This is a genomic window from Dryocola baronae (genome assembly GCF_051297175.1).
GTDB lineage: Bacteria > Pseudomonadota > Gammaproteobacteria > Enterobacterales > Enterobacteriaceae > Dryocola.
In genome coordinates, this window is sequence record NZ_JBINNY010000001.1 from 4,624,208 (window position 1) to 4,681,017 (window position 56,810).

56 protein-coding genes (2 of these 56 running past the window's edge) are annotated in these 56,810 nt (G+C 57.0%); 21 read left to right on the forward strand and 35 right to left on the reverse strand.

The window, feature by feature from the left end; all coding sequences use genetic code 11:
* On the reverse strand, nt 1-494 hold the 5' portion of the coding sequence (gene fkpA, locus ACSPHG_RS21940; RefSeq protein ID WP_435955587.1) for an FKBP-type peptidyl-prolyl cis-trans isomerase. The gene continues 352 nt to the left of window position 1, outside the view; only the first 494 of its 846 coding nucleotides appear in the window; its start codon is at nt 492-494; its stop codon lies beyond the left edge, outside the window.
* 227 nt (nt 495-721) lie between these two features.
* On the opposite strand from fkpA, the gene ACSPHG_RS21945 reads away from it, so the two are divergent.
* On the forward strand, nt 722-940 hold the full coding sequence (locus tag ACSPHG_RS21945; protein WP_435928775.1) for a protein SlyX: 219 nt from the start codon (nt 722-724) through the stop codon (nt 938-940).
* Between the two features lie 55 nt (nt 941-995).
* On the opposite strand, the gene slyD is transcribed toward ACSPHG_RS21945, so the two are convergent.
* The 4 genes from slyD to kefG all read right to left on the reverse strand — a co-directional run bounded on the left by slyD (nt 996) and on the right by kefG (nt 4,249).
* Complete coding sequence (slyD, locus tag ACSPHG_RS21950) at nt 996-1,580, reverse strand: peptidylprolyl isomerase (RefSeq protein WP_435955588.1); 585 nt, start codon at nt 1,578-1,580, stop codon at nt 996-998.
* A 99-nt stretch (nt 1,581-1,679) separates the two neighbouring features.
* Nucleotides 1,680-1,880 carry a YheV family putative zinc ribbon protein gene (locus tag ACSPHG_RS21955; protein WP_121267443.1) on the reverse strand — a complete coding sequence of 67 codons (201 nt, stop codon included), beginning with the start codon at nt 1,878-1,880 and terminating at the stop codon, nt 1,680-1,682.
* Between the two features lie 12 nt (nt 1,881-1,892).
* Complete coding sequence (gene kefB / locus ACSPHG_RS21960; RefSeq protein WP_435955589.1) at nt 1,893-3,698, reverse strand: glutathione-regulated potassium-efflux system protein KefB; 1,806 nt, start codon at nt 3,696-3,698, stop codon at nt 1,893-1,895.
* Entirely contained in the window at nt 3,698-4,249 is a 552-nt protein-coding gene (gene kefG / locus ACSPHG_RS21965; protein ID WP_435955590.1) for a glutathione-regulated potassium-efflux system ancillary protein KefG, read from the reverse strand. The genes kefB and kefG overlap by 1 nt, the downstream gene beginning before the upstream one ends.
* A 125-nt stretch (nt 4,250-4,374) precedes the next feature.
* Here kefG and ACSPHG_RS21970 point away from each other — a divergent pair, with 125 nt between their 5' ends.
* On the forward strand, nt 4,375-6,279 hold the full coding sequence (locus tag ACSPHG_RS21970; protein WP_435955591.1) for an ABC transporter ATP-binding protein: 1,905 nt from the start codon (nt 4,375-4,377) through the stop codon (nt 6,277-6,279).
* A 150-nt stretch (nt 6,280-6,429) separates the two neighbouring features.
* Here the strand turns inward: ACSPHG_RS21970 and ACSPHG_RS21975 are convergent, their stop codons facing one another.
* The gene (locus ACSPHG_RS21975) at nt 6,430-7,029 is read right to left on the reverse strand and encodes a LysE family translocator (RefSeq protein ID WP_435955592.1); all 600 of its coding nucleotides are present in this window, start codon (nt 7,027-7,029) and stop codon (nt 6,430-6,432) included.
* 61 nt (nt 7,030-7,090) lie between these two features.
* Between ACSPHG_RS21975 and ACSPHG_RS21980 the strand changes: the two genes are divergently transcribed.
* The 3 genes from ACSPHG_RS21980 to ACSPHG_RS21990 all read left to right on the forward strand — a co-directional run bounded on the left by ACSPHG_RS21980 (nt 7,091) and on the right by ACSPHG_RS21990 (nt 9,302).
* Nucleotides 7,091-8,107, forward strand: coding sequence for a hydrolase (locus ACSPHG_RS21980; protein WP_435955593.1), 1,017 nt, complete (start codon nt 7,091-7,093; stop codon nt 8,105-8,107).
* A gap of 1 nt (nt 8,108) precedes the next feature.
* Nucleotides 8,109-8,327, forward strand: coding sequence for a YheU family protein (locus ACSPHG_RS21985; RefSeq protein WP_271124218.1), 219 nt, complete (start codon nt 8,109-8,111; stop codon nt 8,325-8,327).
* A 105-nt stretch (nt 8,328-8,432) separates the two neighbouring features.
* Entirely contained in the window at nt 8,433-9,302 is an 870-nt protein-coding gene (locus ACSPHG_RS21990; protein WP_435955594.1) for a phosphoribulokinase, read from the forward strand.
* 28 nt (nt 9,303-9,330) lie between these two features.
* Here ACSPHG_RS21990 and ACSPHG_RS21995 read toward each other — a convergent pair whose 3' ends face one another.
* The gene (locus ACSPHG_RS21995) at nt 9,331-9,735 is read right to left on the reverse strand and encodes an OsmC family protein (RefSeq protein ID WP_435955595.1); all 405 of its coding nucleotides are present in this window, start codon (nt 9,733-9,735) and stop codon (nt 9,331-9,333) included.
* A 314-nt stretch (nt 9,736-10,049) separates the two neighbouring features.
* Here ACSPHG_RS21995 and crp point away from each other — a divergent pair, with 314 nt between their 5' ends.
* Nucleotides 10,050-10,682 (forward strand): cAMP-activated global transcriptional regulator CRP, encoded by a 633-nt coding sequence (gene crp / locus ACSPHG_RS22000; protein WP_000242758.1) that lies wholly within the window; start codon nt 10,050-10,052, stop codon nt 10,680-10,682.
* 191 nt (nt 10,683-10,873) lie between these two features.
* On the forward strand, nt 10,874-12,955 hold the full coding sequence (locus ACSPHG_RS22005) for a YccS/YhfK family putative transporter (RefSeq protein ID WP_435955596.1): 2,082 nt from the start codon (nt 10,874-10,876) through the stop codon (nt 12,953-12,955).
* A gap of 42 nt (nt 12,956-12,997) precedes the next feature.
* Here the strand turns inward: ACSPHG_RS22005 and argD are convergent, their stop codons facing one another.
* From argD to ppiA, 4 genes are all read right to left on the reverse strand, one after another.
* The gene (gene argD, locus ACSPHG_RS22010; RefSeq protein ID WP_435955597.1) at nt 12,998-14,218 is read right to left on the reverse strand and encodes a bifunctional acetylornithine/succinyldiaminopimelate transaminase; all 1,221 of its coding nucleotides are present in this window, start codon (nt 14,216-14,218) and stop codon (nt 12,998-13,000) included.
* Between the two features lie 89 nt (nt 14,219-14,307).
* Complete coding sequence (gene pabA, locus ACSPHG_RS22015; protein WP_435955598.1) at nt 14,308-14,871, reverse strand: aminodeoxychorismate synthase component 2; 564 nt, start codon at nt 14,869-14,871, stop codon at nt 14,308-14,310.
* A 32-nt stretch (nt 14,872-14,903) separates the two neighbouring features.
* Nucleotides 14,904-15,506 carry a putative adenosine monophosphate-protein transferase Fic gene (locus tag ACSPHG_RS22020; RefSeq protein ID WP_435955599.1) on the reverse strand — a complete coding sequence of 201 codons (603 nt, stop codon included), beginning with the start codon at nt 15,504-15,506 and terminating at the stop codon, nt 14,904-14,906.
* A 107-nt stretch (nt 15,507-15,613) separates the two neighbouring features.
* On the reverse strand, nt 15,614-16,186 hold the full coding sequence (ppiA, locus tag ACSPHG_RS22025; RefSeq protein ID WP_435955600.1) for a peptidylprolyl isomerase A: 573 nt from the start codon (nt 16,184-16,186) through the stop codon (nt 15,614-15,616).
* Nucleotides 16,187-16,466: 280 nt separating this feature from the next.
* On the opposite strand from ppiA, the gene tsgA reads away from it, so the two are divergent.
* Complete coding sequence (gene tsgA / locus ACSPHG_RS22030; protein ID WP_435955601.1) at nt 16,467-17,654, forward strand: MFS transporter TsgA; 1,188 nt, start codon at nt 16,467-16,469, stop codon at nt 17,652-17,654.
* A gap of 56 nt (nt 17,655-17,710) precedes the next feature.
* Here the strand turns inward: tsgA and ACSPHG_RS22035 are convergent, their stop codons facing one another.
* Nucleotides 17,711-19,006 (reverse strand): cytosine deaminase, encoded by a 1,296-nt coding sequence (locus ACSPHG_RS22035; RefSeq protein WP_435955602.1) that lies wholly within the window; start codon nt 19,004-19,006, stop codon nt 17,711-17,713.
* 227 nt (nt 19,007-19,233) lie between these two features.
* Between ACSPHG_RS22035 and nirB the strand changes: the two genes are divergently transcribed.
* The 5 genes from nirB to ACSPHG_RS22060 all read left to right on the forward strand — a co-directional run bounded on the left by nirB (nt 19,234) and on the right by ACSPHG_RS22060 (nt 24,820).
* Entirely contained in the window at nt 19,234-21,783 is a 2,550-nt protein-coding gene (gene nirB, locus ACSPHG_RS22040; protein WP_435955603.1) for a nitrite reductase large subunit NirB, read from the forward strand.
* Nucleotides 21,780-22,106 carry a nitrite reductase small subunit NirD gene (nirD, locus tag ACSPHG_RS22045; protein ID WP_435955604.1) on the forward strand — a complete coding sequence of 109 codons (327 nt, stop codon included), beginning with the start codon at nt 21,780-21,782 and terminating at the stop codon, nt 22,104-22,106. Before nirB ends, nirD begins: the two co-directional genes overlap by 4 nt.
* 162 nt (nt 22,107-22,268) lie before the next feature.
* Nucleotides 22,269-23,075, forward strand: a complete 807-nt coding sequence (gene nirC / locus ACSPHG_RS22050; protein ID WP_435955605.1) for a nitrite transporter NirC — start codon at nt 22,269-22,271, stop codon at nt 23,073-23,075.
* A gap of 13 nt (nt 23,076-23,088) precedes the next feature.
* Nucleotides 23,089-24,462: a siroheme synthase CysG gene (gene cysG / locus ACSPHG_RS22055; RefSeq protein ID WP_435955606.1), complete on the forward strand. Its 1,374-nt coding sequence runs from the start codon at nt 23,089-23,091 to the stop codon at nt 24,460-24,462.
* Nucleotides 24,463-24,652: 190 nt separating this feature from the next.
* Nucleotides 24,653-24,820, forward strand: a complete 168-nt coding sequence (locus ACSPHG_RS22060) for a YhfL family protein (protein ID WP_435955607.1) — start codon at nt 24,653-24,655, stop codon at nt 24,818-24,820.
* 51 nt (nt 24,821-24,871) lie between these two features.
* On the opposite strand, the gene ACSPHG_RS22065 is transcribed toward ACSPHG_RS22060, so the two are convergent.
* The 20 genes from ACSPHG_RS22065 to ACSPHG_RS22160 form a co-directional block, all read right to left on the reverse strand.
* Nucleotides 24,872-25,957 (reverse strand): aminotransferase class V-fold PLP-dependent enzyme, encoded by a 1,086-nt coding sequence (locus tag ACSPHG_RS22065; RefSeq protein WP_435955608.1) that lies wholly within the window; start codon nt 25,955-25,957, stop codon nt 24,872-24,874.
* Nucleotides 25,958-26,011: 54 nt separating this feature from the next.
* Nucleotides 26,012-27,313 (reverse strand): YhfT family protein, encoded by a 1,302-nt coding sequence (locus ACSPHG_RS22070; protein ID WP_435955609.1) that lies wholly within the window; start codon nt 27,311-27,313, stop codon nt 26,012-26,014.
* Nucleotides 27,314-27,323: 10 nt separating this feature from the next.
* Nucleotides 27,324-27,677, reverse strand: coding sequence for a DUF2620 domain-containing protein (locus tag ACSPHG_RS22075; RefSeq protein ID WP_435955610.1), 354 nt, complete (start codon nt 27,675-27,677; stop codon nt 27,324-27,326).
* A 9-nt stretch (nt 27,678-27,686) separates the two neighbouring features.
* Nucleotides 27,687-28,577: a phosphotriesterase-related protein gene (locus ACSPHG_RS22080; protein WP_435955611.1), complete on the reverse strand. Its 891-nt coding sequence runs from the start codon at nt 28,575-28,577 to the stop codon at nt 27,687-27,689.
* A complete protein-coding gene (locus tag ACSPHG_RS22085; protein WP_435955612.1) occupies nt 28,570-29,805 on the reverse strand; it encodes a phosphopentomutase in 1,236 nt (411 codons plus the stop codon). Before ACSPHG_RS22085 ends, ACSPHG_RS22080 begins: the two co-directional genes overlap by 8 nt.
* On the reverse strand, nt 29,798-30,973 hold the full coding sequence (locus ACSPHG_RS22090; RefSeq protein ID WP_435955613.1) for a YhfX family PLP-dependent enzyme: 1,176 nt from the start codon (nt 30,971-30,973) through the stop codon (nt 29,798-29,800). The genes ACSPHG_RS22085 and ACSPHG_RS22090 overlap by 8 nt, the downstream gene beginning before the upstream one ends.
* A 94-nt stretch (nt 30,974-31,067) precedes the next feature.
* Nucleotides 31,068-31,424: a PRD domain-containing protein gene (locus ACSPHG_RS22095; protein ID WP_435955614.1), complete on the reverse strand. Its 357-nt coding sequence runs from the start codon at nt 31,422-31,424 to the stop codon at nt 31,068-31,070.
* Between the two features lie 21 nt (nt 31,425-31,445).
* On the reverse strand, nt 31,446-32,348 hold the full coding sequence (yhfZ, locus tag ACSPHG_RS22100; protein ID WP_435955615.1) for a GntR family transcriptional regulator YhfZ: 903 nt from the start codon (nt 32,346-32,348) through the stop codon (nt 31,446-31,448).
* Between the two features lie 142 nt (nt 32,349-32,490).
* Nucleotides 32,491-33,495 carry a tryptophan--tRNA ligase gene (trpS, locus tag ACSPHG_RS22105; protein ID WP_435955616.1) on the reverse strand — a complete coding sequence of 335 codons (1,005 nt, stop codon included), beginning with the start codon at nt 33,493-33,495 and terminating at the stop codon, nt 32,491-32,493.
* On the reverse strand, nt 33,488-34,201 hold the full coding sequence (locus tag ACSPHG_RS22110) for a phosphoglycolate phosphatase (protein ID WP_435955617.1): 714 nt from the start codon (nt 34,199-34,201) through the stop codon (nt 33,488-33,490). Before ACSPHG_RS22110 ends, trpS begins: the two co-directional genes overlap by 8 nt.
* A complete protein-coding gene (gene rpe / locus ACSPHG_RS22115) occupies nt 34,194-34,871 on the reverse strand; it encodes a ribulose-phosphate 3-epimerase (RefSeq protein WP_435955618.1) in 678 nt (225 codons plus the stop codon). The genes ACSPHG_RS22110 and rpe overlap by 8 nt, the downstream gene beginning before the upstream one ends.
* 44 nt (nt 34,872-34,915) lie before the next feature.
* The gene (dam, locus tag ACSPHG_RS22120) at nt 34,916-35,731 is read right to left on the reverse strand and encodes an adenine-specific DNA-methyltransferase (RefSeq protein WP_435955619.1); all 816 of its coding nucleotides are present in this window, start codon (nt 35,729-35,731) and stop codon (nt 34,916-34,918) included.
* Between the two features lie 64 nt (nt 35,732-35,795).
* A complete protein-coding gene (damX, locus tag ACSPHG_RS22125; protein WP_435955620.1) occupies nt 35,796-37,112 on the reverse strand; it encodes a cell division protein DamX in 1,317 nt (438 codons plus the stop codon).
* A 98-nt stretch (nt 37,113-37,210) separates the two neighbouring features.
* Nucleotides 37,211-38,299, reverse strand: a complete 1,089-nt coding sequence (gene aroB / locus ACSPHG_RS22130) for a 3-dehydroquinate synthase (protein WP_435955621.1) — start codon at nt 38,297-38,299, stop codon at nt 37,211-37,213.
* 57 nt (nt 38,300-38,356) lie between these two features.
* Nucleotides 38,357-38,878: a shikimate kinase AroK gene (aroK, locus tag ACSPHG_RS22135; RefSeq protein ID WP_121267467.1), complete on the reverse strand. Its 522-nt coding sequence runs from the start codon at nt 38,876-38,878 to the stop codon at nt 38,357-38,359.
* Between the two features lie 320 nt (nt 38,879-39,198).
* The gene (gene pilQ, locus ACSPHG_RS22140) at nt 39,199-40,446 is read right to left on the reverse strand and encodes a type IV pilus secretin PilQ (protein ID WP_435955622.1); all 1,248 of its coding nucleotides are present in this window, start codon (nt 40,444-40,446) and stop codon (nt 39,199-39,201) included.
* Nucleotides 40,385-40,771, reverse strand: a complete 387-nt coding sequence (locus ACSPHG_RS22145; RefSeq protein WP_435955623.1) for a HofP DNA utilization family protein — start codon at nt 40,769-40,771, stop codon at nt 40,385-40,387. The genes pilQ and ACSPHG_RS22145 overlap by 62 nt, the downstream gene beginning before the upstream one ends.
* The gene (locus ACSPHG_RS22150) at nt 40,761-41,234 is read right to left on the reverse strand and encodes a HofO family protein (protein ID WP_435955624.1); all 474 of its coding nucleotides are present in this window, start codon (nt 41,232-41,234) and stop codon (nt 40,761-40,763) included. Before ACSPHG_RS22150 ends, ACSPHG_RS22145 begins: the two co-directional genes overlap by 11 nt.
* Nucleotides 41,224-41,760: a PilN domain-containing protein gene (locus ACSPHG_RS22155; RefSeq protein WP_435955625.1), complete on the reverse strand. Its 537-nt coding sequence runs from the start codon at nt 41,758-41,760 to the stop codon at nt 41,224-41,226. The genes ACSPHG_RS22150 and ACSPHG_RS22155 overlap by 11 nt, the downstream gene beginning before the upstream one ends.
* Entirely contained in the window at nt 41,757-42,620 is an 864-nt protein-coding gene (locus tag ACSPHG_RS22160) for a type IV pilus biogenesis protein PilM (RefSeq protein ID WP_435955626.1), read from the reverse strand. The genes ACSPHG_RS22155 and ACSPHG_RS22160 overlap by 4 nt, the downstream gene beginning before the upstream one ends.
* 80 nt (nt 42,621-42,700) lie before the next feature.
* Here ACSPHG_RS22160 and mrcA point away from each other — a divergent pair, with 80 nt between their 5' ends.
* Nucleotides 42,701-45,253, forward strand: a complete 2,553-nt coding sequence (mrcA, locus tag ACSPHG_RS22165; protein WP_435955627.1) for a peptidoglycan glycosyltransferase/peptidoglycan DD-transpeptidase MrcA — start codon at nt 42,701-42,703, stop codon at nt 45,251-45,253.
* 54 nt (nt 45,254-45,307) lie between these two features.
* Here mrcA and nudE read toward each other — a convergent pair whose 3' ends face one another.
* Entirely contained in the window at nt 45,308-45,868 is a 561-nt protein-coding gene (nudE, locus tag ACSPHG_RS22170; RefSeq protein ID WP_435955628.1) for an ADP compounds hydrolase NudE, read from the reverse strand.
* A gap of 331 nt (nt 45,869-46,199) precedes the next feature.
* On the opposite strand from nudE, the gene ACSPHG_RS22175 reads away from it, so the two are divergent.
* From ACSPHG_RS22175 to pckA, 5 genes are all read left to right on the forward strand, one after another.
* Nucleotides 46,200-48,341: an intracellular growth attenuator family protein gene (locus ACSPHG_RS22175; RefSeq protein WP_435955629.1), complete on the forward strand. Its 2,142-nt coding sequence runs from the start codon at nt 46,200-46,202 to the stop codon at nt 48,339-48,341.
* Nucleotides 48,342-48,401: 60 nt separating this feature from the next.
* Nucleotides 48,402-49,079: a GMP/IMP nucleotidase gene (gene yrfG, locus ACSPHG_RS22180; RefSeq protein ID WP_435955630.1), complete on the forward strand. Its 678-nt coding sequence runs from the start codon at nt 48,402-48,404 to the stop codon at nt 49,077-49,079.
* 2 nt (nt 49,080-49,081) lie between these two features.
* On the forward strand, nt 49,082-49,483 hold the full coding sequence (gene hslR / locus ACSPHG_RS22185; protein WP_435955631.1) for a ribosome-associated heat shock protein Hsp15: 402 nt from the start codon (nt 49,082-49,084) through the stop codon (nt 49,481-49,483).
* A 24-nt stretch (nt 49,484-49,507) separates the two neighbouring features.
* Nucleotides 49,508-50,386, forward strand: a complete 879-nt coding sequence (gene hslO, locus ACSPHG_RS22190; protein WP_435955632.1) for an Hsp33 family molecular chaperone HslO — start codon at nt 49,508-49,510, stop codon at nt 50,384-50,386.
* Nucleotides 50,387-50,755: 369 nt separating this feature from the next.
* On the forward strand, nt 50,756-52,375 hold the full coding sequence (pckA, locus tag ACSPHG_RS22195; RefSeq protein WP_435955633.1) for a phosphoenolpyruvate carboxykinase (ATP): 1,620 nt from the start codon (nt 50,756-50,758) through the stop codon (nt 52,373-52,375).
* Between the two features lie 133 nt (nt 52,376-52,508).
* Here pckA and envZ read toward each other — a convergent pair whose 3' ends face one another.
* Together envZ and ompR are read right to left on the reverse strand one after the other, a co-directional pair.
* On the reverse strand, nt 52,509-53,870 hold the full coding sequence (gene envZ, locus ACSPHG_RS22200) for a two-component system sensor histidine kinase EnvZ (RefSeq protein ID WP_435955634.1): 1,362 nt from the start codon (nt 53,868-53,870) through the stop codon (nt 52,509-52,511).
* Nucleotides 53,867-54,586: an osmolarity response regulator transcription factor OmpR gene (ompR, locus tag ACSPHG_RS22205; protein WP_001157751.1), complete on the reverse strand. Its 720-nt coding sequence runs from the start codon at nt 54,584-54,586 to the stop codon at nt 53,867-53,869. Before ompR ends, envZ begins: the two co-directional genes overlap by 4 nt.
* A gap of 235 nt (nt 54,587-54,821) precedes the next feature.
* Between ompR and greB the strand changes: the two genes are divergently transcribed.
* Both greB and ACSPHG_RS22215 read left to right on the forward strand, forming a co-directional pair.
* Complete coding sequence (gene greB, locus ACSPHG_RS22210) at nt 54,822-55,295, forward strand: transcription elongation factor GreB (RefSeq protein WP_435955635.1); 474 nt, start codon at nt 54,822-54,824, stop codon at nt 55,293-55,295.
* A gap of 122 nt (nt 55,296-55,417) precedes the next feature.
* A protein-coding gene (locus ACSPHG_RS22215; protein ID WP_435955636.1) for a Tex family protein crosses the window boundary here: on the forward strand, nt 55,418-56,810 show its 5' portion. It continues 944 nt past the right edge of the window; 1,393 of the gene's 2,337 nt are visible here — the first part of the coding sequence; it begins with the start codon at nt 55,418-55,420; the stop codon falls past the right edge of the window.

Genomic DNA, 56,810 nt, shown 5'->3' on the forward strand with positions numbered 1-56,810 from the left:
TTCGCGGTTTCGCCTTTACCTGCTTTCTCGACTTTATAAAGCAGACCGGTTGAAGAGGTTTTTACGCCTTTCTCTTTAGCGAAAGCATCACGGAAGGCTTTGCCTTTTTCAGCATTTTCCTTCGCGTCTTTTTCCATCTTCGCCTGAGCAGAAGCCTTCACGCGGGTTTCGAATGCCTGCAAAGTCTGCTCGATTTCCTGGTCAGTCAGCTTGCTCTTGTCAGCAAACGCATCCTGGACGCCAGCGATCAGCTGCTCTTTATCCAGTTTGATGCCCAGTTTTTCTTGTTCTTTCAGGGAGTTTTCCATGTAACGACCAAGGGAAGCACCCAGGGCGTATGCGGATTTCTGATCGTCATTTTTGAAGGCTGCGCTGCTTGCAGCAGGCGCTGCAGCGGCATCTTTAGCGGCAGCGGCCGGAGCAGCAAACGCCGGGGCGCTCAGGGCAACGGCCATCGTGGCCGCCAAAAGCGTTACTTTAAACATTGATTTCATCCATTTCTCCAGGGCCGGGGCCTCTAACCCCAAGGTTATTTTCAACTTAAGGACGTACTATAACGTCGTGAGAGAAATCTACACAATCTCTGCGCCCGTTATCGAGTCAAATTCAGACCCTTTTTGTATAAAGAAGTTTCGCGCCGGGCTAAATGACGCTGTATCACACGGGGAATTTCAGTAGAATCGCGGGAAAATGTCCATCTGCAGGCCAGAAGGGGTAAGCCATGCAACAAAAATCGACCGAACAACGTCTGGAAGAGCTTGAGAGTCGTCTCGCCTTCCAGGAGATAACGATAGAAGAGTTAAATCAAACGGTAACGGCGCACGAACTGGAGATGGTCAAACTGCGCGAGCATTTCCGCCTGTTGGTAGAAAAACTGAAAGCCAGCCAGCCGTCGATGATTGCGTCACAGGCCGAAGAAACGCCGCCGCCGCATTATTGATGCTCCAATAAAAGAAAAGGCGTGTCTCAGACACGCCTTTTTTATCGCTTCAAGCTTAGTGGCAGCCGCAGCCGCCGTTACCGCCGCAACCACCTTTACCGTGGTCATGGTCGTGATCGTGGCCGTGACCACCGCAGCAGCCGTCACCATGGTCGTGATCGTGGTGATGATCGTGCTCACCGTGAACGTGGCCGTGAGCCAGTTCTTCAGCGGTTGCTTCACGAATTGCGATAACTTCAACGTTGAAGTTCAGATTCTGGCCAGCCAGCATGTGGTTACCGTCAACCACAACGTGCTCGTCTTCAACTTCGGTGATTTCAACCGGGACCGGGCCCTGGTCAGTTTCAGCCATGAAGCGCATGCCAACCTGAAGTTCATCAACGCCCATGAAGACGTCTTTCGGTACGCGCTGCACCAGGTTTTCGTCATACTGACCGTAAGCGTCGTTAGCACCAACGGATACGTCAAACTTATCGCCAACTACGTGACCTTCCAGCGCTGTTTCCAGGCCAGTGATCAGGGAACCGTGACCATGCAGGTAGTCCAGCGGCGCACTCACCGGAGACTCATCAACCAACACACCGTCTTCTGTACGTACCTGGTAGGCCAGGCTGACCACCAGGTCTTTTGCTACTTTCATGATATCTCCTGAGCGAGCGTGGGGAAAAAAACTGGCGACGATTGTAGCGGAATTCTACGCCGCTGTACCCTTAAGCTTAAAAAAACTCGGGGGATCTCGCTAGTCGGGATGGAAAATGCCGATCACCTGCTCTTGTTCACGCACGTGCTCGCGAGCCTGTTTATCCGCTTCTCGCATCTGGTGCCCACACTTAACGCACTCAACGATATCAATATTATTCTCGCGCCACATCGCCAGAGAATCCTGCGCCTGGCAATGAGGGCATACCGCCCCGGCAATAAAACGTTTGCGCACTGACATTGGCTTCACCTTCTATTCAAATTCGTCCCAGCCATCAAGCTGGCGACGCTCTTGTTGCATTTCACGTTCGAAAATCTCTTCCAGCTCCCGCCGCGCCTCTTTCACCCTGGAAATTTGCGCGGTATCGGTGTGGATTGGCATAAGTTCACGCAGCATACGCATATCCAGACGTCTGAAGTGCAACTGGGCACGGTGCGCCTGATGCGGATGCATACCGAGCGTCATCAGCGCCTTGCGCCCTAACTCCAGCGCGCTGGAGAAAGTCTCGCGCGAGAACTGCTTTACGCCCGCCTGCAAAAGCTCGTGCGCTTCCACACGCCCACGGGCTCGCGCCAGGATCGACAAATGTGGAAAGTGTTGTTGACACAAATGCACGATTTTCAACGTATCTTCCGGCTCGTTACAGGTAATAACGATGGATTTCGCCTCTTCAGCCCCCGCCGAGCGCAGCAGCTCAAGCTCGGTCGCGTCGCCGTAGTAAACCTTGTAGCCGTACTTACGCATCAGGCTAACCGAGCTGATGTCGCGTTCCAGAACCGTAATGCGCATTTTATTCGCCATCAGCAGACGGCCAATCACCTGCCCAAAACGCCCGAAGCCCACGATAATCACCTGCGGATGATCGTCTTCCACATACGGCTTCTCGTCCATCTCTTCATCGCTGTTAAAACGCCGCGCGAGGATTGCATCCACGCCCTTCATTAATAGCGGCGTGGTCATCATCGACAGCGTCACGGTGACCAACAGCAGCGGCATCTGGTCGCCATGAAACAGCTTTTGCGACGAGGCGAGCGAAAAGAGCACGAAGGCGAATTCGCCGCTCTGGCTGAGCACGCCGGAAAACTGTAGCCGCTCGGAGCTGCGCATGCCGTAAACGTGCGAGATGCCGTACAGCACGGCGAACTTCACGGCCACCAGCGCAATAACGCCGAAAATCACAAAAAGTAAATGGGTATAGAGCACGCCCAGATTCAGCGCCATACCCACCGAAATAAAGAACAGGCCCAGCAGCAATCCCTTAAAGGGATCGATAGCGATTTCCAGCTCGTGGCGGTACTCGCTTTCCGCCAGCAGCACGCCTGCGATAAAGGTTCCCAGCGCCATGGAAAGCCCCAGCGCATCCATGAACAGCGCGGAGCCCAGCACCAGCAGCAGCGCCGCCGCCGTAAACACCTCGCGCACGCCCGAACCGGCGATAAACCGGAACAGTGGCCGCAAAAGATAACGCCCGCCAATCAGCATGCCCGCAAACGCCAGCACCTTGAAGCCGACTTTTATCCAGTCCGTATGACCCTCGTCATTGCCTGCAAGCAGCGGAACCAGAGCAAGCGCAGGAATAACCGCCAGGTCCTGAAACAGCAGAACGGAAAAGCCGAGCTGCCCCGCTTCGTTGCGGTTCATGCCCTTGTCGCGCATCAACTGCAATGCCATCGCCGTTGAGGACATCGCCAGCCCAATACCGCCAATCACCGCCGCCTGCCAGGAAAACTTCGTCAGGATGAGAAGCCCCGCAAGAATGGCCGCGCTGAGAAGAACCTGCGCCGCGCCGACGCCAAAAATAGAGCGTCTAAGCTCCCAAAGCTTTGCCGGATTCAGCTCAAGCCCGATGATAAACATCAGGAAAACCACGCCCAGCTCGGAAAAATGCAGGATCTCGTCCACGTCGCTAATAAAGGCCAGGCCCCACGGGCCGATGGCAATACCCGCCAGCAAATAGCCAAGCACCGCGCCGATGCCCAGCCTGGCGGCAATCGGCACCGCGACCACCGCCGCAAACAGGAACAGCACGCCGGCGAGCAGCAAATCAGAACCTTCCATCAGCGTCCTCCCGGCGGTAACGGTGAAGCGAGCCATTCGCCATAGGCTTTGGCGTGGCTTGCCAGCTCAAGGGGAGACTGCCGACGCGCCCAGTAAACGATAATCGGGTTCATCCAGTGCATGCGGCACATGGCCGCCGTTAGCTCAAAGGGCCGAAGAATATCGGTCAGCGGGAAACGGTTAAAACCATCGTGGCGATACGCACCCTCCGGCTCGCCGGTGGTGATAACGCTACGCCAGTACTTTCCCGCGAGAGCCGTGCCTCCGACGCCGCTGGCAAAGCCACGGCTTAACACGCGGTCGAGCCACTCTTTAAGTAGCGCCGGGCAGCTATAGGTATAAAGCGGGTGTTGGAAGACGATGACATCGTGCTCGAGCAGTAATGCCTGTTCGTGGTAAATATCGATAAAAAAGTCGGGATAGTGCGCATAAAGATCGTGCACGGTGACATTTTCAAGCTGCTGAGCCGGTTGGAGCAAAACCCGGTTCGCGACCGAGTCCTGTGATTCCGGATGGGCATACAGCAGCAAAACTTTCGGCGGCTGCGACATCATTACCCTCCAGGGCGTCGTCATAGTGATTTTTTTGGGCTACCATGCAGCCCGACGCGGTGCCCTAAGCATCACGTTACCTTAATATAATGACAATTTAACATACTCTGAACATACGGCGCTTTATGATTGTTTTCTCCTCGTTACAAATTCGTCGCGGCACCCGCGTTCTGTTGGATAACGCCACCGCCACCATTAACCCAGGCCAGAAAGTCGGTCTCGTGGGTAAAAACGGCTGCGGAAAATCCACGCTGCTGGCGCTATTAAAGAACGAGATAAGCGCCGATGGCGGCAGTATGACCTTCCCGGCTAACTGGGCGCTGGCCTGGGTTAACCAGGAAACCCCGGCGCTTGAAATGCCGGCCATTGAATACGTGATCGACGGCGATCGTGAATTCCGCCAGCTTGAGACCGAACTCGCGCAGGCCAACGAACGCAACGACGGGCACGCCATCGCGCTCGTTCACGGCAAGCTTGATGCGGTCGACGCGTGGACTATCCGCTCCCGCGCCTCAAGCCTGCTGCACGGGCTGGGCTTTAGCAACGAACAGCTTGAACGCCCGGTCAGCGACTTCTCCGGCGGCTGGCGTATGCGTCTCAACCTTGCGCAGGCGCTGATCTGCCGTTCGGACCTCCTGCTGCTTGATGAACCGACCAACCACCTGGACCTGGACGCGGTGATCTGGCTGGAACGCTGGCTGAAGAACTATCCCGGCACGCTGATCCTTATCTCGCACGACCGTGACTTCCTCGATCCGGTGGTCGGCAAAATCATTCATATCGAACAGCAAAGCATGTTCGAGTACACCGGCAACTACTCCTCGTTCGAAGGACAGCGCGCGACGCGCCTCGCCCAGCAGCAGTCGATGTATGAAAGCCAGCAGGAACGCGTGGCGCATCTGCAAAGCTTTATCGACCGCTTCAAAGCAAAAGCCTCCAAGGCGAAGCAGGCACAAAGCCGCGTCAAAATGCTCGAACGCATGGAGCTGATTGCCCCGGCGCACGTCGATAACCCGTTCCACTTTAGCTTCCGCGCGCCGGAAAGCCTGCCGAACCCGCTGCTGCGTATGGAAAAGGTCAGCGCGGGCTACGGCGATCGCGTGATACTCAACTCCATCAAGCTGAACCTGGTGCCCGGATCGCGCATTGGCCTTTTGGGCCGCAACGGCGCGGGTAAATCCACCTTAATCAAGCTGCTGGCCGGTGAACTGGCCCCGCTGCAGGGGGATATTGGCCTCGCAAAAGGCATCAAGCTTGGCTACTTCGCCCAGCATCAGCTCGAATACCTTCGCGCGGATGAATCGCCGCTTCAGCACCTGGCGCGCATTGCGCCGAAAGAGCTGGAACAGCAGCTGCGCGATTATCTCGGCGGCTTTGGCTTCCAGGGCGATAAGGTCACCGAGCAAACGGCGCGCTTCTCCGGCGGCGAAAAAGCCCGCCTGGTGCTGGCGCTCGTCGTCTGGCAGCGCCCTAACCTGCTGCTGCTCGATGAACCCACCAACCACCTGGATCTCGACATGCGTCAGGCGCTGACCGAAGCGCTGATTGATTTCGAAGGCGCGCTGGTCGTGGTTTCGCACGACCGTCATCTGCTGCGTTCCACCACCGACGATCTCTACCTTGTCCACGATCAGAAGGTCGAAGCCTTCGACGGCGATCTGGAAGACTACCAGCAGTGGCTCAGCGACCTGCAAAAGCAGGACAACCAGCAGGAAGACGGCGCGAAAGACAACGTCAACAGCGCGCAGGCGCGTAAAGACCAGAAGCGCCGCGAAGCAGAGCTGCGCACGCAAACCCAGCCGCTGCGTAAACAAATCACCCAGCTTGAAAAGCAGATGGAAAAGCTGAACGCGCAGCTTGCTGAAGTTGAAGAGAAGCTGGCTGACAGCGCCATTTACGATCAAAGCCGCAAAGCTGAGATGACCGAATGCCTGCAAACCCAGGTGAAGGTGAAATCGGCGCTGGAAGAGTGTGAAATGGAGTGGCTGGACGCGCACGAACAGCTTGAGCAAATGATGCAGTCCGAATAACGCCATCCGACATTTTTGGTGGATAGCGCTAACGCTTATCCACCCTACGATTCGCGAATAGGTCGGGTAAGGCGCTATCGCTTATCTTCGCTACGGTTCGCATGTAGGTCGGGTAAGGCGTAAGCCGCCACCCGACAAATAACGCGCGGGCTAACGCCAGATCAGCAGCACGCAGGCGGCGGTTAGCAGGCCCATAAATACGTTAAAAATCGCCCAAGCGCGGCGGCTGCGCAGCAGCTTGCCTATCAGGCTGCCGAAGGCAATCCAGATAACGCCTGCCACAATATTCACCAGCGCAATGCCGATGCTGATTAGCACCACCGAATGCAGATACTGTGAACCCGCAAGGCTGAAGCTCGCTACCGCACCCAGCGCCATGAGCCACGCTTTTGGGTTGATGACCTGAAGCAGGCCGCCCTGCCAGAAGGGAATAGGCGCAGGCGGCGGGGAATCGGTTTCTAAACGCTCGTAGCTCGCCGTACCAATTTTCCAGGCCAGCCACAAAAGATAAATGCTCCCGGCAATCTTGAGGATAAGGTGCAGGGCGGGGTAAATCAGAATCAGGCTGCCCACGCCGCAGGCCACCAGCAGCAGGATGCACTGCATGCCGAGCATGATGCCAATCATCAGCGGCAGGCTGCGGATAAAACCGTAATTAGCCCCTGATGAGGTAAGTAACGTATTATTGGGGCCAGGGGTAATCGCTGCCACCCAAAGAAAGCCGAGCATTGAGAAAAAAAGCGTTTCCATGAAAGGGGTGCTCCACACCCAAAGAATTGATTAGCAAACTAAATGAAACTAACAGTGTGATATGGATCAGACAAGTCCTGCAGAATTGAATTTTAATCATGATGACGGCCAGCAATTCCGCCCTATGCGCGGAATGAGTAACCCTCACCTGCAAACCATGTTGCCGCGTGTTATCCGCCGTCGAGTCAAATTTAAGCCCCACTGGCAGCGTCTTGATATGCCGGACGGGGATTTTGTCGATCTCGCGTGGAGCGAAGACCCGCGCCTGGCGGCGCATAAGCCGCGCCTGGTGGTCTTTCACGGTCTGGAAGGCAGCCTGCACAGCCCCTACGCACACGGCCTGATCGAGGCCGCGCAGAATCGCGGCTGGCTGGGCGTGGTGATGCACTTCCGGGGATGCAGCGGCGTACCAAACCGCATGAAGCGCATCTACCACTCCGGCGAAACCGAGGACGGCACCTACTTCCTCAGCTGGCTGAACCAGCGCTATGGCGAAGTGCCAACGGCGGCGGTCGGCTTCTCGCTGGGGGGCAACATGCTGGCCTGCCTGATGGCAAAACAGGGAGCGGACTGCACCCTAAAAGCCGGCGTCGTTGTCTCCGCGCCGCTGATGCTCGAGCAGTGCTGCTATCACATGGAGCAAGGCTTCTCGCGGTTCTACCAGCGCTATCTTCTCAACCTGCTGAAAAAGAACGCCGCGCGCAAGCTGCGCAGCTATCCCGGCACGCTGCCGGTGGACTTAAGGCAGCTCAAGGGCGTGCGCCGCATCCGCGAGTTTGACGATCTTATCACCTCCAAAATCCACGGCTTTGCCGACGCGCTGGACTATTATCGCCAGTGCAGCGCCATGCCGCTGCTGCCGGACATCGCCAAGCCGACGCTCATCATCCACGCCAAAGACGATCCCTTTATGGATCACCACGTCATTCCTGATAAAGCATCGTTACCCGCAAATATTGAATATCAGCTCACAAGCCACGGCGGACACGTCGGCTTTGTGGGCGGCACGCTGCGCAAACCGGAAATGTGGCTCGAGCAGCGTATCCCTGACTGGTTAACAAGATATCTGGACAACTGAGATGATTATTCCCTGGCAAGACATTGACGCCGAGACCCTCGACAATCTCATCGAATCCTTTGTATTACGCGAAGGTACAGATTATGGTGAACAAGAGCGCTCGCTGTCGCAGAAGGTTGCCGACGTGAAGCGACAGCTACAAAGCGGCGAAGCGGTGCTGGTGTGGTCAGAGCTGCATGAGACGGTAAATATCATGCCTCGCGGGCAGTTTCGCGGCTAATCTAAAGCAATAAAATCATCTTCAGGCCCTTCGTCGGGTGGATACGTGCATTCGCCATCCACCCGCTGTGACAGTCCCTTCGAATATCCATGGAGTTGTTGCCTTATGTCAGCCAAACATCCGGTTATTGCCGTCACGGGTTCCAGCGGTGCAGGAACGACCACCACAAGCCTTGCGTTTCGTAAGATATTTCAACAGCTCAACCTGCGCGCCGCCGAAGTCGAAGGCGACAGCTTCCATCGCTATACCCGCCCAGAAATGGACATGGCGATTCGTAAAGCGCGCGACCTGGGCCGTCACATCAGCTATTTCGGGCCAGAGGCCAATGACTTCGGGCTGCTCGAGCAGACGTTTGCCGAATACGGGCGCAGCGGCCAGGGGAAATCCCGCAAGTATCTCCACACCTATGACGAAGCCGTGCCGTGGAACCAAATCCCCGGGACTTTCACGCCCTGGCAGCCGCTGCCTGAACCTACAGACGTGCTGTTTTACGAAGGGCTGCACGGCGGTGTGGTCACCCCGCAGCACGACGTAGCCAACTATGTGGATTTGCTGGTCGGCGTGGTGCCCATCGTTAACCTGGAGTGGATTCAGAAGCTGGTGCGCGACACCAGCGAACGCGGCCATTCACGGGAGGCGGTGATGGATTCCGTGGTCAGATCGATGGATGACTACATCAACTTTATTACGCCGCAGTTTTCCCGCACCCATATCAACTTCCAGCGCGTCCCGACGGTAGACACCTCTAACCCGTTTGCCGCGCGCGGCATTCCGTCGCTGGACGAAAGCTTCGTTGTGATTCACTTCCGCGGGCTGGATAACATCGACTTCCCGTACCTGCTGGCGATGCTGCAAGGCTCTTTCATTTCACACATCAATACGTTGGTGGTGCCGGGGGGCAAAATGGGGCTGGCAATGGAGCTGATAATGACGCCGCTGGTGCAACGGCTGGCGGAAGGCAGAAAAGTCGTTTAGGGCGGCAAAATACCGCCCAGGACACGTATTACAGTTCAATCACTTCATAGCTGTGCGTGATGTTTGCGGCTTTCTCAAGCATCAACGCCACCGAGCAATACTTCTCCGCCGACAGGTCGACGGCGCGGGACACGGCATTGTCCTTCAGATCTTTGCCGGTCACGATGAAATGCAGATTGATGTGGGTGAACAGGCGCGGCGCTTCTTCGCGGCGCTCGGAGGTCAGCTTCACTTCGCAATCCGTCACGTTATGGCGGCCTTTTTGCAAAATAGACACCACATCAATGGCGCTACAGCCGCCGACCGACATCAGGACCATCTCCATCGGGCTGGGTGCTTTATCGCCTGAATTTCCGTCCATCAGGATCTGGTGACCCGACGCCGATTCGCCCAGGAAAGTTAACCCCTCAACCCATTTAACTCGTGCCTGCATTTTGCTTACTCCTGTTAAGAAATTTCCTTCCAGAGTACGCGGATGCAGCAATTGTCGCAACGGAAGGCGACCTGCGTCATGCTGAAACGAGACAATAGGAGACACTTGCCAAAAGCTATGCTAAAACAATCCGGATGCTACATTCGATACATTGACGTGATGTATGTATGCATTGGACATCACTAATTACAGGCGGCAAGATTGACTTGCTGGCCATTTCCCCCAGGTGGGAAATATTCTAACGATTGCAACGCCGGGCAGGAGGTTTTGCATCCTGTCTTTGGTAGCCAGTTTATAACAGAGGATAACCGCGCATGGTGCTTGGCAAACCGCAAACAGACCCGACTCTCGAATGGTTCTTGTCCCATTGCCACATTCATAAGTATCCATCGAAGAGCACGCTGATTCACCAGGGTGAAAAAGCAGAGACGCTGTACTACATCGTCAAAGGCTCCGTGGCCGTGCTGATCAAAGATGAAGAGGGCAAGGAAATGATCCTCTCCTATCTGAACCAGGGTGACTTCATCGGTGAATTAGGCCTGTTTGAAGAAGGCCAGGAGCGCAGTGCCTGGGTTCGCGCGAAAACCGCGTGCGAAGTGGCTGAAATTTCCTATAAAAAATTCCGCCAGCTTATCCAGGTTAACCCAGACATCCTGATGCGCCTCTCTTCCCAGATGGCCCGTCGCCTGCAGGTCACGTCAGAGAAAGTGGGCAACCTTGCCTTCCTCGACGTAACCGGCCGTATCGCTCAAACGCTGCTGAACCTTGCGAAACAGCCAGACGCCATGACCCACCCGGACGGTATGCAGATTAAAATCACCCGCCAGGAAATCGGTCAGATCGTGGGTTGCTCCCGTGAAACCGTAGGCCGCATTCTGAAAATGCTGGAAGATCAAAATCTGATCTCCGCGCACGGTAAAACGATCGTCGTTTACGGTACTCGTTAATTTCCGTTTCCAAAAAGGCGTATCGCTTCGGCAATACGCCTTTTTTGTCTCTAAAACTCCCTTTGCCCGCTCTAAATAATTCGAGTTACAGGTCGGCGGCAAGGGAGGGAGTCCCCAGGAGCTTACTCCAGTAAGTGACCGGGGCGAGTGAGTGCAGCCAACACCCCTGTAACTTGAAGTATGACGAGTCTATGTGGCGCCGACTTATTTATCATCCTGAGGTTAACTACGCACTGCGTCAGACGCTGGTGTTATGTTTACCCGTGGCCGTCGGCCTGGTGCTGGGCAGCCTGCAAAACGGCCTGCTTTTCTCGTTAGTTCCCGCCTGCTGCAACATTGCTGGCCTGGACACCCCCCATCGACGCTTCTTCAAGCGGCTGATTATCGGCGGCAGCCTGTTTGCGCTCAGCAGCCTGATCATGCAGCTTCTTCTGCTCTACACCTCGATCCCGCTGCCCATAATTCTGATGGTGATGGCGCTGATGCTCGGGGTAACCGCGGAAATCAGCGCCCTGCACGCCCGCCTGCTCCCCGCCTCGCTGATTGCGGCGATCTTCACCCTCAGCATGGCCGGGAACATGCCTATCTGGAAACCGATGCTGCTGTATGTTTCCGGCACCATCTGGTACGGCGTCTTTAACTGGTTCTGGTTCTGGATGTGGCGCGAGCAGCCGCTTCGCGAATCCCTGAGCCTGCTCTACCGCCAGCTTGCCGAATACTGCGAAGCAAAATACGGCATGCTGACGCAGCACACCGATCCGGAAAAGGCGCTGCCCCCGCTGCTGGCCCGCCAGCAAAAAGCCGTCGATCTGATTACCGTCTGCTATCAGCAGCTGCACATGCTGGCGGCTAACCAGCAGAACGGCTACAAACGCCTGCTGCGCGCTTTCCAGGTGGCGCTCGACCTCCAGGAGCACATCTCCGTCAGCCTGCACCAGCCCGAAGAGGTGCAGAAACTCGTTGAACAAAGCCACGCCGAAGCGGTGATCCGCTGGAACGCGCAAACCATCGCGTCTCGCCTGCGCGTGCTGGCGGACGACATCCTTTATCACCGCTACCCCAGACGCTTTGATATGGATAAACAGATCGCGGCGCTGGAAAAAATCGCCCGCCAAAACCCGGACAACCCGGTCGGGCAATTCTGCCACTACCACTTCAGCCGTATCGCGCGCGTGCTGCGCACCCAGCGCCCTTTATACGTCCGCGATCTGATGGAAGATCGCCAGCGCCGCCTGCCGCTGTGGCCCGCGCTAAAAAGCTATCTCTCCTTCAAATCGGCGGCGCTGCGCAACGCCGCACGGCTGGGCGTCATGCTCACCGTCGCCAGCCTGCTGGGCGCATCTTTACATCTGCCCAAGCCCTACTGGATCCTGATGACCATCATGTTCGTCACGCAAAACGGCTATGGCGCGACGCGCGTGCGGATTCTGCACCGTTCGGCGGGCACCATGGCGGGCCTGACGATTGCCGGGATCACTCTCCACTTCCACGTTCCGGAAAGCTACACGCTGGTGGCGATGCTGCTCATTACGCTGGTGAGCTACCTGTTTATCCGCAAAAGCTACGGCTGGGCCACCATCGGCTTTACCGTCACCGCGGTATACACGCTGCAGCTGATTACGCTTAGCGCCGAGCAATACATCGTGCCGCGTCTGATCGATACCCTGCTCGGCTGCCTGATTGCCTTTGGCGGCATGATCTGGCTGTGGCCGCAGTGGCAAAGCGGCCTGCTGCGCCAGAACGCCCACGACGCGCTGGAAACCGACCAGGAAGCAATACGGCTGATCCTAAGCCACGACCCGCAGCCGACGCCGCTGGCCTGGCAGCGCATGAAGGTCAACCAGGCGCACAACGCGTTGTTTAACTCGCTCAACCAGGCGATGCAGGAGCCGGGCTTCAACTCGCACTATCTGGATGACATGAAGCTATGGGTGACGCACAGCCAGTTTATCGTCGAGCATATCAACGCGATGACGACGCTTGCCCGCGAGCACAATATGCTGACGCCGGACCTGGCGCAGCGCTACCTGCAAGCCTGTGAAGTCGCGCTGCAAAGGTGCCAGCAGCGTCTGGAATATGACGGACCGGGGGAAACGAAAGACGCGGTGATTCTGGATTCAGAGGCGCTGCCGACCGGGCCGCTAAGCACGATGGAACAGCATTTACAGCGGGTTCTGGGGCACCTCAACACCATGCACACCATTTCGTCAGTGGCATGGCGTCAGCGCCCGCATCATGGCATTTGGCTCAGCAGACGCTTGCGACGTTCGTAGGGTGGATAAGCGGCAGCGCCATCCACCGAATTCCGCAAATATCTACCCTTTAACAATCTTCGCGACGGCGCTCGCAAAACGCTGCATACCCTCGGCAATATCCGCCTCTTCAACGATAAGCGACGGCGCGAAGCGCATCACGTCCGGCCCCGCGTTCAGCACCATAACGCCTTCCTGTGCGGCTGCATAAAGGAACTCACGCGCGCGGCCCTTGTACTGCGGCTTAAGCTCCGCGCCAATCAGCAGGCCCATGCCGCGAATATCGCTGAACACGTCGTATTCTTTGTCGATCTGCTGCAAATGCTCAACGAACTTTTCGCGTTTTGCCGTTACGCCTTTCAGCACTTCCGGCGTATTGATGATATCAAAGGCCGCACCCGCCACCGCGCAGGCCAGCGGGTTGCCGCCGTAGGTGGAACCGTGCGTCCCGACGTGGAAAGCTGAAGCAATCTCCTGCGTAGTCAGCATGACGCTTACCGGGAATCCGCCGCCGAGGGCTTTGGCGCTGGTCAGAATGTCCGGCGTCACGCCGTAGTGCATGTAGGCAAACAGCTCGCCGATACGGCCCATGCCGCACTGCACTTCGTCGAACACCAGCAGCGCTTTGTGCTCGTCGCACAGCGCGCGCAATCCCTTGAGGAATTCCGGCGTAGCGGCGGTGACGCCACCTTCGCCCTGAATAGGCTCCACGACGACCGCACAGGTATGGTCGTCCATCACGGCTTTCACCGCGTGAAGATCGTTAAACGGAACGTGGATGATGTCGGCGGGCTTGGGGCCAAAGCCGTCGGAATACTTGGGCTGTCCACCCACCGAAACGGTAAACAGCGAGCGGCCGTGGAAGGCGTTATGGAAAGCGATAATCTTGGTTTTATACGGGCTGTGGCGGGTGGACGCATAGTAGCGCGCCAGCTTAAAGGCGGTTTCGTTGGCCTCGGTGCCGGAGTTCATAAACAGGACGCGCTCGGCAAAGGTGGCGTCAATCAGCCTGCGGCCCAGGCGCAGAGCGGGTTCGTTGGTGAAAACGTTGCTGGTGTGCCACAGCGTTTCCCCCTGGGTTTTCAGCGCTTCCACAAGCTTAGGATGGCAGTGCCCCAGGGCGGTAACCGCGATGCCGCCCGCGAAATCAACGTATTCCTTGCCCTGCTGATCCCAAACGCGGCTGCCTTTTCCTTTCACCGGGATAAACTCGGCCGGTGCATAAATCGGCAGAATCACTTCATCGAAAGTTGCGCGAGTAATTGCTGATTGTTCAGTTGCCATTAAGTCCCCATCCCGTATTTATGCTGTAGCCATTCATGAAAATATAATCACGAAATATGCATAAAAACGCATCTTATGGCAATAAGAAATCAACGATTGAGGAAATTGCCCAGCAGCTGGTGCCCCTGTTCGCTCAGAATGCTTTCCGGATGGAACTGCACGCCTTCGAGATCCCACTCGCGGTGGCGAATCCCCATGATCTCGTTTTTGTCGGTCCATGCCGTGACTTCAAAGCCGTCGGGCAAGGTCGCGGGATCGATAAGCAGCGAGTGGTAGCGCGTAACGGTGAGCGGATTATTCAGGCCGCTGAACACGCCGCTGCCGTTATGGGAAATGGCGGAGGTTTTGCCGTGCATGACCTTTTCGGCGCGGATAATCGTTGCGCCAAAAGCCTGCGCGATGGCCTGGTGGCCGAGGCAAACGCCCAGAATCGGCAGTTGGCCGGCGAATCGTTCGATTGCGGCCAGCGAAATCCCCGCCTCGGTTGGCGTGCAGGGACCGGGCGAAATCACCAGCTTCTCGGGGGCCAGGGCGGCGATATCCGCGAGCGTGATTTCATCGTTACGCTTCACCACCACTTCGGCCCCGAGCTCGCAAAAATACTGGTACAGGTTCCAGGTGAAAGAATCGTAGTTGTCGATAAGCAGTAGCATGGCGGCTCCGGCAGAAAAAGAACCGCGCTATTCTATTCGCTTTCCCGCGCTTCGCTCACCACTTTAGTGAATATCTCAATAAGAGGTGCCAGATCGCCCAGCGCGCCGGCCTGATTTGCCGCCTGCCACGCCTGCGGATCGACGACGCTCCAGTCCAGCACGTAGCCCGCGTGAATCGCCAGCTGTTCGAAGAACACGCGCTGCGCCCGGCCGCTGCCGACAAAGAACGGATGCAGGACGTTGATTTCGCAGTAATAGTGCGCCAGACGCTCGATAAACTCGGCTTTGGGCAGCTCGGCAAGATAATGCTCGTCCTCCAGCTCCTGCATCAGATCGTTGCCTTCGTTTTCGATGTACTCGAAATGGCAGAAGCGGGTGTCGCCGCGCGAAATATCCACCTCGCGCAGCTCACCGGCCCAGTCGTAGGCATCCTGGAATAGCTGCTGATGGATGGAGCACAGCCACGGAAGGCCACGGTGCAGCGGGCCAAGCTCAATGGCCGCTGCTCGCTTTGCGAAAAGCTCATCCTGCGCGTGAGGCTCAAGCACGTCGAGCCGGCAGCTGGCCTCAAACGAACGGCCACGCAGCTGTTCCCACAGACGGATTTTTTGCTTTTCGGTGAGTTTCTTGCCCATATCGCCTCCCTTAATGCGTCACTGTTTTGCCACAAGTATAAGCAGCATTCTGCACAGCTGCCGGGAAGCGGGCAGAGCGCGGGCTGCAACAACCCGCGCGCAGGAAATTATGGCAGGACTTTCGCGGAGAGGATAACTATCGGTTTTGATGGAACATTCTGGTATGGGCCGACGTCGTGGGACTGAACCTGGGAGATCTTGTCCGCTACGTCCATGCCTTTCACAACTTTACCAAATACCGCATAGCCGAAGTCGCGCTGGCCGTGATCGAGGAAGGCGTTGTCCGCCACGTTGATAAAGAACTGGCTGGTCGCGCTGTCTTTGTCGGCGGTGCGCGCCATAGAAACGGTGCCACGGGTGTTACGCAGGCCGTTATCCGCTTCGTTTTTAATCGGTGGGTTTGGCTGCTTCTGGTTCATATCTTCCGTAAAGCCGCCGCCCTGAATCATAAAGCCCGGGATCACGCGGTGGAAGGTGGTGTTGTTGTAGAAGCCGCTGTTGACGTAATCAACGAAGTTCTTCACCGATACGGGAGCTTTTTGACTGTTTAATTCAAGCTCAATATTACCGGCGGAGGTGGTCAGAAGAACATGGGGGTCACCGCTTGCCGCCAGTGCAGCAGGAGAAATGGCCGAGATGGCGAACACAGCTGCAACAGCCGCCAGAGTCGATTTGAGCATCAGGAATTCCTTACGAAGGCAGTGAGTGAAGCAAGTTGCTAGATTGTAAAGAGGAGGGGCTAACTGCGCCAGCCCTTTACCGTTTTTTACTTTTCGGGAAATCAATAACTTGCATGAATGAATCTATTTTACAGGTTGAAATATGTGAGCTGATTCATGAAACGAAAGGTAATATCCAAACATAATTACAATGAATGTTTAAATCGATCACATTCACGGATAAAATTCACTCGCCCACAGCGCTGTCAACGCGCTTTACACTTCTATTCACAGGCAAGATATGACTAACAGCAATCGTACCAAGCTGCTATGGATCAGCTTTTTCTCCTACGCCCTGACCGGTGCGTTGGTGATTGTCACCGGGATGGTGATGGGGAACATCGCAGAGTACTTCCAACTGCCGGTTTCCAGCATGAGTAACACCTTCACCTTCCTGAACGCGGGCATCCTGATCTCAATTTTCCTGAACGCCTGGCTGATGGAAATCGTGCCGCTGAAAACCCAGCTGCGTTTTGGATTCCTGCTGATGGTGCTGGCCGTAGCCGGGCTTATCCTGGGCCATAACCTGATGATCTTCTCCGCCTCCATGTTCGTTCTGGGTCTGGTAAGCGGGATCACCATGTCGATCGGTACTTTCCTTATCACCCACATGTACGAAGGCCGTCAGCGCGGTTCACGCCTGCTGTTCACCGACTCCTTCTTCAGCATGGCCGGGATGATCTTCCCGATGGTGGCCGCAATTCTGCTGGCGCGCAGCATCAACTGGTACTGGGTCTACGTCTGCATCGGCCTCGTGTACGTCGCCATCTTCCTGCTGACCCTGGGCTGCGAATTCCCGGCGCTGGGCAAACACGCGAAGAAAGACGAAACTGCGCCCGTCGCGAAAGAAAAATGGGGCATCGGCGTGCTGTTCCTGTCCATCGCGGCGCTTTGCTACATTCTTGGCCAGCTGGGCTTCATCTCCTGGGTGCCTGAGTATGCGAAAAGCATCGGCATGAACCTCAACGACGCGGGCAAGCTGGTCAGTGACTTCTGGATGTCGTACATGGTGGGGATGTGGGTATTCAGCTTCGTGCTGCGTTTCTTCGATCTGCAGCGCATTCTGATGGTGCTCGCGGGCGCGGCAACCGTGCTGATGTATCTGTTCAACACCGGCGAACCTGCACACCTGGCGTGGTTTATCCTGGCCCTGGGCTTCTTCTCCAGCGCGATTTACACCACCATCATTACGCTTGGCTCTCTGCAAACCAAAATCGCCTCGCCGAAGCTGGTTAACTTCGTGCTGACCTGCGGCACCATCGGCACCATGCTGACCTTCGTGGTGACCGGCCCGATCGTTGCCCACAGCGGCCCGCACGCGGCGCTGCAAACCGCAAACGGCCTGTACGCGGTGGTCTTCGTGATGTGCGTGGTGCTCGGTCTGGTGACCAAACACCGCCAGCATAACGCGGCGGCAGCGGCTCACTAAGTTCCCGTTGAGTAGCGGCGGGTGGCGCTTCGCTTACCCGCCTTACAAAACAGGCTTTAACGAGGAGAAGGCCCGGCGTACTTAATCTCTTCCGCTTCGCCCAGCATCACCCAGGTTTGCGAAAGCTGCGTCGTCGCAATCACCCTTCCCTCGCGCACCGACCAGCGCACCGGCACTTGACGCCGCACCGCATCAAACCCGCTTTCCGCTGGCAGAATGATAAGATTCGCAGGCTTCCCTTCTTCGATACCGTACTCCTGCACGCCAAACGTCCGCGCGCCGTTTTCCGTAATCAGCTTCAGGCCTTCGTCGATTTGCTGATAGCCCATCATCTGGCAGACGTGCAGCCCCATATGCAGCACCTGCAGCATGTTCGCGGTGCCCAGCGGATACCACGGGTCAAACACATCGTCGTGACCGAAGCAGACGTTTATCCCCGCCTCCAGCAGCTCTTTTACGCGGGTCACGCCGCGCCGTTTGGGGTAATCATCGAACCGCCCCTGCAGATGGATATTCACCAGCGGGTTAGCGACAAAGTTAATGCCGGACAGCTTCAACAGGCGGAACAGGCGCGAGGTGTAAGCGCCGTTGTAGGAGTGCATCGCCGTGGTGTGGCTGGCGGTAACGCGATCGCCGATGCCGTCACGATGCGCCAGCGCGGCAACGGTTTCGACAAAGCGCGACTGCTCGTCGTCGATTTCATCGCAGTGAACGTCCACGCGGCGGCCATATTTCTGCGCCAGCGCGAAGGTTTTGTGCAGCGACTCGACGCCGTACTCGCGGGTGAATTCGAAATGCGGGATTGCGCCGACCACGTCAGCGCCCAGCCGAAGCGCCTCTTCCAGCAAAGCCTCACCGTTCGGATAGGAAAGAATCCCCTCCTGTGGGAAGGCGACTATCTGTAGCTCGACCCAGGGCGCAACCTCCTGCCTCACCTCAAGCATCGCTTTCAGGGCGGTCAGCGACGGATCGGAAACATCCACATGGGTACGCACATACTGAATACCGTTGGCTATCTGCCATTTCAGCGTCTGCCACGCGCGCTGCTTCACGTCTTCATGGTTAAGCAACGCCTTGCGTTCGGCCCAGCGTTCGATGCCTTCAAACAGCGTACCGGACTGGTTCCAGCTCGGCTGCCCGGCGGTTTGCGTGGTGTCCAGATGGATATGCGGCTCGATAAACGGCGCTATCGCCAGCCCGCCGCGCCCGTCGAGCACTCGCTCGCTTTCCCGCTGCGTTTCGCCCATCGGCGAAATCTTCTTGATGCGTCCGTCCGCAATAGCGATTTGCCAGAAGCCCGGGCGACCGGCCAGGCGAACGTTTTGGATCTGTTGCAGCGTTTCGTGACTCATTTTCTCTCCGATGCGCAGGGTTTCCTTACTTCATAGCACACTCCTTCCTTTAGTAGCCGAATTTCTACCAATGATGAAAAACCAACCAATTCCGTCACTTATAAAAATCCTCTTAAATCAATCATATACCCCTTAATGGGTATATAAAGGTGTAATTGATTTGCATCAATAATCGCCCTTGCTGAATCGTTAAGGTAGGCGGTAATAGAAAAGAAATTGAGGCAATTATGAGCAAAGTCAGAATCGCAATTATCGGTAATGGCATGGTCGGCCATCGCTTTATCGAGGACTTACTTGATAAAGCCCAGCCAGGCCAGTTTGAGATTACCGTCTTTTGTGAAGAGCCGCGCAAAGCCTACGACCGCGTGCATCTCTCTTCCTATTTTTCCCACCATACCGCTGAAGAATTATCCCTGGTCCGCGACGGCTTCTACGAGAAGCACGGCGTAAACGTGCTGGTTGGCGAACGCGCCATCACCATTAACCGCCAGGAAAAAGTCATCCACTCGAATACCGGCCGCACCGTGTATTACGACAAGCTGGTGATGGCGACAGGCTCCTACCCGTGGATCCCGCCAATCAAAGGCTCCGAAACCCAGGACTGCTTCGTCTACCGCACCATTGAAGACCTCAACGCCATCGAAGCCTGCGCGCGTCGCAGCAAGCGTGGTGCCGTGGTGGGCGGTGGCCTGCTCGGTCTGGAAGCGGCTGGCGCGCTCAAAAACCTCGGCGTGGAAACGCACGTTATCGAATTCGCACCGATGCTGATGGCCGAGCAGCTCGACCGCATGGGCGGCGAACAGCTCCGCAATAAAATCGAAAGCATGGGCGTGCGCGTGCACACCAGCAAGAACACCCAGGAAATCGTTCAGGAAGGCACCGAGGCGCGTAAAACCATGCGCTTTGCCGACGGCAGCGAGCTGGAAATCGACTTTATCGTCTTCTCAACCGGCATCCGCCCGCGCGACAAGCTGGCAACCCAGTGCGGCCTGGCGACGGCAAGCCGTGGCGGCATCGTGATCAACGACAGCTGTCAGACGTCTGACCCGGACATCTACGCCATCGGCGAATGCGCAAGCTGGAACAACCGCGTGTTCGGCCTCGTCGCCCCCGGCTACAAAATGGCGCAGGTTACGGCCGACCACCTGTTAGGCAGCGAAAACGCCTTCGAAGGCGCGGACATGAGCGCCAAGCTGAAGCTGCTGGGCGTGGACGTTGGCGGGATTGGCGACGCGCACGGCCGCACGCCAAAGGCGCGCAGCTACGTTTATCTGGACGAAAGCAAAGAAGTCTACAAACGCCTGGTGGTTAGCGAAGACAACAAAACCCTGCTGGGCGCGGTGCTGGTTGGCGATACCAGCGACTACGGCAACCTGCTGCAGCTGGTGCTAAACGCCATCGAACTGCCGGAAAACCCGGATTCGCTGATCCTGCCTGCGCATGCGGGCAGCGGCAAACCGTCCATCGGCGTCGACAAGCTGCCGGACAGCGCGCAAATCTGCTCCTGCTTCGACGTCACCAAAGGCGATCTGGTGAAAGCCATCAACGGCGGCTGCCACACCGTGGCGATGCTGAAAGCCGAAACCAAAGCCGGAACCGGCTGCGGCGGCTGTATTCCGCTGGTGACCCAGGTGCTCAACGCCGAACTGGCGAAACAGGGCATCGAAGTGAACAACAACCTGTGCGAGCACTTCGCCTTCTCTCGCCAGGAGCTGTACCACCTCATCCGCGTGGAGGGCATCAAATCCTTCGACGAGCTGCTGACCAAATACGGCAAGGGCTACGGCTGTGAAGTCTGTAAACCTACCGTCGGCTCCCTGCTCGCCTCCTGCTGGAACGACTACGTGCTGGAACCTCAGCACACGCCGTTGCAGGACACCAACGACAACTTCCTCGGCAACATCCAGAAAGACGGCACCTACTCGGTGATCCCGCGCTCCGCCGGCGGCGAAATCACGCCGGAAGGCCTGATGGAAGTTGGCCGCATCGCCCGCGAATACAACCTCTATACCAAGATCACCGGCTCCCAGCGCATCGGCCTGTTCGGCGCGCAGAAAGACGACCTGCCGGAAATCTGGCGTCAGCTGATTGAAGCCGGTTTCGAAACCGGCCACGCCTACGCCAAAGCGCTGCGCATGGCGAAAACCTGCGTCGGCAGCACCTGGTGCCGCTACGGCGTGGGCGACAGCGTGGGCTTCGGCGTCGAGCTGGAAAATCGTTACAAAGGCATCCGCACCCCACACAAAATGAAGTTCGGCGTGTCCGGCTGTACCCGTGAATGTGCGGAAGCGCAGGGCAAAGACGTGGGTATCATCGCCACCGAGAAAGGCTGGAACCTCTACGTCTGCGGCAACGGCGGCATGAAGCCGCGCCATGCGGATCTGCTGGCGGCCGACCTCGACCAGGAAACCCTGGTGAAGTACCTCGACCGCTTCATGATGTTCTACATCCGCACCGCCGATAAGCTGACGCGTACCTCCGTGTGGCTGGAAAACCTCGAAGGCGGCATCGATTATCTGAAGAAAGTCATTATCGAAGATAAGCTCGGCCTGAACGACCAGCTCGAAGCGGAGCTGTCGCGCCTGCGCGAGAAAGTGATCTGCGAGTGGACCGAAACGGTGAACACGCCGGAAGCCCAGGTACGCTTCAAGCACTTTATCAACAGCCCGCAGCGCGATCCGAACGTGCAGATTGTGCCCGAGCGCCAGCAGCATCGTCCGGCCACGCCGTACGAGCGCATTCCCGTCACCCTGGTAGAAGCGGAGGAGATCGTATGAGCCAGTGGACCACCGTTTGTCAGCTAAACGACATCCTGCCAGCAACCGGCGTTTGCGCGCTGCTGGGCAACCAGCAGGTGGCGATTTTCCGCCCGCGTAACGACGAGCAGGTTTACGCCATCAGCAATATCGACCCGTTCTTCGGGGCAAGCGTGCTGTCACGCGGGCTTATCGCCGAACACCAGAACGAACTGTGGGTTGCCAGCCCGCTGAAAAAACAGCGCTTCCGCCTGCGTGACGGGCTGTGCCTGGAAGATGAAAGCCGCTCCGTCGCGCATTTTGCCGCGCGCGTGCAGGACGGCATGGTTCAGATAAAAGCCTAATAAAACCACCCTCACCCCGGCCCTCTCCCCCAGGAGAGGGAGAAAGTCAAAAAGGCTTCTCCGGACAATCCCTCTCCTAACTGGTGAGGGATTGGGTGAGGGTGAAAAACACATTCTTTTCTTAATTTTTTACTTTTCTTTCAATTTGTTGGGATAACAAAAATGTTCACCGATACTATTAATAAATGTGCGGCGAATGCCGCGCGCATTGCCCGTCTGTCGAGAAACAATCCATTCGGCTTTTGGGTCAGTTCTGCCATGGCCGGGGCGTACGTTGGCCTTGGCATCATCCTGATCTTCACCCTTGGTAATCTTCTCGACCCGTCCGTGCGTCCGCTGGTGATGGGGGCGACCTTCGGGATTGCCCTGACGCTTGTGATTATCGCCGGTTCCGAGCTGTTCACCGGCCACACCATGTTCCTGACCTTCGGCGTGAAGGCCGGTACGATTTCCCACGGCCAGATGTGGGCTATTCTGCCGCAAACCTGGCTGGGCAACCTTATTGGCTCAGTGTTTGTCGCACTTCTGTACTGCTGGGGCGGCGGTAGCCTGCTGCCGGTAGACACCAGCCTCATTCACACCGTGGCGCTGGCAAAAACCACCGCACCGGCGATGACGCTGTTCTTTAAGGGCGCGCTGTGTAACTGGCTGGTTTGTCTGGCGATCTGGATGGCAATCCGTACCGAAGGCGCGGCAAAGTTCATCGCTATCTGGTGGTGCCTGCTGGCGTTTATCGCCTCCGGCTACGAGCACTCCGTTGCCAATATGACGCTGTTCGCCCTCTCCTGGTTTGGCCATCACAGCGAGGCCTACACGCTTGCTGGCATCGGTCACAACCTGCTGTGGGTAACGCTGGGTAATACCCTTTCCGGCGCGGTATTCATGGGTCTGGGTTATTGGTATGCTACGCCGAAAGCCGACCGCCCACAGCCTGAGCGTATCGCGGTACCCGAGGCCGCACGTCAATAATTGAGGATTTACCGTGGATCACCTGCCTATATTTTGTCAGCTACGAGATCGCGCCTGCCTGCTGGTTGGCGGTGGCGATGTCGCAGAACGTAAAGCACGTTTATTGATGGAGGCAGGTGCTCGCGTCACCGTTAATGCCCTGGAATTCACCCCGCAGTTTATCGCCTGGGCTGAACAGGGCATGCTCACCCTTGAAAAGGGCGAATTCTCCCCTTCACTGCTCGACGTTAGCTGGCTCGCGATTGCCGCCACCGACGACGACGCGGTGAATCAGTTAGTCAGCGATACGTGCGAATCCCGCCGTATTTTCTGCAACGTGGTCGATGCGCCGAAGCAGGCCAGCTTTATCATGCCGTCGATTATCGACCGTTCGCCGCTGATGGTGGCCGTCTCTTCCGGCGGCACCTCTCCGGTGCTGGCCCGCCTGCTGCGCGAAAAGCTCGAATCCATTCTGCCGCTGCATTTAGGTAAAATCGCCGGTTACGCGGGCACGCTGCGCGGCCGCGTGAAAGCGAAGTTTGCCACCATGGGCGAACGCCGCCGTTTCTGGGAAAAGTTCTTCACCAACGACCGCCTCGCGCAGTACCTGGCAAACGAAGACCAGAAGGCCATCGACCAGGAAACCGAATCGCTGTTCTCCGCCCCGCTGGATAACCGTGGCGAAGTGGTGCTGGTGGGCGCGGGGCCGGGCGATGCCGGGCTGCTAACCCTCAAAGGGCTACAGCAGATTCAGCAGGCGGACGTGGTGGTTTACGACAGGCTGGTGTCAGACGACATCATGAACCTGGTGCGCCGCGACGCCGATCGCGTGTTTGTCGGCAAGCGCGCGGGCTTCCACTGCGTACCGCAGGAAGAAATTAACCAAATCCTGCTGCGCGAAGCCCAGAAAGGCAAACGCGTGGTGCGCCTGAAAGGCGGCGATCCCTTTATCTTCGGGCGCGGCGGCGAAGAGCTGGAAACCCTGTGCAGCGGCGGCATTCCTTTCTCCGTCGTGCCGGGCATTACCGCGGCATCCGGCTGCTCCGCCTATTCCGGCATTCCGTTAACCCACCGCGACTACGCGCAAAGCGTACGCCTGGTCACCGGCCACCTGAAAACCGGCGGCGAGCTGGACTGGCCAAGCCTTGCGGCAGAAAAACAGACGCTGGTGTTTTATATGGGCCTGAACCAGGCGTCGGCCATTCAGGAAAACCTGATCGCTCACGGTATGCCAGCCGATATGCCGGTGGCGCTGGTGGAAAACGGCACCGCCGTTAAGCAGCGCGTGGTGAGCGGGGCGCTCAGCGAGTTAGGCAAGCTGGCGACGCAGGTGCAAAGCCCGTCGCTGATTATCGTCGGCCGCGTCGTTGCGCTGCGCGATAAGCTGAACTGGTTTTCGAATCACTAAATCAATTTAATATTCAAGAAGCCCGCACATTATTATGTGCGGGCTTTTTTATAACTAAACAATAAGCAACTTTTATTACGGACGACACCTGTCTTAATCCGGACTTAGCAATGTTATTCGCTCGCCCTATACTTAGCCGCCTCGTTTGAAAAGCTAAATAAGTCCGTAATATTTATGATAGGGAATATCAATGATCAAGTTCTTTAAAATTGCTTCTGTTGTAGTTGTATTATCCAGCCTGACCGCGTGCACCGGTCACATTGAAAACAAAAGCAAAGATTGTAGCTACGACTACTTATTACATCCTGCGATTTCAATTTCTAAAATCATCGGCGGCTGCGGCCCAACCGACAAGTAATATTGAAAAGTCGGAAGTCATATTAATGCCCTCGTTCGCGAGGGCATTTTTTTATAAATCAGAACAGCTCTCACGCAATATACGTAATACCGTCTGCGCCCCGCTACGATTTGGATTAATGCGGATCATGCGATCTTCAAGAGTAGGATCGGACTGGCGGAAGGTGCCGGACACCCGGTAAAACAGCGGCGGGATTTCGTACTTCGACTCAGCCCCTACAGGATAAGGCAAAGCGCCTAGCCGGTGCGCCGCGTCCAGCACCTGTTGCGCTATCGGGCGATGAAACTCAACCAGCAGAACCTTCGACTGGGCGTTGGCGATAAACGCGCGCTTCACCTGCGGGATCGCGCCGCCTTTCAGCTCTTCCACCAGGCTGTCGTTAACCTGGGCCTGCACCGCGTGCATGACTGGCGCAAATACCAACCCGCGCAGCGCTTCCATCGCCTGGCCGCCCTGCACCTGGCTGCCGCCCGAATACATGCTTTTGCGCACCGCGCTTACCGCGTCTTTATCACCGACGACCACGCCCACGCCCGGCGGCCCGAAAAGCTTGAAGCAGGAAAACGTCGACAGCGTCGCGCCGCATTCGTTGCCAATCCGCTCAACCTTCATCACCGCGTAGTTATCGTCCGTCAATGACGGCAGGTCGTAGTGGTTAAAGCAGCCGATAACCTCGTGCAGCGAATAGGCGTCGTCCAGCTTCTGGCGGGTATGCTGAATCAGCGCGGCCCGTGGGCGATGCAGCTCAATCGCCTTGCTCACCTCGTCCAGCTGATTGAAATCGGCGCGGATAAGCCGCAGGCCCATCTGTTCAGCGATAACGGCGGTGGTGGGATAAAGCGGCGCATCGTGAATCAGCAAACTGTTGCCCGCCACAAGTAGCGCGGCAAGCCCGCTGCGAATCGCGCCGGTGCCAGCGCCCTGCACCAGCGCGGCTGCCGGGGCGGAAAAGAAGTCGGCAATCACCGCCTCTACTCGCTGGGTCATCTGCGGCTGGTTAAGACCGGGCACCAGGCCAAAGTCACCGCCGCTCAGGAAGTCGCTGCCGGGGAAATGGCGGCAGATGATATCGACCAGCTGGAACTGTTTGTGCTGCGCCTGCTCCATCGTCAGGCTTTGCAAAGGCCAGGTTTTCACAATGTTTACTCCATGAAAGCCTGCCGCAGGGTGCGCGGCAGGCATCTGTCAGGATCAGACCGGAACGAACAGGCCGCAGTAGAAGAGAATGTTGAGCACGAAGCCGGTGATCAGCACCGCTACGACCGGAGAAGCCATCTTCTGCACCGGACGGCCCAGCGATTCGTTCAGGAAGTAGAGCGCCGCGGCGATGGTGAAGCCGGTGTAGCCCGCCATTTTGATAGCCGCGAAGATGGAGCCGACCAGCAGCGCCATTTCCATCAGCATGTTCATCGCGTTACGGATGTTGTCCGAAGCGTTGCGCACGGAAGGATAGCGGCCCAGCCATTTGCCGATGGAGCGCAGCAGCAGCACCTCGGCGGAAATCACCGCCGCGCCGACGAAGAACGCGATCAGCGGGTTGGAGATCAGATAACCTGCGGCAAACACGAAGGTGAAACCGGCTACGGCATATACACCGGTTGCCAGCGCCGTGGTGGCGATCATCGGCACGAAGCCTAAGCCACGCATAAATTCAGCCAGCGCCGCCTGGTTGATCAGCGTTTGCGACTGGGCGGGATCCAGCCCTGCGGTATAGGCCTTTTCCAGCGTGAAGATGGAGACTTCAGAACCGGCGAAAATCTTCATGCTGGCAACGGTGGCAATCAGGCCGCCCACGATGGCGATATACGGCAGGTTTTTGATGATGCGCGAAGTGCGCTCCTCAAAGACCGAGCTTCCGCCGTCGTCGTCGCGTTCACCCCGCGTACGGTGATCCTGAGTAATCGCAATGCCCAGCAGCATTACCATGCCGACGAAAATCTCGATGGATTCAGGGTTCAGATGCGGGAAGTAGCGCACGATAAGCACGCGCGTCATCAGCACGACAACCGCGGCGAACAGGCTATTCTTCCAGCCAAACTGATAGAAAATGGCGACCAGCGGGAACAGCGCGAACGCTGAAACCACGGGAGAACTTAGCTCGCCGAGCGAGCCCAGCACGTCGACCGGCAGCGCCGTCAGTAGATGGTTTACCGGCAGCAGACAGGTGAGGATCAGAACGCCCCAGATTGCCCCCAGGCCGAACGCCATCGCGCCGTTAAAGGCCAGCACGCCCAGAATATCGGTAGGCAAAAACAGCAGCCAGCTGTTCAGCAGGCCGGTTTTCAGGGTGAAGGAAATGCCCACCGAGGCCACAAAGCCAATGCTCAGACCAAACGCGATGCTCCCCGCCTCGCGGCGGTTCATATTGCCTTCAATGAGCTGCGGCAGGATCGGGCGTATACCGTCGTGGAACACCGCCGCCGACTTATGTGCCAGCAGCGCGGTCATCCCGGTCAGGCAGGCCACCACCAAAATTTGAATATAGAAATCCATAGCGCTGCCTTTACTTTAAATGGGCAATCAGCATCGGGATGGCATGTTCGATATGCTCAACCGACAGGCCAAAGGCGATTTTGCCGTCCGCGACCATTTTGGCGATCTGCTCGTCCTTCGCCTTAATGCCCGGCTTGGCAATGGTGCCGCTCTTGTTGTAGCCAATCACCGCAATGGCAATGGACAGCGCCGCACCGGCACCGGTATTACAGGCGCCGATGTAGTAGTCGAGCTGGCCGGACTTCACCTTCATCGCGGCTTCCATATCGTTATAAATGAACACTTCAAAGCAGCCCGGAGCGGCGGTTTCGATAGTTTTTTTAATGAGTTCGCGCTGTAAGCCAGCAACACCAATCTTTTTCATGGGAAATCCTTATTTAAAGAAGACAGAGGGGTTGTCACGTAACATCAAATCAACGTCGGCCTGAGTGAAGCCAGCCTCCTGCAACAAAGGCACAAACGTTGTCAGCAAATAGTCGAAGCCGAGGCCGCCATTGGCTTTCAGATGGGAACGACGGGTAATGTCCATGGAGAGCATGACGTGGTCGAGCAGGCCGCGACCGGCAATTTCTTGCAGCATCGCCACGCGCTTTTCGTCCGGGTAATAGTTGTTTTTGCCGATGGTATCGAACTGGACGTAGGCGCCCTGGTCAATCATCCGCAGAATGTTGTCGAGGTTGTCCTTCAGGTCGCAGTGGCCGACGACAACGCGTGAGAGATCCACGCCGTGCTTTTTCAGCAGCGCCAGCTGCTCAAGGCCCATCGTGCTAAACGAGGTATGTGTAGAGATCGGGCGGCCGGTTTCCCGGTGCGCCAGCGCGGCGGCGGCAAATACCTTCGCCTCAACGTCGGTGATAACGTCAACGCTTGAGCCGATTTCCGCAATAATGCCCGCCTTCAGCCCGGTGCCGTCGATGCCGATTTCAATTTCATCGATCATCTCTTTTGCCAGCTTCTCAACGCTTGTGGTAGCGACATGGGCCGGGAAGAAATCATGCTGGTAATAGCCGGTGCAGGCCACCACGTTCATGCCGGTATCGCGCATAATATCGAGCATAAACTGCGGGTTACGCCCCATATAGCGGTTGGTCATTTCAATGATGTTGCGCACGCCCTGGGCATACAGCGACGTCATCTCGTCGCGAATCAGCTCGTAGCAATCCAGGCGGCAGTCAACGTTGTTTTTGAATGACGACAGGTCGATATGCAGATGCTCGTGGGCGTAGGTGTAGCCCGACGCGTCAATATGCGTTTGCTCAGTCATGATGGCCTCCGGTTTCAGCGGTAGTTAACTGCGAAAGGAATGAAGTCCCGTTCTGCGGCGCGGCGGCGTTGAAGTAGTCGCACACCGTTGCGCCCACGTCAGAGAGCGTTTTTCTTAGGCCAAGCTGCGCCGGAGCGATGCCCGGCTGCCAGACCAGCAGCGGCACGTTTTCACGCGTGTGCTTGCTGTGCCCGATGGTCGGGTCGTTGCCGTGATCCGCCATCACCACCAGGCAATCGCCGGGGGTCAGGGCCTGCATCAGGCGGTCAAGATTTTCGTCCACGAGCTGGAGCCGCTCGGCGTAGCGCTCCGCGTCCTGCGCGTGCCCGGCGAGATCGGTTTCCTGGATGTTGGTGCAGATAAACGCGTCGCCCGGCCTGTTCACCTCTTCCAGGGTGATGTCCATGATGCGCTGGCTGTCGACGAGGTTCTGGTAGCTCACGCCGTGCGGGTTGATGGCGATATCCGCCACTTTGCCTACCAGCACCGTTTTAATGCCCGATTCGTGCAGCTTCTGCGGCACCTGAACGGTGGCATCAACGCCAAAGCCCATGTGCACAACCTGGAAACCGTTCTTATAAACGCCGGAACGCGGGGCGTTAATGCCGACGTAAATCCCCTGCTTTTCTTCGGCGGCATCCTGGATTTTCTGGCTGCTTTCCAGCACGCCGCCGAAAGCGATTACGCGGCCAACCTGAACGCAACGACGGACGATTTCGCCAATATTTCGCACCTCTTCGAAAGAGATAGCGGCAAGATTGGCGCTGATATTAAATACTTGTCCAAGATCGGCTTCGAGATTGTCGCCAACCGCAACCGCCTGGTTCACCCACAGGTACTGCAATTCGTGGCCGATGCGCTCCACCTGCCAGCCGTCCGCCAGCAGCGCCTGCTCCACCTCGTCAATCACCGCTGAAAACGGCATGCGCAGCGGAGCCTTCGGGAAGGTGCCGAGAATTTCCTGATGCCCCATGAAGGTGTCGCCCCCTTCGTGCTGCAGCTCGGCGGTGCCGTAGGCCGCGCTGGCGGAGGCTTTCATCGCACCCACTTCAAAGCCAAGCGCGTTCATCAGGCCGAGCTTTTCCAGCACGGGCAAACGCAGCTGCGGATACTGGGCCAGAATATGCCCGCAGGTGTTTGCGCCGATATCCTGAGGGCGCACCTGCGGCACGTCGTCCATCGCGCCCACGCCAAAACTGTCTACCACCACGACCACAAACTTACTCACGTAGACCTCCTGAGATGGGGTTACCGAGACTGTCATACAGCGCTTCGAGCACCGGCTCCCCGGAAGCGATACCGGAAACCAGCGCGACGTCGCTGCGCGTTACAAAAACCTGGGTGCGGAAGCACATCACCACCGGGCTGCCCACGGGGAATTCACCGGCCAGCGGGATGTGATAGTCGATGCTGCTGTCGTCGACGGGCAACAGGCTGGCCGCGACGGCTTCGCTGCCCTGCTGCGGATAAACCAGCGCGTTTTGCGCGTGCCCACGGCGGTAGTAGCCGCCGCCAAAACAGTAGCTATTGCCCTGAAACTGATGGGAAACCTCGGTGAGATACAGCATGGCGATGCCTTCGGGCTGGTCGCCGTGCTGGTTGGCCGGAATGGTGCCAGTTAGCGCGTGCCCCGGCTCCGCGTGGGTTACGCCGTGCTCGGCGAGCAGCGGTAACGTGCTGCAACTCGAGGCGGAGGGCGCGTTCACCTGCTCAATCTCAATGCCCTGCGCCGCTAAACGATCGCGTGCCTGTAACAGCGTGCGCAGGTTCGGCGTCGGCAGGGTTTGCTGCTGCGCCTCATCCCACAACAGGCAGGGGAAGTGGGTCAGCCCCGCGAGTTTGATACCGGGAAGCGTGCGCAGAACGTTCACCACCTCATCCAGCACGGAAAGCGGGAAACCGGCTTCCTGACCGGGATAAAGCCTGTCCTGCTCGTCGAAAATTTTGAGCATGATGGGCTGAACTCGCCCCGCCGCCTGCGCCGCAGCGGAGATTTCCCGCGCTTTTTCCAGCGAGAAAACGGTGATCATTTCCGTTGGCGACATGACGCTTTCCGCCACCTGGCTTTTCGGCACCTGCACCAGATGGCCAACGTGGGAAACCAGCACATCGGCATTGCGCAGCGTGCGCGCCTCTTTGAAGTCCACCGCTACCGTGCCGTGGAAGCCCAGTTCGATAAGCTTCTTCGCAAGCAGAGGATTTCGCCCCAGCTGTTTGGTCATCAGATACAGCGTGATGCCGTAGCGCTGCGCCACTTCCAGCAGACGACGGCCGTTTTCCATCACCCGGTCAACGTCGATGACGTAGGTGTCCGGCAGAATGTCGCCCTGCTGCCAAAGCTTGCGTGCCGCCTGAATCAGTGCCGGGTTTTGCGCCTTGAGTGCTTTTATAAACATGCCCTTGCCTCTCGACTCCATGCTGATGATTAAAATCCTAAATCATCATTTTTTTGAATATTTAAGGCGATATCATTCACGCCCAACGCATCATTTAGCCTTTGCTGACCATCCACAGGCTAAAGAGGTTCGCCAGCAGGTAGCCTTCCTCGTTGGGATGAAGCTGCACGTCAAACGGAGCAAGCAGCGCCTGGTGGATCGGCTGCAGATGCGGCCAGGCCTCGGAGGTCACAATCTCTTGCAGAAGATCTTCATCCAGCGGGCCGACTTCTTCGCCACGGCGGCTGCGCATCAGCGCGTTCGCCATATGGGTAATCGCCATCTCACCCTGCTCATTGCGCACCGGCAGCTGCCACACGGTTTCGAGCTGCGTGACGACGACCAGCATGCCGTCACAGATATCCTTATCGATAATCCCTGCGTCACACAGCAGGTTTAGTCTGTCTTCCATTGCCTTACCTCTTGAAAATTTTCAGTAACTTGGTTCCTGAAGCCCCGCCAGCACGCGCTGCTGATGGGCTAACAATTCGGTTTTATTCACCACCGTGCGCAGCAGCTGCTGGATGGGGATATCGTCGGCTCGGGTCAACACCACCGCTTCTGAAGCATCCGTAAAGCGCACGTCGTCGGTCAGCGATTTAGCTACCAGGCCGTGAGATTCGAGATCGATCTCGTTGGTGACGTTCCAGATCACCGCGTCGATATCGCCTTTGGCGATGCGGTGCAAACACTCGTGGTACGGCACGTCGAGCAGCTCAACCGGCTTTTCGGAGAAATAAACGTCCGTCATGATGCGCTGGTCCGCCGAGCGCGGGTCGATGCCCACCCGCTTGATTTGCTGCTCGCCCGCACGACAAATCAGTTTATGTTCACCGACGTAGGTGTGCGGGCCAAGCTCCAGCGCCATGCACACATCGTCTTTATCGAGATAACTTTTCGCCGCCAGGCGGGAAACCACCGCCAGGTCGTAAACGCCGTTGAGCAGGCATTCCACGCGGACATCCGAGCCGCGCATATGGGCGTAATAAAACGGGATGCCGTCGAACTGCGCCTTGAGCCCGCTCGCTAAACCTTCGTACAGACGGGTGTAGGGCAAGGGCATGGCACAGACTACGGTGCCGATATCCGCAAACGCCAATAGGGCTTTGTTATCCATACTGACAAGGTAGCTGCCGTTGCGCCCGCGACGTTCGACCGTTACGGCCCCGGCTTTTTCCAGCGTTTTCAACGCCGCCTGAATCAATCCCACGGAGAAGCGGCATTCGGTCGCCAGCTCGTCAATGGTTTTCAATCTGTTACCGCTTTTCTCGCCCAGCAAATAGCGCGCCAGGCTGGCCTGGGCGACACCTTCTTTTTTGATAAAGCTACGGCTCATAGTTAATCTTCATTTTATTGAACGGATATATCTTCATAAAAATGAATATAAATGGCAAACGGGGAAGATGCAAAAGGAGAATGGCGTCACAAAAAGAAAAAACCCGCCGTGGAGGCGGGTCGGTAGCTAGCGAAGGAGGAGATTATGGATGTGGAACGAACCCAATGACTTCGTAGACTTTTTTCAGCGTCGCGCTGGCGTGAGAGCGGGCTTTCTCAGCGCCGTCTTTCATCACCTGCTGGAGGAAGGCTTCGTCATTACGGAAGCGATAGTAGCGCTCCTGAAGCTCAACCAGCATGCCGGAAACCGCGTCGGCAACGTCGCCCTTCAGGTGGCCGTACATCTTGCCTTCAAAGTGCTGCTCAAGCTCGGCGATAGTTTTACCGGTCACGCCCGCCATGATATCCAGCAGGTTGGAAACCCCAGCTTTGTTCGCCACGTCGTAACGCACGACAGGCGGCTCGTCGGAATCGGTCACCGCGCGTTTGAGCTTTTTAACGACCGCTTTCGGGTCTTCCAGCAGGCCGATAACGTTGTTGCGGTTATCGTCAGATTTGGACATTTTTTTGGTCGGCTCGAGCAGGGACATCACGCGCGCGCCGGACTTAGGAATAAACGGCTCCGGCACTTTGAACACGTCGCCATACAGCGCGTTGAAGCGCGCGGCGATATCGCGGCTCAGCTCCAGGTGCTGCTTCTGGTCTTCGCCAACCGGCACCAGGTTGGTCTGGTACAGAAGGATATCGGCGGCCATCAGCACCGGATAGTCAAACAGACCGGCGTTGATGTTCTCGGCGTAGCGAGAGGATTTGTCTTTGAACTGGGTCATGCGGCTCAGCTCGCCGAAATAGGTGTAGCAGTTCAACACCCAGCTCAGCTGCGCGTGTTCAGGCACGTGGGACTGAACGAAAATGGTGCTTTTTTCCGGGTCGATCCCGCAGGCCAGGTACAGCGCCAGAGTATCAAGCGTGGCTTTACGCAGCGCGTTCGCATCCTGACGCACGGTGATCGCGTGCTGGTCAACGATGCAATAGATGCAGTGGTAATCGTCCTGCATGTGAACCCACTGACGCAGCGCACCCATGTAGTTACCGATGGTTAATTCACCTGAAGGCTGCGCGCCGCTAAAAACGATGGGTTTACTCATGTTCTGATTCCTGATTTTCTTTGCAAGGGAGCCCAAGAGCGGGCAATAAGTCACTGAACTTTTCAAACACGACGTCCGGTTTGCTCAGCTCAATGGCTTCACCATAGTTGTAACCGTAGGTCATACCCACGCTCGGGCAGCCGGCAGCCTGGGCGGCAAGAATATCATTGCGGGAATCGCCCACAAACAGCAACTCTTCGGCGCTCAGATTCAGGGTTTCCATAACCTTGAACAGCGGCTCGGGGTGCGGCTTCTTGTTTTCGACATCATCGCCACCGATAACGACCTGGAAATACTGCGCGATGCCCAGTTTTTCAAGCAGCGGCATGACGAACGGCGTTGGCTTGTTGGTCACCAGCCCAAGCGGCAGGCCTTTTTCCGCGAGCGCCGCCAGCGTGCTAGCCACGTGCGGGAACAGGAAGCTGCCTTCATCGACCGTTTGCGCATAGTAGCGGTCGAACAGTTTACGGGCCATCAGGCACTGGTCGAAGCGCGGCTCCTGGCCTTTTAATGCCCAGGTCAGCGCGCGCTGCACCAGCACGTCCGCACCGTTGCCGATCCACTTCTCAACGTTTTCTTCACCCGCCGTTGGCAGCTCAAGCGCGTAGAGCGCCTGATCCATTGCCTGAGACAGGCCGAGCGCGGTATCAACCAGCGTGCCGTCTAAATCAAACGCGACGCCGCGAATTTTTTCAAACTTATCCATGACTTACCTTTGCCAGCTCATCGCGCATACGGTCGATGACTGTTTTATAATCAGGCTGACTGAAGATAGCCGAACCGGCGACAAACATGTCCGCGCCCGCCGCGGCAATCTCCGCAATATTATCAACTTTAACGCCGCCATCGACTTCAAGACGAATGTCGTAGCCGGAAGCATCGATGCGTTCACGCACCTGACGCAGCTTTTCCAGCGTATGGGGAATAAACGATTGCCCGCCAAAGCCCGGGTTAACGGACATCAGCAAAATGACGTCCAGCTTGTCCATCACGTGATCGAGCCAGCTTAGCGACGTGGCCGGGTTAAACACCAGCCCTGCCTTACAGCCGTGCTCTTTAATCAGCTGCAGGGAACGGTCGACGTGCTCGGATGCTTCAGGGTGGAAGGTGATGATGCTGGCACCCGCCTCGGCGAAATCCGGGATGATGCGGTCGACGGGCTTGACCATCAGATGCACGTCAATGGGCGCGGTGATGCCGTAATCACGCAGTGATTTCAGCACCATCGGCCCGATAGTCAGGTTGGGAACATAATGGTTATCCATAACATCGAAATGGACGACGTCGCTACCTGCGGCCAACACTTTGGCCGTGTCTTCACCCAGGCGGGCAAAATCGGCAGACAGGATTGAGGGGGCGATCAAATACTGTTTCATCCGCTTCTCCAATAGTTTTTTATTTTTGAGGCGAACGAAAGTGCTCAGGCTACGCCATAGAGCGCCAGCAGTTCGTCCACCTTGTTACGCGTTCCGCCATTTCTGCTGATGCTGCGTCTTACCTGCAGCTTGTGCAGCTTCGCCTGCTGATACCACAACCGGGTAAGCTCGGTATCATGGTTTGAAATCAGCACCGGGATACGGTTTCCCTGCAAACTTTCCGCAAGCTCGGCCAGATGCTGTTGCTGCACCATGCTGAAGCTGTCGGTATGGTAAGCCGTGAAATTCGCCGTGGCGGACAACGGGGCATACGGCGGATCGCAGTACACCACCGAGCCTGCGGCCACGTCGGTCATGCTGATATCATACGACTGGCAGACAAAAGTGGCCTGTTGCGCACGCTCGGCAAAATGGTACAGCTCCTCTTCCGGGAAGTAGGGCTTGCTGTAGCGGCCAAACGGCACGTTGAATTCACCGCGCAGGTTATAACGGCAAAGGCCGTTGTAACAATGGCGATTGAGGTATAAAAACAGCACCGCACGACGAAAAGCATCGTTGCACTGATTAAACTCAAGGCGAAAACGGTAAAACGCTTCGCTGTCGTTAAGCTCGGGCGTAAACAGGCCGCGGGCTTCCTGAACATACTCGTCGGTTCGCGCTTTGACAATGTTGTACAGGTTAATCAGATCGCTGTTGATATCCGCGAGAATATAGCGTGAATAGTCAGTGTTAAGAAAGACGGAGCCTGCGCCAACAAACGGCTCAATCAGACAATCACCTTCCGGCAGGTACTTCTTTATGTCGTCAAGCAGGGGGTATTTCCCCCCTGCCCATTTCAGAAAAGCGCGATTTTTTTTCATGCTGTCTAACTATTTACACCTTCTCCAGCTGTGGAAAGGTTCCGACAGCGACTGCGCTTGTTCATCACTTCAGATCGGACTGAACCTGATGAATGGGTTTTGCCCAAGGATTCTTCGCTTGCACGTCAGCTGGCAGAGTTGAAACGGCACGTTTCGCCTCGTCTTTGCTGGCGTATACGCCGCTAACCAGCACATACCACGGCTGACCGTTACGCACAGTCTGGTAAACCATGTAGTGTTGCAGATTCTCTTTCTTCGCCCAGGCGTTCAGATTCGCCGAGTTGGAAGAGGAGCTAAGCTGCAGCGTGTAATGGCTGCCCGGCGCGCCTTTGATAGCGCTGGCATCACCGGTAACGGTAGCGCCACCTGCTGCAGGAGCAGCGGTGCTGGCGGTGGCGGCAGGGGCTGCGGCTTTCGGCGCAGGTGTTGCCGCTGGTGCTTTAACGGGTTCCTTAACCGGCGCGCTTACCGCAGGCTCGCTGCGTTTTGCGGTGGTTACAGGTTTCGGCTCTGCAACAGGGGTTTTTGCCGTGGCCTGTGGCTTAGCCTGCGCTGGCTGAGTTTTTTGTGGCTCAATCACCGCGTGCTTGCGTTCCTGACGAGCGGCTGGCTGACGGACAGGCTCGCTTTTTGGCGCAGCGTTTGCCGTCGTTTTAGCAGGCTCCGAGGCCACATTGCTCCCCGCGATACGAGCAACCGTTGCAGGCTGAGTCGGCAGCGTAGAACCGCTCGCTGCGTTATCGATTTGGCCCTGCTGCTGGGTAAGCGCGTTATTCAGATCGCCCGGAACTTCCACGCGCTGCTGGCCTTCTGGCGTTGGCTGCGCTTGTGCTTCAGTTGGGGTTGAGGAAATCGGCGGTAGGTTCACTTCCTGCGGCTGTGCGCCCGCATTAGCGGTTTGATTAGCAACGTTTGATTCGCCCGGCTGCGGCTGCGCGCCGTTAGCCTGATTAGCCGTATCGTTAGCACCGGACAGATCGATATTCTTCTCGGCGTTTGGATTTTTGTTTGCCGTTTCGGTATCGGTTGAAGGCGACTTGAGCGCGGAACCAATACCAATGACCAGCAGCAACAGAACCAGAATGCCAATGCCCATCATCAAATGCTGACGTGAGACTGGGACTTTCTGTCTTGGGGCTTTTCGACCGCGAGCCGGACGACGCTCGGCGGCTTCAACCTTCATGCCGTCATCGCCTTCGTACTCCTCTTCTTCGTCGCGAGGACGACGCGAGCGCGAGGTACGAGGCTCATCAGCATCAAGATCGACATCGTCGACGTTAATCTGCGGTTCTTTATCGAACTCGTCAGAGTTGCGAGAACGATCCCGACGACGATCGCTGAGATCGGGTTTCAGCTCGTCTTCCGGTTTGAATTCATCCATTTAACACCCCACTCAAAGGCTTATGCCAGCGATACGAACTTTGCACATCACCCGAAGTTATAAATCGCCCGACTGCGGCGACCAATCATTTCTAATAATTAAGCCTGCTGACAATCAGCAATGGCGGACAGAACGATATTGTGTGGAACTCCGCCACGGACTTCACTCTTCCCGATAGCCAGCGGCAGCACAAGGCGCAGCTCACCAGCCAAGACTTTCTTGTCGCGCATCATGTGGGGCATATACGCGTCTGCTGACATTTCCTGCGGCCCGGTAACGGGCAGCCCGGCACGCTGTAACAACGCGATCACGCGCTCGACATCGGCTTCACTGAATTGCCCCAAACGAAACGCGGTACGAGCGGCCATGACCATACCGGCAGATACCGCTTCGCCGTGCAGCCAATTGCCATAGCCCATTTCGGCTTCAATCGCGTGACCAAAGGTATGGCCCAGATTGAGTAAAGCACGTAAGCCGCTTTCGCGCTCGTCGGCTGCAACAACTTCGGCCTTCAGCTCACAACAACGGCGAATACAGTAAGCCATCGCTTTACCGTCAAGAGCCAGTAATGCATCGAGATTATCCTCAAGCCAGCTAAAGAACGCCGCGTCGAGAATAATGCCGTATTTAATAACTTCAGCCAGGCCCGATGCCAGCTCTCGTTTCGGTAACGTGCTAAGACAGTCGAGATCCACCACCACCGAAGCCGGCTGGTAGAACGCGCCAATCATATTTTTACCGAGAGGATGGTTAACGGCCGTTTTGCCGCCAACGGAGGAGTCCACCTGCGAAAGCAAAGTGGTCGGAACCTGAATAAAGCGTACGCCACGCTGATAGCTCGCCGCTGCAAAACCGGTCAGATCGCCAATCACGCCGCCGCCAAGGGCAATAAGCGTTGTGTCGCGACCGTGCGGTTTTTCCAGCAGAGCCGTAAAGACGGTATCGAGTACAGCCAGACTTTTGAATTTTTCGCCATCCGGAAGGATGACGCAATCGACTTTAACGCCCGCTTGCTCAAGCAAACCACGAACCTTATCAAGGTAAAGTGGCGCAAGGGTCTCGTTGGTTACCAGCATCGTCTGGTCGCCAGCTTTCAGCGGCCAAAAGGACGCCGAGTCATTAAATAACCCGGCAGCGATGGTGATAGGGTAACTACGTTCCCCGAGAGTAACAGCTAACCTCTCCATAACGCGAAGTCCACCTTAAGAAGCTTTGCCCGCAGGCGTTTCTCGATTAAACCAGAATCAGTTGCTTTCCAACATATGAATAATCTGGTTAGCAACCACTTTGGCACTTTGGTCGTCAGTACGAATCGTCACATCGGCAATCTCTTCGTAAAGAGGATTGCGTTCTTGTGCCAGGGCCTCAAGAACTTCACGCGGTGGCGTTTCAACCTGCAGCAACGGGCGCTTTTTATCGCGCTGAGTGCGAGCAAGCTGCTTTTCAATTGTGGTTTCAAGATACACCACAACGCCACGGGCCGAGAGACGGTTACGGGTTTCGCGAGACTTCACAGAGCCGCCACCAGTCGCCAGCACAATGCCCTGTTTTTCAGTGAGTTCGTTAATGATTTTTTCTTCGCGATCGCGGAAGCCTTCTTCGCCTTCAACGTCGAATACCCAGCCCACATCAGCTCCGGTACGTTTCTCAATCTCTTGATCAGAATCGAAAAATTCCATATTGAGTTGCTGAGCTAACTGACGCCCAATAGTGCTTTTGCCGGCACCCATAGGCCCAACCAGAAAGATATTGCGTTTCTCTGCCATTTTTTCGGTACTACTAAGACAATTCGTTGATGATAAACCCACCCGGTAACAACCTGCTGCGGCGGGACATGAACTGAAACCTCATAAGCGATAGTGCGAGAGTCAGACTAAAAATTATCTCAACACTCAAGGTAGTTTGGCAACCGATTAAATCACTCAACGTCTTCAGTAGAGAGATGTAATGCATAAATCAGGCTTATCGGCCGCAGGAATTCATACCCTGCCTCTCGAAACGGTACACCTTGTAAGCTAATTCCTCTCTGCCGTCAAACACCTGTACAACGATTACGAGAAAAATCCGCACTGCGCTTTATAAAAAGCTACGGAATCGGGATAAGTCGGGGCGTGATAAAAACCACCAGCTCACGGCGCTGATGATCCTTCGCATCGTGACGGAACAGCCCACCAAGCAGCGGCACATCGCCCAGCAGCGGGATGGCGTCACGACTGTCTTTGTTATGTTGCTGAAAAATACCGCCTAATGCGAGCGTTTCGCCATCCTTCACCGACACCACGGTTTCGATTTCCTGCTTATCTATAGCCAGGACTTCGCCATCCGTCTGCTGAATACTTCGCCCCGGCATATTTTGGCTAATTCGCAATTTCAAACGAATGCTGCCATTTGACTGAATGGTCGGCGTGACCTCCATGCCCAGCACGGCTTCTTTAAATTCCACCGAGGTTGCGCCGCTTTCGCCGCTCGAAACCTGGTATGGGATCTCCGTACCCTGCTTGATGCTAGCAGGTTGCTGGTGAGCCGCCATTAATCGCGGGCTGGCAATAATTTCAAGCTGCTGCTGTTGCTCCAGCGCCGACAGCTCCATTTCGAGCAGACGCCCGTCGATACGCGCAATATTAAAACCGACGCGCGTTGACGCCGTACCCACCGAAACATCGGCCCCCAGGGTGGTTAGCTGATGCAGCCCCGCGCCTTCCTCATTCTGCGCAAGACTCCACTTCACGCCCAGCTCGTGCAGCTTGTTCTGATTGATGGTCACGATATGCGCGGCCAGTTCAACCTGCCCCATAGGCAGATCCATTTCAGCGACCCAGGCAGCAACCTGCCCAAGCGCCGCTTTGTTATCGCGCACGATAAGACGATTGGTGCGTTTATCAACGGTCACGGTGCCGAGCGCGCTTAACAGCTTTTCGCCCCCCGCCTTAAGCCCTGCGGCCAGCTCGCCCGCATCGGCATGTGCGGGTGAAAACACTTGATTCAACAATGGCTGCTTAAGCGCCTGCTGCTTGCGCTGCTCCTCCTGCGCCGCCCGCTGCTGCACAAGCCGCTCGTTGGGAACAATTTGCACCACGTTCCCTTCGCGTGACTGGCTAAGATCGGCAGCTTTAAGCACCAGTTGAAAAGCCTGCTTGAGGGGAATGTTGATGAGATGGAGCGATATCGCCCCTTCGACCCCGGGCCCCACTAGCAGATTTAGGTTCTGGTTTTCTGCCAGCGCCTGTAACACCTGCACCACCGGCGCGTTATCCAGCACCAGCGATACATTTTTATTTGCGACGCATGCCAGCGGCCACGCCGCCAGCAGAGCTATCACGCGCATCCATGCCATGTTGTTTTCCTTTTATTTCCCATGAGTAAACCGACGGCCCGCATTCTGCTGGCAGCCTGGCTGATACGATTTTTTGGCTGATGTCGACAATTTCCGCGCTGGGTTCCGCTAACTGCCCCACGGCGATACGCCGCCACGCTTTCTGCGGATCTTGCATTAGGGCCACCTGCCCTTTTTCCGAGCTGATAACGCCGTGCAGCCTCCACTGCTCCAGCCTGCTAAACAGAGCGTCGCATGGCGTAACCAAAGGCTGAAAAGGGTTGCGGGGCGAGCCTGCCGCCGTTTGGGCGACAATGAGTAAGGCCAGCAGCAGGCTACGGTTCATCGTTGAAATCCAGCGCTATAGTCAGGCGCAGCATGCCGCCCGCTGGCTCCACGTTGAAACCCTGCGGGGAAACCGCGCGATAGCCGGAAAGATGGGTGAAAAAGAGCGGCAGCTTTTCCCACGCCAGCAGCATTTCCAGCGACCCCTGATTGTGCTCCGGCTGCCACTTATCAAGCTTCGCGCCGCTGCGCTGGGCAAGCCCCATCACGGAGAAATGCGGCGGTTTCCCGGCATCAAAGAGCGGCTTTGCCTCGCGGAGCGATGTAACAAGAGCGACGACCCCGTGGCGCAGCGCCTGGCTCTTTCCCGCGTTCTGCTGGTTTTGCACAAGCGCGTCGCGCAGCGCCGCCTGCCGCGGATGCACAAGGAGTCGCTCCATTATCAGCAGCGTCACGCCGCAGAGCGCGCCAAGACAGAGATACTTCAGCCATGTCGGGCTTTTTAGCCAGCGTTCAAGCCACATCGCTCACCCCCGTCAGCGTAAGGGTAAAAATAAAGCTCAGTTGGCCTTTCGCGTCACGCTCCAGCCCCTCGGCTTTTACGCCCGAAATGCCTTCGAGCTGCCGCAGGCTATGCTCCAGAGCCTGAACATCTAACGTGCTTTCCGCCTTGCCATTGATGACCATTTGTCCGCCTCGAACGGAAAGAGAGGTCAACCAGACGGTGTCAGGAAGCAGGCCAGCGAGAGCGGTCAGCCTCGCGTCCCACGCCTGGATCATCTGCCGCTCGGCATCACGTTCCGCCTGTATTTTTCGCGCTTTCTCCTGCTCCAGCGCCTGCTGATACCGACGCTGTAAAGACGCATTGAGCACGGCCAGATATTCGCTATTTATATGCTGCTGCTCCATCTGCCAGGCAAACAGCGCGGGCCTGCAAACGCCTGCGAATATTGCCGAAGTCAGGCAGCCTGCGGACAGCAAAAGCCAGTAGCGAAGCTGCCGCTTCCGTTCCCGCCTGCGCCAGGGCAGCAAATTGACTAAGGGCGTCATCGGTTCACCCGCCCTATCGCCAGACCAATCGCAACGGTGAAGCTCCCGCCCTGCTTCGGCAGCGGCGGCTGGAGCCGAACCAGCGCGCGCCACGCGTCCAGCGGCGTCACGCCTTCCGGCAGAGGCACAAACTCCGCGCTGCTGAAGGCGACGTCCTGCGGCTCAACGGTAAGCTGCTGGCAGACATCCGAAAAACGGGGTGCCTGGCGCGCGTCTAGCCATCCCCAGCCCGGTACTTCGCTTAACGTTGCCCAAAGCCAATGGTCGCGCTCACGATGCACCAGATAGCGCGGGCTTTTCGGATGGCATAACGCACCGAGAATGGGCAGAACGCTTGCGCCCGGCGTAAGCGTCGCGGGAAACAGCCGCTGCGCCGTAAAGCAGGCAAGTAGCCCCTGCACTTCGCCGTGGCGCGCGGCAATCACCCGCGTTTGTGCGGCCTCCTGCGGCATGGGCGTGTAGTCCCAGCTCAGCTGGTCGGGCAGCATTTGTAGCTGCCTGGCCGCAGCGTGGGCAAGATAGCCTTCGCGGGCGGGTTCCTGCAGGCGGTTGTCCGGGCTGGGCACCGGGCGCTGCAGCGTGCGCTGAGTCGGAAATGCAACGCGGAGCTGGTGGCGCAGAGGAAGCTCGCGCCGCCACTGCGCCAGCACATTGTTCAGGTTTTCAGGCGCTTGCAGAACGCCCTCGCGAAAGGTGTTATCAGGCAGCGGAAGCTGCCACCACTGGCGCAGCTGCCACCCTTGCCGCTGGCGCTGCACCGCCACCGCACGCAGCGTTTCGTGTTGAATTTCCAGGCCTATTTGCCAGGTTTGCAAAACCATCGTGACGATCTCCTTATCGTTCGGGTTTGAATTTGACATATCAAACCTCCTGGCTTGCCTTTATACTACCGCGCGGTTGTTTAGAAACTGCCCAAGTGAAACGTAATGGGAAAATTAAGGTGAAGTTCGTAAAGTATTTATTAATCCTTGCAGTCTGTTGCATTCTGCTGGGAGCCGGCTCGATTTACGGGTTATACAAATATATCGAGCCGCAGCTGCCTGATGTCGCCACGCTGAAAGACGTGCGGCTGCAGATTCCAATGCAGGTTTACAGCGCTGACGGGGAACTGATTGCCCAATACGGCGAAAAACGTCGTATTCCGCTGACGCTGAACCAAATTCCACCGGTCATGGTGAAAGCGTTCATCGCCACCGAAGACAGTCGCTTCTACGAGCATCACGGCGTCGATCCTGTGGGGATTTTCCGTGCGGCAAGCGTTGCGCTGTTCTCCGGCCATGCTTCACAGGGCGCAAGTACCATTACGCAGCAGCTCGCGCGTAACTTCTTCCTGAGCCCCGAACGCACCATGATGCGTAAGATTAAGGAAGTTTTCCTCGCGGTGCGCATTGAGCAGCTGCTGAGCAAAGACGAAATCCTCGAACTCTATCTGAATAAAATCTATCTCGGGTATCGCGCCTACGGCGTGGGCGCTGCGGCACAGGTTTATTTCGGCAAAACGGTCGACCAGCTTACGCTTAGCGAAATAGCGGTAATTGCCGGTTTGCCTAAAGCGCCGTCGACCTTTAACCCGCTGTATTCGCTACCAAGATCGACTTCCCGACGTAACGTAGTGCTCTCGCGTATGCTGAGCGAAAACTACATTACCCAGGCGCAGTACGATGAAGCTCGCGCCCAGCCGATTGACGCGAACTACCACGCGCCGGAAATCGCCTTCTCCGCGCCGTATCTTTCCGAGCTGGTTCGTCAGGATTTGGTTGCCCGCTACGGCGACAAAGCCTACGAAGACGGCTACAAGGTCTACACCACCATCACGCGCAAGATTCAGCAGGGCGCGCAGCAGGCGGTACGCAATAACGTCATGGCTTACGATATGCGCCACGGCTACCGCGGCCCGTCCAACGTGCTGTGGAAGGTCGGTGAAAGCGCGTGGGATGAGAAGAAAATCCTTGATTCCCTGAAGAATCTGCCGGTTTATGGCCCGCTGTTCCCGGCAGTAGTTACCAACGCCAACCCAACCGAAGCAACGGCACTGATGGCCGACGGCACCTCCGTGTCGCTGGGCATGAGCGGCATCCGCTGGGCGCGCCCGTATCGTTCCGATACCTCACAAGGCCCGACGCCGCGCAAGGTCACCGACGTTGTGCAGACAGGCCAGCAGATTTGGGTTCGCAAGGTGGATGACGCATGGTGGCTAGGCCAGGTGCCGGACGTAAACTCCGCGCTGGTCTCTATCAATCCGCGCGACGGGGCGGTGATGGCCCTGGTCGGCGGCTTCGACTTCAACCAAAGCAAGTTTAACCGCGCCACCCAGGCGCTGCGCCAGGTCGGCTCGAACATCAAGCCGTTCCTCTACACGGCGGCGATGGACAAAGGCCTGACGCTTGCCAGCATTCTTAACGACGTGCCGATTTCGCGCTGGGACGCGGGTGCCGGTTCTGACTGGCGTCCTAAAAACTCCCCGCCGGAATATGCCGGGCCAATCCGCCTGCGCCAGGGCCTGGGCCAGTCGAAGAACGTGGTGATGGTTCGTGCGATGCGCGCGATGGGCGTGGACTACGCGGCTGAATATCTGCAGCGTTTCGGCTTCCCGGCGCAGAACATCGTGCATACCGAATCCTTAGCGCTTGGCTCCGCGTCGTTTACCCCGATGCAGGTTGCGCGCGGCTACTCGGTGATGGCAAACGGCGGCTTCCTGGTCGACCCGTACTTCATCACCAAAATCGTGGACGACAATAACCAGACCGTATTCGAAGCGAAGCCGAAAGTGGCCTGCCCGGAATGCGACCTGCCGGTTATCTACGGCGAAACGCAGAAATCTAACGTGCTGGAAAATCAGGACGTGGAGGACGTGGCGATTTCTCAGGAGCAGCAAAACTCCGCCGTGCCGATGCCGAAACTCGAGCAGGCCAACAACGAGCTGGTCGCGCAAACCACCGCGCCGGAATATGCTCCGCACGTGATCAACACCCCGCTCACCTTCCTGATTAAAAGCGCCCTTAATACCAATATTTACGGTGAGCCGGGCTGGCAGGGAACGGGCTGGCGCGCGGGCCGTGATCTGAAACGCCGCGACATCGGCGGCAAAACCGGTACGACCAACAGCTCGAAAGACGCGTGGTTCTCGGGCTATGGGCCGGGCGTCGTGACGTCCGTCTGGATTGGCTTTGACGATCATCGCCGCAATCTTGGCCGCACCTCCGCAAGCGGCGCGATCAAAGACCAGATTTCAGGCTACGAAGGCGGTGCGAAGAGCGCCCAGCCGGCGTGGGATGATTTCATGAAGGTCGCGCTGGACGGCGTACCGGAAGAGCCGTTAACCCCGCCGCCGGGTATCGTGACGGTAAATATCGACCGCAGCACCGGGCAGTTGGCCAACGGTGGCAACAGTCGTGAAGAGTATTTCATTGAAGGCACGCAGCCTACGCAGCAGGCGGTGCATGAGGTGGGTACGACGATTATTGATAACGGCGAAGCGCACGAGCTGTTCTGATTTCACGCCCCCTCGCTGAGGGGGCAATCTTTGCTGGCGCCTGTCAAACCAACGCTACAAGCGCCCTTGCTCTCTCAGCCATTCCCGCACCAGGAACAGCGCGCTAACGTTGCGCGCCTCGTTGAAATCATCTTCATCCAGCAAATCCATCAGCGACGCCAGCGGCCAGCGAACCTGCGGCAGCTCTTCCGGCTCGTCGCCTTCCAGCGATTCAGGGTAGAGGTCTTGCGCTATCACGATATTCATTTTGCTGGAGAAATAGGACGGCGCCATGGTGAGCTTTTTGAGGAACGTCAGCTCGTTTGCGCCAAACCCCACCTCTTCTTTCAGCTCGCGGTTAGCCGCTTCGAACACGGTTTCGCCCGGATCGATAAGCCCTTTGGAAAATCCGAGTTCGTAAGATTCTGTACCAACTGCATATTCTCGGATCAGGATCACATGATCGTCCACGATTGGGACTATCATCACCGCTTCGCGAGAGGAAGGCCGCATGCGCTCATAAACGCGCCGCACGCCGTTGCTAAACTCCAGGTCCACCGTTTCGACATTAAACAGACGTGAACGGGCCACGGTTTCAACATGTAAAATGGTCGGTTTTATTAAGGATTTGCTCATGGTGACTGGATTTGACAGTGGGAACAGGCAGCTATTGTGCGGTATGCCACACATCTCGCGCAATGCACATCAGTTATTATTTACATTTCTGTAACCTTGTGGACTTATTATCGACGCCGATGTATCTGTCAATAGATGGCTTTGAAATAGGAATTTGCTGATATTTACTCGGAAGTCGCTTTGCTAACATCAGTTTACCGCAGGTCGTGCCCTTATAAATATGTCTCAAGTTCTTATTCCTACCTGCCGATAACAACTCTTACACCCATAACTTTTAAGGGGTGCACCTGGCTGTGCTTGAACAAAAAAACGGTTATTTGATGGGGAAAGCATGAGCACCTTATTACTTCTTTTAGCTGCTATGCTCGCCTGCGCACTGATTGCCGGATGGTTGGTCTGGCGTAGCCTGCGGTTGCGATCCACGCGCCCCTACACGGCAACATTCACCGGCGCAAGCTCGCGGAAGATAACCGCCGAAGAACGCACCGCCGTTGAAAACTACATTGAGACGCTTACCCGTACCCAGGATATCGTCGGGCCCTCTGGTGCCAGCACCGCGCCGGTCAAGCTTGTGCTCAACGCGCAGAGCAACACGGTTCTCTCCCTGACCCGCTCCATCACCCGCTACGGGCTGTCCACCGATGACGCCAACAAATGGCGCTACTACCTCGACTCCGTTGAAGTCCACCTGCCGCCCTTCTGGGAACAGTACATCACCAACGACAACAGCGTTGAGCTTATCCGTACTGAAACCGTGCCGCTGGTTATCTCGCTTAACGGCCATACGCTGATTGAAGACAGCGGCGAAAGCCGGGGCTTCGCGCTTGAACGCACCACGGACACCCAGGCCTCGATTCGCGGCGAAGAAAGCGAACAAATTGAACTGCTGAACATTCGCCAGGAAACGCCGGAAGAAGCCGCCCTGAGCCGCCCGGACGGGCTGCGCGAAGCGATTCTGATGAGCGTCGCGTTTGTGATGCTATTCCTGTGCCTGGTCAGCCCGTCCGTCGTGCTGCCCTGGCTGTTTGGCGGCGCGGTTATGCTGCTGGCAGCAAGCCTGTGGGGGCTGTTTGCGCCTCCGGCTAAAAATACCCTGCGTGAAATACACTGCCTGCGCGGCACGCCAAAGCGCTGGGGTCTGTTCGGTGAATCCAACCAGGATCAGATCAACAATATCTCCCTCGGCATTATTGATTTGATTTATCCCCCGCACTGGCAGCCCTACGTCGTGCAGGATCTGGGGCAAAAAACCGATATCGATATTTACCTCGATCGCAACGTCGTGCGCCAGGGGCGCTTCCTGTCGCTGCACGATGAGGTGAAAAACTTCCCTATCCAGCACTGGATGCGCAACATGGTGATCGCCACCGGCGCGCTGGTCGTGTTGCTGATGCTGATGATTTGGGTGCCGCTCGAAATGCCGCTAAAGCTCAGCATCTCCTGGCTGAAAGGCGCGCAAACCGTCGAAGCCACAAGCGTTAGCGATTTGGACAAAACCACTTTGCGCGTCGGCGATACGCTGCGCGTGAAGGGCACCGGCATGTGTAACATCCATCTGCCGGGCGCGTACAACACCAAGCAGAATACTCCTTTCACACCGTTCGACTGCTCGCAGATCGTCTGGAACACAGCGCGTCCTCTGCCGCTGCCGGAATCGGACATCATGGATAAAGCCACCGCACTGATTCAGGCGGTCAGCGGCCAGATTCATCCGCAGACCGAAGCCGATTCGAAGGTGAACCCGCAGCTGCGCACCGCCATTCAGAAATCCGGCATGGTGCTGCTGGATGATTTCGCGGGCATCGTACAAAAAACCCAGGCGCTGTGTACCGCCAGCGACGAATGCGTGCGGCTGAAAAACGCGCTGGTGAACCTCGGCAATACCAAAGACTGGGACTCGCTCATCAAGCGGGCTGACGCGGGCAAGCTCGACGGCGTTAACGTCCTGCTGCGCCCGGTGAGCGCCGAATCGCTGGATAACCTGGTCACCACCTCCACCGCGCCGTTCTTTATTCGCGAAACCTCCCGCGCGGCGCAGAAGCTCAATAGCCCGGCCCCCGGCGGATTTATTATTATCAGCGACGAAGGCAGCGACCTTGTAGACCAGCCGCTGCCGCCGGTTTCGCTGTATGACTATCCGGCCCAGGAGCAGTGGGAAGAGTTCCAGCGCCTGGCCGAAATGCTGCTCCAGACGCCGTTTAGCGCCGAGGGCATTATCACCGGCCTGAGCACCGACGCGAACGGCACGCAGCACGTTACGCTGCACCGCATCCCGGACAGCAGCGGCCTGTGGCGCTATATCTGCACGACCCTGCTGCTGTTCACCATGCTGTTGTGCTTCGTGGTCAACGGCGTACTGGCCTTAAGGCGCTACCGCCGCAGCCGCAATCGTCTGGCGCAAATTCAGCAGTACTATGAAAGCTGCATCAACCCCTCGTTAACGCCTCTCCCGGCGGTACGGTCGCTGTTCTAAACGTCACGCGGCAGGTTGTGCTAACCTGTCGCGCAGTTTTCCCTCAATCAGGTTTACCCCATGCATATTGATATTGCCTGGCAGGATGTCGACACCGTTCTGCTTGATATGGACGGCACGCTGCTGGATCTGGCGTTCGACACCCACTTCTGGCAGAAGCTGGTTCCGCAGACTCTGAGCCATGAGCGCGGCATTCCCCTTGAGGAAGCGCACCGGCTGATCGGCGCTGAATATCACGCCGTGCAGCATACGCTAAACTGGTACTGTCTGGATTACTGGAGCGAACGGCTGGGATTGGACATCACGTCGATGACCACCACCCAGGGGCCAAACGCCGTACTGCGCGAAGACACCGTCCCGTTCCTCGAGGCGTTAAAAGCCTGTGGCAAAAGGCGAATTCTGCTCACCAACGCGCATCCGCATAACCTGGCGGTCAAACTTGAACACACGGGTTTGGGGCAGCACCTTGATTTATTGCTTTCCACCCACACATTTGGTTATCCGAAAGAAGATCGGCGTTTGTGGCAGGCGGTTGCGGCCCATACGGGGCTGGATGAAGCCAGAACGGTATTTATCGACGACAGCGAGCCGATTCTCGATGCGGCGGCAGCGTTTGGTATTCGCTACTGCCTGGGCGTCACCAATCCGGATTCCGGCATGGCTGACAAAACGTATCTCCGCCACCCCGCGTTGAACGACTATCGTCGCCTGATCCCCTCGCTATCCGTTAAGGAGTAGCCATGAAAGAAAAAGCGTCCGAAGGCACACGCCTCGACAAATGGCTTTGGGCAGCACGCTTCTATAAAACGCGCGCCGTGGCGCGGGAAATGATTGAAGGCGGCAAGGTGCACTACAACGGACAGCGCAGCAAGCCCAGCAAAATTGTTGAACTGAACGCCATGCTCACGCTGCGCCAGGGCAACGACGAACGCACGGTGAAGGTGCTCGGCATTACCGAGCAGCGCCGCCCGGCCACGGAAGCCACCCTGCTTTACGAAGAGACGACGGAAAGCGTCGAAAAACGGGAAAAAATGGCGCTGGCCCGCAAGATGAACTCGCTGACCATGCCGCACCCGGACCGTCGCCCGGACAAAAAAGAACGCCGGGATTTGATGAAATTTAAACACGGCGGCAACGACTAGCTGCCGCCTGACTGAGAGAAAATTATGGCTCAACACGACCAACTCCATCGTTACCTGTTTGAAAACTATGCCGTGCGCGGCGAACTGGTAACGGTTTCTGAAACCTGGCAGCACATCATGGAAAACCATGACTACCCGCAGCCGGTTAAAAAAATCCTCGGCGAGCTTCTGGTCGCGACCAGCCTGCTGACGGCTACCCTGAAGTTTGACGGCGACATCACCGTGCAACTGCAGGGCGACGGCCCGATGAACCTTGCGGTGATCAACGGCAACAACAGGCAGCAGATGCGCGGTGTTGCCCGCGTACAGGGCGAAATCCCGGCCGATGCGGATCTGAAAACCCTGGTCGGCAACGGCTACCTGGTGATCACCATCACCCCAAGTGAAGGCGAGCGCTATCAGGGCGTGGTTGGGCTGGAAGGCGATACGCTGGCGGCCTGCCTGGAAGACTACTTCCTGCGCTCCGAACAGCTGCCGACGCGCCTGTTTATCCGCACTGGCGACGTGAACGGCCAGGCGGCTGCGGGCGGCATGCTGCTGCAGGTTCTGCCCGCGCAAAACGCGCAGGCCGACGACTTCAGCCACCTCGCGACGCTGACCGAAACCATCACCGCGGAAGAGCTGCTGACCCTGCCGGCTAACGACGTGCTGTGGCGTCTGTATCACGAAGAAGAAGTGACGCTGTACGACCCGCAGGCCGTTGAGTTCAAGTGCACCTGCTCGCGCGAGCGCTGCGCCGATGCCCTGAAAACGCTGCCGGAAGAAGAAATTAACAGCATCATCGAGGAAGACGGCGAAATCGACATGAACTGTGATTACTGCGGTAACCACTACGTGTTCGACTCCATGGACATCACCGCGATCCGCAACAACGCTTCTCCGGCGGATCCTCAGGTTCACTGAGTTTCCCCTCACTGAGCGAGTAGATGTAGGGTGGATAAGCGAATGCGCCATCCACCAAAATTGTCGGGTGGCGCTTCGCTTACCCGACCTACTCCGCGTTCTTTGCGTTAAAATTTCACTCGTTTCTCTCTCAACGCGCGTTCGATCACACCCCGTCCGTTTATCGCACTATTTTTTAACATATTCGGAATATTTTCCCCGACGCTAAGTCAATTCCTGCCATACTCTCACCCCGTTGTGACTAGCTTCACAGCGTTTTCCGCTACCCGAAATGAGTCGGATGCTCAAATCTATGAGTTTGGTCGCGGTTAACAACCAATAAACAACCCTACAATCTCAGGCAGTACAAATTGGCTAAGGAGTAGTGACATGCGAGTTAAAGGCATAACCCCGCAGGATCTCAAGGCTTATGGTATTCACGACGTGAGTGAAGTGCTTTACAACCCCGATTACGACACTCTGTATCGCGAAGAGCTGGATCCCAGTCTGGAAGGCTTTGAACGTGGCGTAGAAACAAATCTTGGCGCAGTCGCCGTTGACACCGGCATCTTTACCGGTCGTTCGCCGAAGGATAAATACATCGTTCGCGACGACACAACCCGCGACACGCTCTGGTGGGCGGATAATGGTAAAGGCAAGAACGACAACAAACCTCTCTCCGAAGAGACCTGGCAAAGCCTGAAAGGTCTCGTCACCGAACAGCTCTCTGGTAAACGTTTGTTCATTGTCGACGCGTTCTGCGGCGCCAATGCCGACACGCGTCTCTCGGTACGTTTTATTACCGAAGTGGCCTGGCAGGCTCATTTCGTTAAGAACATGTTTATCCGCCCAACCGAAGAAGAGCTGGCAACATTTAAACCTGACTTTGTGGTGATGAACGGTGCCAAATGCACTAACCCACGCTGGCAGGAGCAGGGGCTGAACTCCGAAAACTTCATCGCCTTTAACCTCACCGAACGGATGCAGCTGATTGGCGGCACCTGGTACGGCGGCGAAATGAAGAAAGGCATGTTCTCCATCATGAATTATCTGCTGCCGTTAAAAGGCGTTGCTTCTATGCACTGCTCGGCTAACGTCGGCGAAAAAGGCGATGTAGCGGTGTTCTTCGGGCTATCCGGCACCGGTAAAACCACCCTGTCCACCGACCCGAAACGCCGCCTGATTGGCGATGACGAACACGGCTGGGACGACGACGGCGTGTTTAACTTCGAAGGCGGCTGCTACGCGAAGACCATTCGTCTTTCCGAAGAGGCCGAGCCGGATATCTACCACGCGATCCGCCGCGATGCGCTGCTGGAAAACGTCACGGTGCGCGCCGACGGCTCTATCGACTTCGACGACAGCTCGAAAACCGAAAACACCCGCGTGTCGTATCCGATTTACCATATCGACAACATCGTGAAGCCGGTTTCCAAAGCGGGCCACGCCACCAAGGTTATCTTCCTGACGGCTGACGCGTTCGGCGTTTTACCGCCGGTTTCACGGCTGACGGCAAACCAGACTCAGTACCACTTCCTGTCCGGCTTCACCGCCAAGCTTGCGGGAACCGAGCGCGGCGTAACCGAACCGACGCCAACCTTCTCGGCGTGCTTCGGCGCGGCGTTCCTCTCGCTGCACCCAACGCAGTATGCGGAAGTGCTGGTGAAGCGCATGCAGGCTTCCGGCGCGCAGGCGTATCTGGTGAACACCGGCTGGAACGGCACCGGCAAGCGTATCTCCATCAAAGATACGCGCGCGATTATCGATGCGATTCTGGACGGCTCTTTGGATGACGCGGAAACCTTCACGCTGCCGATGTTTGATTTGGCGATCCCGACCGAGCTTGCCGGCGTCGACAGCCACATTCTGGACCCGCGTAACACCTACGCGTCCCCGGAACAGTGGCAGGAGAAAGCCGAGCAGCTGGCGAAGCTGTTCGTGTCTAACTTCGAGAAGTACACCGATACCCCGGCCGGGGCAGCGCTGGTGAGTGCAGGGCCTAAGCTTTAAACCCGGCGGTGGGAGCGTGTATGCGGTGGACGGCGCTATGCTTATCCACCCTACGAACCTATTGCAGGTCGGATATGCGTAGCGCCATCCGACAATACCTATAAAAAAAACGAACCCCTGGGGGTTCGTTTTTTTATGCCGGTTTACTTTCTTTGCTCTGGTGGACGACTTTGCTTATCGGCAAAGGCAAATAAGCCTTAATCCGCAGCCCGCCCCGTTCGCTCACGCCGATATCGAGCAAACCGTTGTGGTTGTCGATGATGCGCTGCACGATAGCCAGCCCAAGCCCGGTGCCGCTGGTGCTGCGCGCGCTGTCGCCGCGAACAAACGGCTGGAACAGGTGCTTAAGCTGCTCCGGCTTGATGCCCGGCCCGTCGTCTTCCACCTGGAACCAGGCGCGGTTTAGCTCGCCGCCGCTGCTGACTTTGATCCAGCCGTTGCCGTAGCGGGCCGCATTGACCACCATGTTAGCCACGGCGCGCTTAATCGACAGCGGGTGAATATTCACCAACAGCTCGCCCGCCTGCAGATCGGTTTCTATTTCACGTTCATAACCGCTTTCCGCCGCAATCACCTCGCCCAACACGCCGTTGAGATCGGCGGTTTCCAGCGGCATCTCCTGCCCGGTGCGCAGGTAGTCGATGAACTGTTCGATAATCGCGTTACATTCTTCGATATCTTTGTTGATCGACTCGGCAAGATAGCCGTCCTCCTGGCCCATCATTTCGGTCGCCAGACGGATACGCGTCAGCGGCGTGCGCAGATCGTGGCTGACGCCCGCCATCAGCAGCGTTCGGTCATCCGCCAGCTGCTTGACGCCCGCGGCCATATGGTTAAATGCTCGTGTCACAGAACGCACCTCTGAAGCACCGTATTCCCTCAACGGCGGTGGAATAATTCCTTTTCCTACCTGCAAAGCAGCGTGTTCCAGATCGACAAGGGGTCGGTTCTGGATACGAATAAATAGCCACGCCCCCCCTATCGCCAACAGCATAATCGCCAGCGTATAGCGGAACAGCGGGGAGAAATCGCCCTGATGGATTTCCGTCAGCGGCACGCGAACCCAGATATTCGGCGACAGCCAGGTTTTCAGCCAGACAACGGGCGAGCTTTTGTTGACCTCAACGCGCACTTCCGTCGGGCCACCAAGCTGCTGCGCCATCTGCTGGCTTAAAAATTCATAGTGCTGCGCCCAACGCAGGCCAGCGTCTTCTGCCGCTTCGTTGGAATAGAGGGAAATACCCAGCTCGCGGTAAATCTCGCGGCGAAAAGCCGGTGGCACCACCAGCTGGGTGCCGTCCTCAAGCTGCAGTTTGTCGGTCATCAGCATACGAACTTCGTAGGCGAGAACCTTATTAAATTGCTGCAGGCTCGGCAGAATCGCGAAGTTGAGCACCACAAGATAGGTCGTCACCAGGCTGACGAACAGCAGGGTGACGATCAGGAGCAGCGTACGGGCAAAGGAGCTTCTGGGGGAGAAGCGGACTCGCCTCATGCCTTAGAACCGTCCGGCACGAATACGTAGCCCAGGCCCCATACGGTCTGGATATAACGCGGGTGCGCCGGATCTTCTTCCACCATGCGACGCAGGCGGGAGATTTGCACATCAATGGAACGTTCCATGGCGCTGTATTCGCGACCACGGGCGAGGTTCATCAGCTTATCGCGGGAAAGCGGCTCGCGCGGATGGCTCACCAGCGCTTTCAGCACCGCGAACTCACCGCTGGTCAGCGGCATAGGCTCGTCTTCACGGAACATCTCGCGGGTGCCGAGGTTCAGCTTAAACTTACCGAAGGCGATAACGGCTTCTTCCTGAGAAGGCGCGCCCGGCAGTTCGTTCGCCTGGCGACGCAGAACGGCACGGATACGGGCCAGCAGTTCACGCGGGTTAAACGGTTTTGGAATGTAGTCATCGGCACCGATTTCGAGGCCAACGATACGGTCAACTTCTTCACCCTTCGCGGTCACCATGATGATCGGCATTGGGTTACTTTGGCTGCGCAGACGGCGGCAAATAGACAGGCCATCCTCGCCCGGCAGCATGAGATCCAGCACCATCAGGTGGAAGGACTCACGGGTCAGCAGGCGATCCATCTGTTCAGCGTTCGCGACGCTACGGACCTGGAAGCCCTGCTCGGTGAGATAACGCTCTAACAGCGCACGAAGACGCATGTCGTCATCAACAACCAGAATCTTATAATTCTCTTGCATTCTTATACTCCCAAAGGCACGTACAGTTGAGTGCGTATTCTTAAAAAACTGCGCCGATACGACCAGTCAATTCTGGTATACATTCTAGTCGAAATTGTTACAAAGCATATTAAACAGGCGGTTATAGTCATTTATTTGCCAAAACGATGACCGGCTTCTCACTATGCCAGCATTGCCATCGTGCTGATATATCGGTTTAAATCACCATAAAGCTATCCACATTGAAGGCCCGACCATGAAAACGCCCTTAATTACCCGTGAAGGCTACGAAAAGCTTAAACAAGAAAAGGACTACCTGTGGCGCGAAGAGCGGCCGGAAGTGACCAAAAAGGTCACCTGGGCGGCAAGCCTTGGCGATCGCAGTGAAAACGCCGACTATCAGTACAACAAAAAACGGCTGCGCGAGATAGACCGCCGGGTACGTTATCTGACGAAATGCCTCGAAAACCTCAAGATCGTCGATTATTCCCCGCAGCAGGAAGGCAAAGTCTTCTTTGGCGCGTGGGTCGAAATTGAAAATGACGAAGGTAACCAGTTACGTTTTCGCATCGTTGGTTACGATGAAATTTTTGGCCGCAAAGATTACATCTCTATCGATTCGCCGATGGCCCGTGCCCTGCTAAAAAAAGAAGTCGGCGATCTGGCCACTGTGCAAACGCCCGGCGGCGAGGCGCAGTGGTACGTGAATAAAATCGAGTATGTGAAATAGACCACATGTCGGTCACAGAACAGTCCGATTCAGTTCGCCTCGGGCGCGGTGGCTGGCATTCTTGCCCTCCAATCCGTATAACTGTGCACTGAAATTTTCCGCACTACACAGATGAAAAAGCCATGATGAATGATTCACTCAGCCGCATTATTGCCGGCGAGCTTAAGGCCCGCGAGGAACAGGTTGACGCTGCCGTTCGCCTGCTCGATGAAGGGAATACCGTGCCGTTTATCGCGCGTTATCGTAAGGAAGTCACCGGCGGCCTGGATGATACGCAGCTGCGTCAGTTGGAAACCCGTCTAAGCTACCTGCGCGAGCTGTCCGATCGCCGCCAGGCCATTCTGAAATCTATCGACGAGCAGGGCAAACTCAGCGACGAACTGGCGAACGCCATTAACGGCACGCTGAGCAAAACCGAGCTTGAAGATTTGTACCTGCCGTACAAGCCAAAACGCCGCACGCGCGGGCAAATCGCCATTGAAGCGGGCCTTGAGCCGCTGGCCGATCTGCTGTGGAACGAGCCATCCCACAATCCTGAAGAAGAAGCCGCCCGCTACGTTGACGCCGACAAAGGCGTTGCCGACACCAAAGCCGCGCTGGACGGTGCCCGCTACATCCTGATGGAACGCTTCGCGGAAGACGCCGCTCTGCTGGCAAAAGTGCGTAACTACCTGTGGAAGAACGCCCACCTGGTGGCAACCGTGGTCAGCGGTAAAGAAGAGGAAGGCGCGAAATTCCGCGACTACTTCGACCACCACGAGCCTATCGCAACCGCCCCTTCCCACCGCGCGCTCGCCATGTTCCGTGGCCGCAACGAAGGCATTTTACAGCTCGCCCTGAATGCCGATCCGCAGCACGACGAACCGCCGCGCGAAAGCTACTGCGAGCAGATTATTATCGACCACCTCGGCCTGCGCCTGAACAACGCCCCCGCAGACGCCTGGCGTCGCGGCGTGGTGAGCTGGACCTGGCGCATCAAAGTGCTGATGCACCTCGAAACCGAGCTGATGGGCACCGTGCGCGAACGCGCCGAAGAAGAAGCGATCAACGTATTCGCCCGTAACCTGCACGACCTGCTGATGGCCGCGCCTGCTGGCCTGCGCGCCACTATGGGTCTCGATCCGGGCCTGCGTACCGGCGTAAAAGTCGCGGTGGTTGACTCCACCGGCAAGCTGGTCGCCACCGACACGATTTATCCGCACACCGGCCAGGCCGCAAAAGCCGCGGTCGCCGTGGCGGCGCTGTGCGAAAAACATAACGTCGAGCTGGTGGCAATCGGCAACGGTACCGCCTCTCGCGAAACCGAGCGTTTCTTCCTCGACGTGCAGCAGCAGTTCCCGAAAGTCACCGCCCAGAAAGTGATCGTCAGCGAAGCGGGCGCGTCCGTTTATTCCGCCTCCGAGCTGGCGGCGCTGGAATTCCCGGATCTGGACGTGTCGATTCGCGGCGCGGTTTCCATCGCCCGCCGCCTTCAGGACCCCCTCGCCGAGCTGGTGAAAATCGATCCAAAATCCA

Coding starts and splice junctions, on each gene's coding strand:
- ACSPHG_RS22150 (WP_435955624.1), bottom strand. CDS start 41,234: ATGTGGCTTGAACGCTGGCTAAAAAGCCCGACATGGCTGAAGTATCTC.
- hslR (WP_435955631.1), top strand. CDS start 49,082: ATGAAAGAAAAAGCGTCCGAAGGCACACGCCTCGACAAATGGCTTTGG.
- greB (WP_435955635.1), top strand. CDS start 54,822: ATGAAAACGCCCTTAATTACCCGTGAAGGCTACGAAAAGCTTAAACAA.
- ACSPHG_RS22095 (WP_435955614.1), bottom strand. CDS start 31,424: ATGGAAGACAGACTAAACCTGCTGTGTGACGCAGGGATTATCGATAAG.
- aroK (WP_121267467.1), bottom strand. CDS start 38,878: ATGGCAGAGAAACGCAATATCTTTCTGGTTGGGCCTATGGGTGCCGGC.
- ACSPHG_RS21975 (WP_435955592.1), bottom strand. CDS start 7,029: ATGGAAACGCTTTTTTTCTCAATGCTCGGCTTTCTTTGGGTGGCAGCG.
- argD (WP_435955597.1), bottom strand. CDS start 14,218: ATGGCAACTGAACAATCAGCAATTACTCGCGCAACTTTCGATGAAGTG.
- hslO (WP_435955632.1), top strand. CDS start 49,508: ATGGCTCAACACGACCAACTCCATCGTTACCTGTTTGAAAACTATGCC.
- ompR (WP_001157751.1), bottom strand. CDS start 54,586: ATGCAAGAGAATTATAAGATTCTGGTTGTTGATGACGACATGCGTCTT.
- ACSPHG_RS22005 (WP_435955596.1), top strand. CDS start 10,874: ATGTGGCGCCGACTTATTTATCATCCTGAGGTTAACTACGCACTGCGT.
- ACSPHG_RS22155 (WP_435955625.1), bottom strand. CDS start 41,760: ATGACGCCCTTAGTCAATTTGCTGCCCTGGCGCAGGCGGGAACGGAAG.
- tsgA (WP_435955601.1), top strand. CDS start 16,467: ATGACTAACAGCAATCGTACCAAGCTGCTATGGATCAGCTTTTTCTCC.
- ACSPHG_RS21970 (WP_435955591.1), top strand. CDS start 4,375: ATGATTGTTTTCTCCTCGTTACAAATTCGTCGCGGCACCCGCGTTCTG.
- ACSPHG_RS22090 (WP_435955613.1), bottom strand. CDS start 30,973: ATGTTTATAAAAGCACTCAAGGCGCAAAACCCGGCACTGATTCAGGCG.
- damX (WP_435955620.1), bottom strand. CDS start 37,112: ATGGATGAATTCAAACCGGAAGACGAGCTGAAACCCGATCTCAGCGAT.
- ACSPHG_RS22035 (WP_435955602.1), bottom strand. CDS start 19,006: ATGAGTCACGAAACGCTGCAACAGATCCAAAACGTTCGCCTGGCCGGT.
- yhfZ (WP_435955615.1), bottom strand. CDS start 32,348: ATGAGCCGTAGCTTTATCAAAAAAGAAGGTGTCGCCCAGGCCAGCCTG.
- ACSPHG_RS21945 (WP_435928775.1), top strand. CDS start 722: ATGCAACAAAAATCGACCGAACAACGTCTGGAAGAGCTTGAGAGTCGT.
- aroB (WP_435955621.1), bottom strand. CDS start 38,299: ATGGAGAGGTTAGCTGTTACTCTCGGGGAACGTAGTTACCCTATCACC.
- kefB (WP_435955589.1), bottom strand. CDS start 3,698: ATGGAAGGTTCTGATTTGCTGCTCGCCGGCGTGCTGTTCCTGTTTGCG.
- ACSPHG_RS22075 (WP_435955610.1), bottom strand. CDS start 27,677: ATGAAAAAGATTGGTGTTGCTGGCTTACAGCGCGAACTCATTAAAAAA.
- ACSPHG_RS22020 (WP_435955599.1), bottom strand. CDS start 15,506: ATGGGCAAGAAACTCACCGAAAAGCAAAAAATCCGTCTGTGGGAACAG.
- nirD (WP_435955604.1), top strand. CDS start 21,780: ATGAGCCAGTGGACCACCGTTTGTCAGCTAAACGACATCCTGCCAGCA.
- ACSPHG_RS22175 (WP_435955629.1), top strand. CDS start 46,200: ATGAGCACCTTATTACTTCTTTTAGCTGCTATGCTCGCCTGCGCACTG.
- ppiA (WP_435955600.1), bottom strand. CDS start 16,186: ATGCTCAAATCGACTCTGGCGGCTGTTGCAGCTGTGTTCGCCATCTCG.
- nirC (WP_435955605.1), top strand. CDS start 22,269: ATGTTCACCGATACTATTAATAAATGTGCGGCGAATGCCGCGCGCATT.
- kefG (WP_435955590.1), bottom strand. CDS start 4,249: ATGTCGCAGCCGCCGAAAGTTTTGCTGCTGTATGCCCATCCGGAATCA.
- dam (WP_435955619.1), bottom strand. CDS start 35,731: ATGAAAAAAAATCGCGCTTTTCTGAAATGGGCAGGGGGGAAATACCCC.
- envZ (WP_435955634.1), bottom strand. CDS start 53,870: ATGAGGCGAGTCCGCTTCTCCCCCAGAAGCTCCTTTGCCCGTACGCTG.
- pilQ (WP_435955622.1), bottom strand. CDS start 40,446: ATGGCATGGATGCGCGTGATAGCTCTGCTGGCGGCGTGGCCGCTGGCA.
- trpS (WP_435955616.1), bottom strand. CDS start 33,495: ATGAGTAAACCCATCGTTTTTAGCGGCGCGCAGCCTTCAGGTGAATTA.
- ACSPHG_RS22145 (WP_435955623.1), bottom strand. CDS start 40,771: ATGAACCGTAGCCTGCTGCTGGCCTTACTCATTGTCGCCCAAACGGCG.
- pckA (WP_435955633.1), top strand. CDS start 50,756: ATGCGAGTTAAAGGCATAACCCCGCAGGATCTCAAGGCTTATGGTATT.
- nudE (WP_435955628.1), bottom strand. CDS start 45,868: ATGAGCAAATCCTTAATAAAACCGACCATTTTACATGTTGAAACCGTG.
- ACSPHG_RS21995 (WP_435955595.1), bottom strand. CDS start 9,735: ATGCAGGCACGAGTTAAATGGGTTGAGGGGTTAACTTTCCTGGGCGAA.
- ACSPHG_RS22080 (WP_435955611.1), bottom strand. CDS start 28,577: ATGACTGAGCAAACGCATATTGACGCGTCGGGCTACACCTACGCCCAC.
- ACSPHG_RS21990 (WP_435955594.1), top strand. CDS start 8,433: ATGTCAGCCAAACATCCGGTTATTGCCGTCACGGGTTCCAGCGGTGCA.
- yrfG (WP_435955630.1), top strand. CDS start 48,402: ATGCATATTGATATTGCCTGGCAGGATGTCGACACCGTTCTGCTTGAT.
- ACSPHG_RS21980 (WP_435955593.1), top strand. CDS start 7,091: ATGGATCAGACAAGTCCTGCAGAATTGAATTTTAATCATGATGACGGC.
- pabA (WP_435955598.1), bottom strand. CDS start 14,871: ATGCTACTGCTTATCGACAACTACGATTCTTTCACCTGGAACCTGTAC.
- ACSPHG_RS22060 (WP_435955607.1), top strand. CDS start 24,653: ATGATCAAGTTCTTTAAAATTGCTTCTGTTGTAGTTGTATTATCCAGC.
- ACSPHG_RS22110 (WP_435955617.1), bottom strand. CDS start 34,201: ATGGATAAGTTTGAAAAAATTCGCGGCGTCGCGTTTGATTTAGACGGC.
- slyD (WP_435955588.1), bottom strand. CDS start 1,580: ATGAAAGTAGCAAAAGACCTGGTGGTCAGCCTGGCCTACCAGGTACGT.
- rpe (WP_435955618.1), bottom strand. CDS start 34,871: ATGAAACAGTATTTGATCGCCCCCTCAATCCTGTCTGCCGATTTTGCC.
- ACSPHG_RS22070 (WP_435955609.1), bottom strand. CDS start 27,313: ATGGATTTCTATATTCAAATTTTGGTGGTGGCCTGCCTGACCGGGATG.
- ACSPHG_RS21955 (WP_121267443.1), bottom strand. CDS start 1,880: ATGTCAGTGCGCAAACGTTTTATTGCCGGGGCGGTATGCCCTCATTGC.
- ACSPHG_RS22160 (WP_435955626.1), bottom strand. CDS start 42,620: ATGTCAAATTCAAACCCGAACGATAAGGAGATCGTCACGATGGTTTTG.
- nirB (WP_435955603.1), top strand. CDS start 19,234: ATGAGCAAAGTCAGAATCGCAATTATCGGTAATGGCATGGTCGGCCAT.
- crp (WP_000242758.1), top strand. CDS start 10,050: ATGGTGCTTGGCAAACCGCAAACAGACCCGACTCTCGAATGGTTCTTG.
- ACSPHG_RS21985 (WP_271124218.1), top strand. CDS start 8,109: ATGATTATTCCCTGGCAAGACATTGACGCCGAGACCCTCGACAATCTC.